Source organism: Geodermatophilus sp. URMC 64 (genome assembly GCF_053502555.1).
The window spans coordinates 1,352,662-1,407,768 of the sequence record NZ_CP199955.1; the positions used below are offsets into that span (position 1 = coordinate 1,352,662).

58 protein-coding genes and 1 pseudogene (2 of these 59 cut by a window edge) are annotated in these 55,107 nt (G+C 74.5%); 45 read left to right on the forward strand and 14 right to left on the reverse strand.

Annotated features, from left to right (window positions below):
- The 5 genes from rnc to smc form a co-directional block, all read left to right on the forward strand.
- Window positions 1-742: the 3' portion of a ribonuclease III gene (gene rnc / locus ACWIYF_RS06700; protein ID WP_448627337.1), read on the forward strand. 29 nt of this gene lie to the left of the window's left edge; 742 of the gene's 771 nt are visible here — the last part of the coding sequence; its start codon lies beyond the left edge, outside the window; the stop codon is at window positions 740-742.
- 3 nt (window positions 743-745) lie between these two features.
- Window positions 746-1,648, forward strand: coding sequence for a bifunctional DNA-formamidopyrimidine glycosylase/DNA-(apurinic or apyrimidinic site) lyase (gene mutM, locus ACWIYF_RS06705; protein ID WP_448627338.1), 903 nt, complete (start codon window positions 746-748; stop codon window positions 1,646-1,648).
- Window positions 1,645-1,917 carry an acylphosphatase gene (locus ACWIYF_RS06710; RefSeq protein ID WP_448627339.1) on the forward strand — a complete coding sequence of 91 codons (273 nt, stop codon included), beginning with the start codon at window positions 1,645-1,647 and terminating at the stop codon, window positions 1,915-1,917. The genes mutM and ACWIYF_RS06710 overlap by 4 nt, the downstream gene beginning before the upstream one ends.
- 34 nt (window positions 1,918-1,951) lie before the next feature.
- Window positions 1,952-2,260, forward strand: coding sequence for a hypothetical protein (locus ACWIYF_RS06715; protein WP_448627340.1), 309 nt, complete (start codon window positions 1,952-1,954; stop codon window positions 2,258-2,260).
- 86 nt (window positions 2,261-2,346) lie between these two features.
- The gene (gene smc, locus ACWIYF_RS06720) at window positions 2,347-5,919 is read left to right on the forward strand and encodes a chromosome segregation protein SMC (RefSeq protein WP_448627341.1); all 3,573 of its coding nucleotides are present in this window, start codon (window positions 2,347-2,349) and stop codon (window positions 5,917-5,919) included.
- Between the two features lie 18 nt (window positions 5,920-5,937).
- Here smc and ACWIYF_RS06725 read toward each other — a convergent pair whose 3' ends face one another.
- Together ACWIYF_RS06725 and ACWIYF_RS06730 are read right to left on the reverse strand one after the other, a co-directional pair.
- Window positions 5,938-6,735: an endonuclease/exonuclease/phosphatase family protein gene (locus tag ACWIYF_RS06725; protein ID WP_448627342.1), complete on the reverse strand. Its 798-nt coding sequence runs from the start codon at window positions 6,733-6,735 to the stop codon at window positions 5,938-5,940.
- A 13-nt stretch (window positions 6,736-6,748) separates the two neighbouring features.
- Complete coding sequence (locus tag ACWIYF_RS06730; protein WP_448627343.1) at window positions 6,749-8,419, reverse strand: alkaline phosphatase D family protein; 1,671 nt, start codon at window positions 8,417-8,419, stop codon at window positions 6,749-6,751.
- Between the two features lie 71 nt (window positions 8,420-8,490).
- Between ACWIYF_RS06730 and ftsY the strand changes: the two genes are divergently transcribed.
- A complete protein-coding gene (gene ftsY / locus ACWIYF_RS06735; RefSeq protein ID WP_448627344.1) occupies window positions 8,491-9,711 on the forward strand; it encodes a signal recognition particle-docking protein FtsY in 1,221 nt (406 codons plus the stop codon).
- Here ftsY and ACWIYF_RS06740 read toward each other — a convergent pair.
- Together ACWIYF_RS06740 and ACWIYF_RS06745 are read right to left on the reverse strand one after the other, a co-directional pair.
- Complete coding sequence (locus tag ACWIYF_RS06740) at window positions 9,708-10,388, reverse strand: DUF1775 domain-containing protein (RefSeq protein WP_448627345.1); 681 nt, start codon at window positions 10,386-10,388, stop codon at window positions 9,708-9,710. The genes ftsY and ACWIYF_RS06740 overlap by 4 nt on opposite strands.
- 41 nt (window positions 10,389-10,429) lie before the next feature.
- Window positions 10,430-11,548 (reverse strand): HoxN/HupN/NixA family nickel/cobalt transporter, encoded by a 1,119-nt coding sequence (locus ACWIYF_RS06745; RefSeq protein WP_448627346.1) that lies wholly within the window; start codon window positions 11,546-11,548, stop codon window positions 10,430-10,432.
- Window positions 11,549-11,854: 306 nt separating this feature from the next.
- Between ACWIYF_RS06745 and ACWIYF_RS06750 the strand changes: the two genes are divergently transcribed.
- From ACWIYF_RS06750 to ACWIYF_RS06775, 6 genes are all read left to right on the forward strand, one after another.
- On the forward strand, window positions 11,855-13,237 hold the full coding sequence (locus tag ACWIYF_RS06750; protein ID WP_448627347.1) for an ammonium transporter: 1,383 nt from the start codon (window positions 11,855-11,857) through the stop codon (window positions 13,235-13,237).
- Window positions 13,234-13,572, forward strand: a complete 339-nt coding sequence (locus ACWIYF_RS06755; protein WP_448627348.1) for a P-II family nitrogen regulator — start codon at window positions 13,234-13,236, stop codon at window positions 13,570-13,572. The genes ACWIYF_RS06750 and ACWIYF_RS06755 overlap by 4 nt, the downstream gene beginning before the upstream one ends.
- A 103-nt stretch (window positions 13,573-13,675) precedes the next feature.
- Entirely contained in the window at window positions 13,676-16,024 is a 2,349-nt protein-coding gene (locus ACWIYF_RS06760; RefSeq protein ID WP_448627349.1) for a [protein-PII] uridylyltransferase, read from the forward strand.
- 125 nt (window positions 16,025-16,149) lie between these two features.
- Complete coding sequence (locus ACWIYF_RS06765; protein ID WP_448627350.1) at window positions 16,150-16,338, forward strand: hypothetical protein; 189 nt, start codon at window positions 16,150-16,152, stop codon at window positions 16,336-16,338.
- Window positions 16,339-16,464: 126 nt separating this feature from the next.
- Window positions 16,465-18,048 (forward strand): signal recognition particle protein, encoded by a 1,584-nt coding sequence (ffh, locus tag ACWIYF_RS06770; RefSeq protein ID WP_448627351.1) that lies wholly within the window; start codon window positions 16,465-16,467, stop codon window positions 18,046-18,048.
- Window positions 18,045-19,127, forward strand: a complete 1,083-nt coding sequence (locus ACWIYF_RS06775) for an amidohydrolase family protein (protein ID WP_448627352.1) — start codon at window positions 18,045-18,047, stop codon at window positions 19,125-19,127. The genes ffh and ACWIYF_RS06775 overlap by 4 nt, the downstream gene beginning before the upstream one ends.
- A gap of 10 nt (window positions 19,128-19,137) precedes the next feature.
- Here the strand turns inward: ACWIYF_RS06775 and ACWIYF_RS06780 are convergent, their stop codons facing one another.
- From ACWIYF_RS06780 to ACWIYF_RS06790, 3 genes are all read right to left on the reverse strand, one after another.
- Window positions 19,138-19,701, reverse strand: coding sequence for a hypothetical protein (locus tag ACWIYF_RS06780; protein ID WP_448627353.1), 564 nt, complete (start codon window positions 19,699-19,701; stop codon window positions 19,138-19,140).
- Window positions 19,702-19,788: 87 nt separating this feature from the next.
- Window positions 19,789-21,039, reverse strand: a complete 1,251-nt coding sequence (locus ACWIYF_RS06785) for a HAMP domain-containing protein (RefSeq protein WP_448627354.1) — start codon at window positions 21,037-21,039, stop codon at window positions 19,789-19,791.
- Entirely contained in the window at window positions 21,036-21,746 is a 711-nt protein-coding gene (locus ACWIYF_RS06790; protein WP_448627355.1) for a response regulator transcription factor, read from the reverse strand. The genes ACWIYF_RS06785 and ACWIYF_RS06790 overlap by 4 nt, the downstream gene beginning before the upstream one ends.
- A gap of 102 nt (window positions 21,747-21,848) precedes the next feature.
- On the opposite strand from ACWIYF_RS06790, the gene ACWIYF_RS06795 reads away from it, so the two are divergent.
- From ACWIYF_RS06795 to ACWIYF_RS06850, 12 genes are all read left to right on the forward strand, one after another.
- Window positions 21,849-22,403 carry a hypothetical protein gene (locus tag ACWIYF_RS06795; RefSeq protein ID WP_448627356.1) on the forward strand — a complete coding sequence of 185 codons (555 nt, stop codon included), beginning with the start codon at window positions 21,849-21,851 and terminating at the stop codon, window positions 22,401-22,403.
- 46 nt (window positions 22,404-22,449) lie between these two features.
- Window positions 22,450-24,198: a proline--tRNA ligase gene (locus tag ACWIYF_RS06800; RefSeq protein WP_448627357.1), complete on the forward strand. Its 1,749-nt coding sequence runs from the start codon at window positions 22,450-22,452 to the stop codon at window positions 24,196-24,198.
- A gap of 210 nt (window positions 24,199-24,408) precedes the next feature.
- Entirely contained in the window at window positions 24,409-24,900 is a 492-nt protein-coding gene (gene rpsP / locus ACWIYF_RS06805; protein ID WP_448627358.1) for a 30S ribosomal protein S16, read from the forward strand.
- Window positions 24,901-24,903: 3 nt separating this feature from the next.
- Window positions 24,904-25,140: an RNA-binding protein gene (locus ACWIYF_RS06810; RefSeq protein ID WP_448627359.1), complete on the forward strand. Its 237-nt coding sequence runs from the start codon at window positions 24,904-24,906 to the stop codon at window positions 25,138-25,140.
- A gap of 23 nt (window positions 25,141-25,163) precedes the next feature.
- Entirely contained in the window at window positions 25,164-25,661 is a 498-nt protein-coding gene (rimM, locus tag ACWIYF_RS06815; RefSeq protein ID WP_448627360.1) for a ribosome maturation factor RimM, read from the forward strand.
- Window positions 25,662-26,399: a tRNA (guanosine(37)-N1)-methyltransferase TrmD gene (gene trmD, locus ACWIYF_RS06820; RefSeq protein ID WP_448627361.1), complete on the forward strand. Its 738-nt coding sequence runs from the start codon at window positions 25,662-25,664 to the stop codon at window positions 26,397-26,399.
- Window positions 26,392-26,892, forward strand: a complete 501-nt coding sequence (locus tag ACWIYF_RS06825; protein WP_448627362.1) for an NUDIX hydrolase — start codon at window positions 26,392-26,394, stop codon at window positions 26,890-26,892. The genes trmD and ACWIYF_RS06825 overlap by 8 nt, the downstream gene beginning before the upstream one ends.
- Window positions 26,893-27,041: 149 nt before the next feature.
- Window positions 27,042-27,398 (forward strand): 50S ribosomal protein L19, encoded by a 357-nt coding sequence (gene rplS / locus ACWIYF_RS06830; RefSeq protein ID WP_448627363.1) that lies wholly within the window; start codon window positions 27,042-27,044, stop codon window positions 27,396-27,398.
- A gap of 76 nt (window positions 27,399-27,474) precedes the next feature.
- Entirely contained in the window at window positions 27,475-28,380 is a 906-nt protein-coding gene (lepB, locus tag ACWIYF_RS06835) for a signal peptidase I (RefSeq protein ID WP_448627364.1), read from the forward strand.
- A 165-nt stretch (window positions 28,381-28,545) separates the two neighbouring features.
- Window positions 28,546-29,274, forward strand: coding sequence for a LuxR C-terminal-related transcriptional regulator (locus ACWIYF_RS06840; protein WP_448627365.1), 729 nt, complete (start codon window positions 28,546-28,548; stop codon window positions 29,272-29,274).
- A gap of 142 nt (window positions 29,275-29,416) precedes the next feature.
- The gene (locus ACWIYF_RS06845) at window positions 29,417-30,178 is read left to right on the forward strand and encodes a ribonuclease HII (RefSeq protein WP_448627366.1); all 762 of its coding nucleotides are present in this window, start codon (window positions 29,417-29,419) and stop codon (window positions 30,176-30,178) included.
- Window positions 30,175-30,483, forward strand: coding sequence for a DUF2469 domain-containing protein (locus ACWIYF_RS06850; protein WP_448627367.1), 309 nt, complete (start codon window positions 30,175-30,177; stop codon window positions 30,481-30,483). The genes ACWIYF_RS06845 and ACWIYF_RS06850 overlap by 4 nt, the downstream gene beginning before the upstream one ends.
- On the opposite strand, the gene ACWIYF_RS06855 is transcribed toward ACWIYF_RS06850, so the two are convergent.
- On the reverse strand, window positions 30,480-30,686 hold the full coding sequence (locus tag ACWIYF_RS06855; RefSeq protein WP_448628808.1) for a hypothetical protein: 207 nt from the start codon (window positions 30,684-30,686) through the stop codon (window positions 30,480-30,482). The genes ACWIYF_RS06850 and ACWIYF_RS06855 overlap by 4 nt on opposite strands.
- Window positions 30,687-30,721: 35 nt before the next feature.
- Window positions 30,722-31,144: pseudogene (locus ACWIYF_RS06860) on the reverse strand (SDR family oxidoreductase); the annotation flags it as partial.
- A 104-nt stretch (window positions 31,145-31,248) separates the two neighbouring features.
- Between ACWIYF_RS06860 and ACWIYF_RS06865 the strand changes: the two are divergent.
- The 8 genes from ACWIYF_RS06865 (at window position 31,249) to ACWIYF_RS06900 (ending at window position 40,036) form a co-directional block, all read left to right on the forward strand.
- Window positions 31,249-31,608 (forward strand): YraN family protein, encoded by a 360-nt coding sequence (locus tag ACWIYF_RS06865; protein ID WP_448627368.1) that lies wholly within the window; start codon window positions 31,249-31,251, stop codon window positions 31,606-31,608.
- Window positions 31,605-33,125: a YifB family Mg chelatase-like AAA ATPase gene (locus ACWIYF_RS06870; protein WP_448627369.1), complete on the forward strand. Its 1,521-nt coding sequence runs from the start codon at window positions 31,605-31,607 to the stop codon at window positions 33,123-33,125. The genes ACWIYF_RS06865 and ACWIYF_RS06870 overlap by 4 nt, the downstream gene beginning before the upstream one ends.
- Window positions 33,122-34,348: a DNA-processing protein DprA gene (gene dprA / locus ACWIYF_RS06875; protein WP_448627370.1), complete on the forward strand. Its 1,227-nt coding sequence runs from the start codon at window positions 33,122-33,124 to the stop codon at window positions 34,346-34,348. Before ACWIYF_RS06870 ends, dprA begins: the two co-directional genes overlap by 4 nt.
- Before the next feature lie 156 nt (window positions 34,349-34,504).
- Complete coding sequence (locus tag ACWIYF_RS06880) at window positions 34,505-35,563, forward strand: zinc-dependent alcohol dehydrogenase (RefSeq protein WP_448627371.1); 1,059 nt, start codon at window positions 34,505-34,507, stop codon at window positions 35,561-35,563.
- Between the two features lie 81 nt (window positions 35,564-35,644).
- Entirely contained in the window at window positions 35,645-36,580 is a 936-nt protein-coding gene (locus tag ACWIYF_RS06885) for a tyrosine recombinase XerC (RefSeq protein WP_448627372.1), read from the forward strand.
- Window positions 36,581-36,657: 77 nt separating this feature from the next.
- Window positions 36,658-37,458: an RNA polymerase sigma factor WhiG gene (whiG, locus tag ACWIYF_RS06890; protein WP_448627373.1), complete on the forward strand. Its 801-nt coding sequence runs from the start codon at window positions 36,658-36,660 to the stop codon at window positions 37,456-37,458.
- 2 nt (window positions 37,459-37,460) lie between these two features.
- Complete coding sequence (locus tag ACWIYF_RS06895; RefSeq protein ID WP_448627374.1) at window positions 37,461-37,892, forward strand: hypothetical protein; 432 nt, start codon at window positions 37,461-37,463, stop codon at window positions 37,890-37,892.
- A 458-nt stretch (window positions 37,893-38,350) separates the two neighbouring features.
- The gene (locus tag ACWIYF_RS06900; protein WP_448627375.1) at window positions 38,351-40,036 is read left to right on the forward strand and encodes an FAD-dependent monooxygenase; all 1,686 of its coding nucleotides are present in this window, start codon (window positions 38,351-38,353) and stop codon (window positions 40,034-40,036) included.
- Here the strand turns inward: ACWIYF_RS06900 and ACWIYF_RS06905 are convergent.
- Genes ACWIYF_RS06905 through ACWIYF_RS06915 form a run of 3 tightly spaced genes read right to left on the reverse strand, consistent with a single transcriptional unit; the run spans window position 39,946 to window position 41,544 of the window.
- On the reverse strand, window positions 39,946-40,569 hold the full coding sequence (locus ACWIYF_RS06905; RefSeq protein WP_448627376.1) for a TMEM175 family protein: 624 nt from the start codon (window positions 40,567-40,569) through the stop codon (window positions 39,946-39,948). The genes ACWIYF_RS06900 and ACWIYF_RS06905 overlap by 91 nt on opposite strands.
- 54 nt (window positions 40,570-40,623) lie before the next feature.
- Window positions 40,624-41,004, reverse strand: coding sequence for an ester cyclase (locus ACWIYF_RS06910; RefSeq protein ID WP_448627377.1), 381 nt, complete (start codon window positions 41,002-41,004; stop codon window positions 40,624-40,626).
- A 21-nt stretch (window positions 41,005-41,025) separates the two neighbouring features.
- The gene (locus tag ACWIYF_RS06915) at window positions 41,026-41,544 is read right to left on the reverse strand and encodes a M23 family metallopeptidase (RefSeq protein ID WP_448627378.1); all 519 of its coding nucleotides are present in this window, start codon (window positions 41,542-41,544) and stop codon (window positions 41,026-41,028) included.
- Between the two features lie 292 nt (window positions 41,545-41,836).
- Here ACWIYF_RS06915 and rpsB point away from each other — a divergent pair, with 292 nt between their 5' ends.
- From rpsB to ACWIYF_RS06955, 8 genes are all read left to right on the forward strand, one after another.
- The gene (rpsB, locus tag ACWIYF_RS06920; protein ID WP_448627379.1) at window positions 41,837-42,760 is read left to right on the forward strand and encodes a 30S ribosomal protein S2; all 924 of its coding nucleotides are present in this window, start codon (window positions 41,837-41,839) and stop codon (window positions 42,758-42,760) included.
- A gap of 91 nt (window positions 42,761-42,851) precedes the next feature.
- Complete coding sequence (gene tsf, locus ACWIYF_RS06925; RefSeq protein WP_448627380.1) at window positions 42,852-43,667, forward strand: translation elongation factor Ts; 816 nt, start codon at window positions 42,852-42,854, stop codon at window positions 43,665-43,667.
- 130 nt (window positions 43,668-43,797) lie between these two features.
- Window positions 43,798-44,577, forward strand: coding sequence for a UMP kinase (gene pyrH, locus ACWIYF_RS06930; protein ID WP_448627381.1), 780 nt, complete (start codon window positions 43,798-43,800; stop codon window positions 44,575-44,577).
- A 66-nt stretch (window positions 44,578-44,643) separates the two neighbouring features.
- Entirely contained in the window at window positions 44,644-45,201 is a 558-nt protein-coding gene (gene frr / locus ACWIYF_RS06935) for a ribosome recycling factor (protein ID WP_448627382.1), read from the forward strand.
- 20 nt (window positions 45,202-45,221) lie between these two features.
- Complete coding sequence (locus ACWIYF_RS06940; RefSeq protein ID WP_448627383.1) at window positions 45,222-46,235, forward strand: phosphatidate cytidylyltransferase; 1,014 nt, start codon at window positions 45,222-45,224, stop codon at window positions 46,233-46,235.
- Window position 46,236: 1 nt separating this feature from the next.
- Complete coding sequence (locus tag ACWIYF_RS06945) at window positions 46,237-47,241, forward strand: DUF2332 domain-containing protein (RefSeq protein WP_448627384.1); 1,005 nt, start codon at window positions 46,237-46,239, stop codon at window positions 47,239-47,241.
- Window positions 47,238-47,888: a TrmH family RNA methyltransferase gene (locus ACWIYF_RS06950; RefSeq protein ID WP_448627385.1), complete on the forward strand. Its 651-nt coding sequence runs from the start codon at window positions 47,238-47,240 to the stop codon at window positions 47,886-47,888. The genes ACWIYF_RS06945 and ACWIYF_RS06950 overlap by 4 nt, the downstream gene beginning before the upstream one ends.
- A 236-nt stretch (window positions 47,889-48,124) precedes the next feature.
- Window positions 48,125-48,775: a hypothetical protein gene (locus tag ACWIYF_RS06955; protein WP_448627386.1), complete on the forward strand. Its 651-nt coding sequence runs from the start codon at window positions 48,125-48,127 to the stop codon at window positions 48,773-48,775.
- Between the two features lie 238 nt (window positions 48,776-49,013).
- Here ACWIYF_RS06955 and ACWIYF_RS06960 read toward each other — a convergent pair whose 3' ends face one another.
- Window positions 49,014-49,778 carry a polyphosphate kinase 2 family protein gene (locus ACWIYF_RS06960; protein WP_448627387.1) on the reverse strand — a complete coding sequence of 255 codons (765 nt, stop codon included), beginning with the start codon at window positions 49,776-49,778 and terminating at the stop codon, window positions 49,014-49,016.
- Window positions 49,779-49,905: 127 nt separating this feature from the next.
- Here ACWIYF_RS06960 and ACWIYF_RS06965 point away from each other — a divergent pair, with 127 nt between their 5' ends.
- Genes ACWIYF_RS06965 through ACWIYF_RS06975 form a run of 3 tightly spaced genes read left to right on the forward strand, consistent with a single transcriptional unit; the run spans window position 49,906 to window position 52,917 of the window.
- A complete protein-coding gene (locus ACWIYF_RS06965; protein WP_448627388.1) occupies window positions 49,906-50,973 on the forward strand; it encodes a hypothetical protein in 1,068 nt (355 codons plus the stop codon).
- Window positions 50,974-51,028: 55 nt separating this feature from the next.
- Entirely contained in the window at window positions 51,029-52,204 is a 1,176-nt protein-coding gene (rlmN, locus tag ACWIYF_RS06970; RefSeq protein WP_448627389.1) for a 23S rRNA (adenine(2503)-C(2))-methyltransferase RlmN, read from the forward strand.
- Entirely contained in the window at window positions 52,201-52,917 is a 717-nt protein-coding gene (locus ACWIYF_RS06975; RefSeq protein ID WP_448627390.1) for a VIT1/CCC1 transporter family protein, read from the forward strand. The genes rlmN and ACWIYF_RS06975 overlap by 4 nt, the downstream gene beginning before the upstream one ends.
- A 58-nt stretch (window positions 52,918-52,975) precedes the next feature.
- On the opposite strand, the gene ACWIYF_RS06980 is transcribed toward ACWIYF_RS06975, so the two are convergent.
- The gene (locus tag ACWIYF_RS06980) at window positions 52,976-53,296 is read right to left on the reverse strand and encodes a DUF2631 domain-containing protein (RefSeq protein ID WP_448627391.1); all 321 of its coding nucleotides are present in this window, start codon (window positions 53,294-53,296) and stop codon (window positions 52,976-52,978) included.
- Between the two features lie 68 nt (window positions 53,297-53,364).
- Here ACWIYF_RS06980 and dxr point away from each other — a divergent pair, with 68 nt between their 5' ends.
- Window positions 53,365-54,558, forward strand: a complete 1,194-nt coding sequence (gene dxr / locus ACWIYF_RS06985) for a 1-deoxy-D-xylulose-5-phosphate reductoisomerase (RefSeq protein WP_448627392.1) — start codon at window positions 53,365-53,367, stop codon at window positions 54,556-54,558.
- Window positions 54,559-54,586: 28 nt separating this feature from the next.
- Window positions 54,587-55,107, forward strand: partial view of a M50 family metallopeptidase gene (locus tag ACWIYF_RS06990; RefSeq protein WP_448628729.1) — the start only. 829 nt of this gene lie beyond the right edge of the window; the window shows 521 of its 1,350 coding nt (coding positions 1-521); it begins with the start codon at window positions 54,587-54,589; its stop codon lies off the right edge, out of view.

Genomic DNA, 55,107 nt, shown 5'->3' on the forward strand with positions numbered 1-55,107 from the left:
GCCCGCGGGTGCGGACGGCGGCACCTCCCCGGCGGGGCAGGCGCACGCCGACCGTGCGGCCGCCTGGCTGCACGACGCCCTCGGGGTCGTGCTGCCCGGCGGCCTCCTGGCGTTGGCGCTGACCCACCGCTCCTACGCCTACGAGAACGGCGGGCTGCCCACCAACGAGCGGCTGGAGTTCCTCGGGGACTCCGTGCTCGGGCTCGTCGTCACCGACGAGCTGTACCGCAGCCAGCCGGACCTGCCCGAGGGGCAGCTGGCCAAGCTGCGCGCCTCGGTGGTCAACATGACGTCGCTGGCCGGGGTCTCCCGGAGCCTCGGGGACGGCGGCATCGGGCCGCACCTGCTGCTCGGCCGCGGTGAGGAGACCACCGGCGGGCGCGAGAAGGACTCGATCCTCGCCGACGCCCTCGAGGCGCTGATCGGCGCGATCCACCTGGGCCGCGGCCTGGACGTCGCCGCCGCGATCGTGCACCGGCTGTTCGACCCGCTGCTGGTCGAGGCCGCCACCCGCGGCGCCGGTCTGGACTGGAAGACCAGCCTGCAGGAGCTCGGCGCGGCCCGCGGCCTCGGCCCGCCCAGCTACGTGGTCGAGGACGACGGTCCCGACCACGCCAAGACGTTCACCGCCGCCGTCCTCCTCGCCGGGACGGTGCACGGCACCGGCAAGGGCCGCACGAAGAAGGCCGCCGAGCAGGAGGCCGCCGAGGCCGCCTGGCGGACCCTGTCCGCGGAGGGCTGAGCCGTGCCCGAACTGCCCGAGGTCGAGGTGGTGCGCCGCGGGCTGGAGCAGTGGGTCGCCGGGCGCACCGTCGCCTCGGTCGAGGTGCACCACCCGCGCGCGGTGCGGCGGCACCTCGAGGGCACGGAGCACTTCGTCGCCGCGCTCACCGGCCGCACGCTGACCGCGGCGCACCGCCGCGGCAAGTACCTGTGGCTGCCGCTGGCCGAGCCGAACGGCACACCGGGGGATCGCGCGCTCGTCGCCCACCTGGGCATGAGCGGTCAGCTGCTGGTCGAGAAGCCGTCGCAGCCCGACGAGACGCACCTGCGCGCGCGGTTCACCTTCGCCGATGGCGGCCGGGAGCTGCGCTTCGTCGACCAGCGGACCTTCGGCGGGCTGGCGGTGGAGGAGTCGACCGGCGACGGCATCCCGCCGCGGCTGGCGCACATCGCGATCGACCCGCTCGACCCCTCCTTCGACGAGGCGGCCTTCAGCGCCGCGCTGCGCCGCCGGCGCACCGAGGTCAAGCGCGCCCTGCTCGACCAGACGCTGATCGGCGGCGTCGGCAACATCTACGCCGACGAGGCGCTCTGGCGGGCCCAGCTGCACGGCGCCCGCCCCACGGACAAGCTGACCCGCCCTCAGGTGGCCGCGCTGCTCGAGGGCGTCCGTGACGTGCTGGGGGAGGCGCTCGCGCAGGGCGGCACCTCGTTCGACTCCCTCTACGTCGACGTCAACGGCCAGAGCGGGTACTTCTCCCGGTTCCTGGCCGTGTACGGGCAGGCCGACCGCCCGTGCCCCCGCTGCGGGACGCCGATCCGCCGCGAGTCGTTCATGAACCGCTCCAGCTACAGCTGCCCGCGCTGCCAGCCGCGGCCGCGTTCGTCCCCCGCCCGCACCGCCCCCAGCCCCCGCCGGTCATGAGCGACGTCCGGACCGTCGCGGTCGTCTCGGGCCACGTGCAGGGCGTCGGCTACCGCTACTTCGTCCGCGGGCTGGCCGACGCGGCCGGTCTGACCGGCTCGGCGCGCAACCTGCCCGACGGCCGGGTCGAGGTCGTGCTCGAGGGGCCGTCCGCGGCGGTGAGCGCCGTCGTGGCCCAGCTGGACGGTCCGCGCGCGCCCGGCAGCGTGACCCGCGTCGACGTGCGCAACGAGAGCCTGCAGGGGAGTCGCGGCTTCACCGTCGGGTGACGAAGATGACACACTTTCGACACGGTGAGTAGGCATGCTTGGCGTTGACCTGCGTGTCCGGTCCTGTCACCCTGGTAACACCACTCCCGCGCCGACCGTCTTCCCGGGGCGCCGGGTCACCTTCACGCTCGTCGGAAAGGCCGCCACAATCATGGCAAAGGCCCTGTTCGGTCACCTCGTCGCACCTGTAGAGCTCCGAGTAGCCGAGGAGAACGCTGTTCTCCGATCCAAGGTGCGCCGACTGGAGCAGGAAGTCGCTCAGCTCCGTGCCGAGCGCGACGCACACATCGCCTCCGAGCTGCTGTCACTGGCCGGCGAGAGCGCCGAACCCGCGCTGGCCTGAACGCGTCCGTCACAGCGACACCACCGCACCCTCCGGCACCTGAAATGCCGGGGGAGCAGCACTTTCGCGGCTAAGATCCACTTTCTGTGCACCTGTCGAGCCTGACGCTCAAGGGCTTCAAGTCCTTCGCGTCCGCGACGACCCTGCGCCTGGAGCCGGGGATCACCGCCGTCGTGGGCCCCAACGGCTCGGGCAAGTCCAACGTCGTCGACGCCATCTCCTGGGTTCTCGGGGAGCAGGGCGCCAAGAGCTTGCGCGGCGGCAAGATGGAGGACGTCATCTTCGCCGGCACCGCCGGCCGCCCGCCCCTGGGCCGGGCCGAGGTGACGCTGACCATCGACAACGCCGACGGTGCCCTGCCGATCGCCTACACCGAGGTGTCGATCACCCGCCGCATGTACCGCTCCGGCGAGAGCGAGTACGAGATCAACGGCGACAAGGTCCGGCTGCTCGACGTCCAGGAGCTGCTGAGCGACTCCGGCATCGGCCGCGAGATGCACGTCATCGTCGGCCAGGGCCAGCTCGACGCCGTCCTCTCCGGGCGGCCGGAGGACCGCCGCGCGTTCATCGAGGAGGCCGCCGGCGTCCTCAAGCACCGCAAACGCAAGGAGAAGGCGCTCCGCAAGCTCGACGGGATGCAGGCCAACCTCGACCGCCTCGCCGACCTCACCGCGGAGCTGCGCCGGCAGCTCAAGCCGCTCGGCAAGCAGGCCGAGGTGGCCCGCCGCGCGGCGAGCGTGCAGGCGAACCTGCGCGACGCCCGCCTGCGACTGCTCGCCGACGACCTCGCGCAGCTGCGCGAGTCGCTGGAGAAGGACGTCGCCGACGAGGCCGCCGCCCGCGCCCGGCGCAGCGCGGTCGAGGCGCAGCTGGCCGAGGCGTCCCGCCGCGAGTCGGCGCTGGAGTCGGCGCTGGCCGCCGACGCGCCGCGGCTGCAGAGCGCGCAGGACACCTGGTACCGGCTCTCGGCGCTGGGTGAGCGCTTCCGCGGTGTCGCGCAGCTGGCCGCCGAGCGGCACCGGCACCTCTCCGCCGCCGCGCCGGCCGCCGGCACCGGCCGCGACCCCGACCAGCTCGACGCCGAGGCCGCCCGCGTCGCCGCCACCGAGACCGAGCTCGCCGCCGGGCTGGAGGCCGAGCGCGGCCGGCTGGCCGCCGTGGTGAAGGAGCGCGCCGAGCTCGAGGCAGCCCTGGCCGACGCCGAGCGGGCGGTCGTCGCCGCCGCCCGGGCGATCGCCGACCGGCGCGAGAAGCTCGCCCGGCTCTCCGGCGAGGTGGCCGCGGCCCGCTCCCGGGTCACCGCGGGCGAGGCCGAGATCGAGCGGCTCGCGCTCGCCGCCGGCGAGGCCGCCGACCGCGCCGAGGTCGCCGCCGACCGGCTGGCCGACCGGCGCGGGCAGGTCGCCGAGCAGGAGGACACCGACGTCGCCCTCGTCGCGGCGCACGAGGACGCCGTCGCCGCGCACACCGCCGCCGCGAGAGCGGTCGCGGAGCTGGCCGAGGCCGAGCGCGCCGCCGAGCGGGACCGCGCCTCCTGGCAGGCCCGCCGGGACGCCCTCGCGCTGGGCCTCGCCCCGGCCGACGGCGCCGCCGCCGTGCTGGGCGCCGGCCTGGCCGGCGTGCTCGGCCCGGTGGCCGAGCAGCTGACGGTGAGCCCCGGCTGGGAGGTGGCGCTGGCCGCCGCGCTGGGCGGGATGGCCGACGCCGTCGTCGTCTCCGGCGTCGCCGAGGCCGCGGCCGCGCTGACCCACCTGAAGGAGACCGAGGGTGGCCGCGCCGGCCTGTTGGTGACCGCGGGCCTGCCGCCGGTGCCGCGCGACGGCTGGCCGCAGCTGCCCGAGGGCGTCCGCTGGGCGCTGGACCTGGTGACGGCGCCCGGGGACCTGCACCCGGCGCTGGCGCGCGCCCTGGAGCGGGTGGCCGTCGTCCCGTCGCTGGACGCCGCGGTCACCCTCGTCCGCACGCACCCCCGCGTCCGCGCCGTCACGGCCGGCGGCGACCTGGTCGGCGCCGACTGGGCGGTGGGCGGCCAGGCCAACGCGCCGTCGGGGCTGGAGGTGCGCGCCCGCGTCGACGAGGCCGAGGCCGAGCTGCGCCGCGCCGAGCAGCGGGCCGCCGAGCTGGCCGAGCGGCTGGCCGCCGCCCGCGAGGTGGCCGCCGCCCGCTCCGCCGACGTCGACACCGCCCTCGCCGCCCGCCAGGCCGCGGACAGGAGCCGCTCGGCCGAGGCCGCCGCGCTGGCCGAGCTCGGCGCCGCCGCGCGGTCGGCGGCCGCCGAGGCGGAGCGCTCCGCGGCCGCCCGCGTGCGCGCCGAGCAGGCGCTGGAGCAGGCGGCCGCGAGGCTGACCGAGCTGGAGGCCCGGCTCGCCGCGGCCGAGGCGGAACCGGTCGAGGAAGAGCCCTCCACCGAGGAGCGCGACCGGCTGCGGCTCGAGGTCGCCGCCGCCCGGCAGGCCGAGACCGAGGCGCGGCTGGCCGTCCGCACCGCGGAGGAGCGGGCCCGGGCGCTGTCCGGCCGCGCCGAGTCGCTGCGCCGGCAGGCCCGGCAGGAGCGGGCCGCCCGCGAGCGGGCCGCCGCCGCCCGCGCGGCCCGGGAGCGGGGCGCGCGGGTCGCCGCCGTCGTCCGGACCGACGCCGAAGCCGCCCTCGCCGCGCTGGGGACGTCGCTGTCCCGGGCGGCCACCGAGCGCGACGAGCTGGCCGTCGCCCGCACCGGCCGGGAGGCCGAGCTGCTGGAGGTGCGGGCGCGGGTGCGCGCCGCCACCGCGGAGCTCGACCGGCTCACCGACGAGGTGCACCGCGACGAGGTGGCCCGCGCCGAGCAGCGCTACCGGATCGAGGCGCTGGAGACCCGCGCCGCGGAGGAGTTCGGTGTCGACCTGCCGACGCTGCTCGCCGAGTACGGGCCGGCCGCGCCGGTGCCGCCGTCGCGGGAGGAGCTGGCGGCCGCCGAGGCGGCGGGGGAGCCCGAGCCGGAACCCACGCCCTACGGCCGCGCCGTCCAGGAGCGGCGGGCGGCCAAGGCCGAGCGGGACCTCGCCACCCTCGGCAAGGTGAACCCGCTCGCGCTGGAGGAGTTCGCGGCCCTGGAGGAGCGGCACGGCTTCCTCGCCACCCAGCTCGAGGACCTCAAGAGCACGCGCCGCGACCTGATGACCGTCGTCCGCGAGGTCGACGAGCGCATCCACGACGTCTTCGCGAACGCCTTCGCCGACGTGGCGCGCGAGTTCGAGCAGGTCTTCGCCACCCTCTTCCCGGGCGGCCAGGGCCGGCTGGTGCTCACCGATCCCGAGGACATGCTGACCACCGGCGTCGAGGTGGAGGCCCGGCCACCGGGCAAGAAGGTCAAGCGGCTCTCGCTGCTCTCCGGCGGCGAGCGCTCGCTCACCGCGGTGGCGCTGCTGGTGGCGATCTTCCGGGCCCGGCCGTCGCCGTTCTACGTGCTGGACGAGGTCGAGGCCGCGCTGGACGACGTCAACCTCGGCCGGCTGCTCACCCTCGTCGAGCAGCTGCGGGCGACGTCGCAGCTGATCATCATCACCCACCAGAAGCGGACGATGGAGATCGCCGACGCCCTCTACGGCGTGAGCATGCGCGGCGACGGCATCACCGGCGTCATCAGCCAGCGCCTGCGCGAACCCGAGCTCGAGAGCGCCTGACCCCGGCGCGGGGCTGCCCTAGACCCCGGAGGGGATCTCCAGGTCGACCAGGAGCGGCAGGTGGTCCGACGCGCCCTGGCCGTCGAGGACGCGGGCCGAGGCCACGGCGATGCCCTCGGTCACCCACACCTGGTCGATCCGCCGGTGCGGTGAGCCCGCCGGGTGGGTGAAGCCCGCGTCGTGCCGCCAGAACCGCCAGCCCCCGCGGCCCTCGCGGTCGCGGGCGATGCTCCAGGCGTCGGTGAACAGCGGGCGCAGCTCCGCCAGCTCCGGGGCGTCGGGGGTGGTGTTGAAGTCGCCCACGACCACCCCGGCCTCCATGGCGCCGGTGTGCAGGGCGGCGACGGTGGCCAGCTGCGCGGCCCGCTCCCCGCCGCTGCGGGTCAGGTGGGTGTTCGTGACCCACAGCGTCCCGCCGTCGAGCTCGATGAGGGTCCGCAGCGCGGTGCGCGGCTCGCCGCCGCCCGGCAGCCGGTGGACGTCGCTGATCAGGATCGGCAGCCGGGAGAACAGCGCGTTGCCGTACTCCTTGTCGGGGCGGTCGCCGCCGCGCTCCTCGTCGATCGCCGGGCCCCAGGCCAGCTGCATGTCCAGCGCGCGGGAGAGCAGCAGCGGCTGGTCGACGTCCTCGCTGCGCGGGCCGTAGTGCCGGTCCACCTCCTGCAGGCAGATGATGTCGGCGTCCGCCGCCTGGAGCACCTTCGCCAGCCGCGGCAGGTCGAACCGGTCGTCGGCGCCGACGCCGTGGCGGATGTTGAAGGTGACCAGCCGCACCGGGATCGGGGGCTGGTCCGGGCCGGGGGCCGGCTTCGTCATACCCCCCAGCGTGTCAGGCCGCCGTGAGCGGCAGGTCGAGAACCTGTCGCAGTCCCTCCTCGCGGCCGCCGTCGTGGTCGGTCAGCCACAGCACGAAGCGCGCCTGCCGGCCCTCGAGCACGAGCTCCCCGAGCTGGTTGCCGAAGAAGGGGCCGGCCTGCTTCTGCCACGTGAGTTCGCTCGGTCGCACCCGGGCGAGGCGGGCGAGGCCCGCGGTGAAGTTGCGGGCCCAGCGGCTCCAGCCGATCCGGAAGCCCACCTGGATCGGGTGCGGCGCCTGGTTGTGCAGCGGCGACACGGTCAGCTGGTGGACCCGCGTGGTCAACCCCTCCGGCCGGACCAGCTCGGCGGCGTAGGCGTGGTGGACGTCGCCGGAGAGGACCAGGGCGCTGGCCGGCGGCCGGCCGTGCTCGCCCCGGGCCAGCGCGACCAGCGCGGCGCCGAGCCGTTCGAAGGAGGCGCCGAACGCCGCCCAGTGCTCGAGGTCGGCGGCCTGCCGCAGCTTCTCCGCCAGCCGCCCCAGCGGTTTGCCCTCGTGCCGGACGTTGAGGGTCTCGTTCCACCGCTCGAGCTGGTGGATCGCCGGGGGCAGCAGCCACGGCAGCGAGGTGCCGATGACCAGGTGCTCGACGCCCTCGTCGGCGGCGCGGCGCATCGCGGCCTCGACCCAGTCGAACTCGGCGTCGTCGAGCATCCGCCGGTCCTGCTCGTCGAGAACCCGGCCGGCCCGGCTGTCCACCATGATCATCCGGGCGTCGCCCCAGTGCCGGACGAAGCTCCAGCGGATGCCCGCCGGCTCGGCGTCGGCCCGCTCGGCCATCTCGCACAGCAGCGGCTCGGCGTCGTCGTCGTCCTCCGGCAGGGCGAGGACGGCCTGCCACGTCTTGTTCTCCGCCAGCTCCTGCGGGCTGAGGTTGCCCAGGTGCTGGTAGACCCAGTAGCTGACCAGGCCGCCGCTGATGCGCGGCCCCCACCAGTCCTGGGCGGTGACCTCCCGCCGCCAGGCGGCGGAGGTGTTCCAGTCGTCGATCATCTCGTGGTCGTCGAAGATCATGGACGACGGGAGGGTCGAGAGCAGCCAGCGGACCTGCGGGTCCGTCCAGGACTCCGCGTAGAGCCGGGTGTACTCCTCGAAGTTCGAGACCTGGGCGTCCTGCGGCACCTCCTTGCCGCGGCGCAGGCCCAGCCAGCGACGGGTGTGCGGGGTGAGCTCGTCGGCGTAGACCTGGTCCCCCAGCAGGACCAGCGCGTCGGGCCACTCGTCCTCCGGCGTCTCCGCCATGCGGATCGCGTAGGCGTCGAGGGCGTCCGGCGGGATGCCGCGGCGGACGTCGACCGTGGTGGGGGAGGCGTAGCGGCAGGAGCCGAACACGATCCGGAAGGTCCCCGGCCGCCCCGGGGTGCGGATCCGGCTGGGCGGGAAGGGTGACTGCTGCGACGGCCACACCCGCGCGCCGTCGAGGTGCACCTCGTACGGGGTGGTGCTGCCGGGCTCGAGGTCCTCGACGACGACCAGCGCGTAGTGGTGACCGCCCACGCAGAAGGTCCGCGCCCGCCGGCCCAGCACCGAGACCTCGCAGGGCCGGTCGGTCTCCACCCAGACCGTCGCCGAGACCGGGTCCACGTGCCGCAGCAGCGGACCGAGCAGGAGCGCGGGGGCGTCGTCGTCGGCGGGTGAGGTCATGCCCGCCACCCTTCCGCACGGACCCGTGTTCCGCCCAGGCTCGCCTGAGCGCGGGCTGCGAGGATCAGGGCATGGAGTACGTGCTCATCGCGATCGCGATCCTGGTGGTCGCCCTGCTCGCCGGGGTCGGCCTGCTCGTCAGCCGGGGACGGCGCACCACCCGGCTGGACGACGACGCCGCGGCGGGCACGACGCTGACCCGGCCGCGCCCGCCCCGGCCCTCCGCCCCGCCGCAGCCGACCGCGCCGACCGCCCCCTCCCCGGGCGAGCAGGAGCAGCCGGACACCGTGCAGCCGGAGGCGCCGCCGGAGGTCGAGCTGCCGCCGGCCGAGCCCGAGCAGGGGCTGGTCTTCGAGACGCCGCTGCCCTCGGCCGGCCGGCTGGTGCGGCTGCGCTCCCGGCTGGCCCGCTCGCAGTCCTCGCTGGGCCGCGGCCTGCTCACCGTCCTGGCCCGCGAGAAGCTGACCGAGGACGACTGGGAGGAGCTCGAGGAGACCCTGCTCGCCGCCGACGTCGGCGTGGCCGCCACGACGCAGATCGTCGAGCGGCTGCGCACCCAGTCGATGGTGCTGGCCACCGCCTCCGGCGCCGAACTGCGCGAGCTGCTGGTGCGCGAGCTGACCGCCGTCCTCGGGCCGGACCTCGACCGCTCGCTCGGTGCCGACCGGCACGACGGGAAGCCCGGGGTCGTCCTCGTCGTCGGGGTCAACGGCGCGGGCAAGACGACCACGGTCGGCAAGATCGCCCGCGTGCTCGTCGGCGACGGCAAGAGCGTCGTCCTGGGCGCCGCGGACACCTTCCGGGCCGCCGCCGCCGACCAGCTGGAGACCTGGGGCGAGCGGGTCGGCGTGCTCACCGTGCGGGGGCGCGAGGGCGCCGACCCCGCGTCGGTCGCCTTCGAGGCGGTCCGCACCGGCATGGAGGGCGAGGTCGACACCGTCGTCGTCGACACCGCCGGGCGGCTGCACACCAAGGCGGGGCTGATGGACGAGCTCGGCAAGATCAAGCGGGTCGTCGAGAAGCAGTCGCCGGTCACCGAGACCCTCCTGGTGCTCGACGCCACGACCGGCCAGAACGGCGTCGTCCAGGCGCGGGTGTTCACCGAGGCCGTCGACGTCACCGGCGTCGTCCTCACCAAGCTCGACGGCACCGCCAAGGGCGGGATCGTGGTCTCGGTGCAGCGCGAGCTCGGCATCCCGGTCAAGCTGATCGGGCTGGGGGAGGGACCGGACGACCTCGCCCCGTTCGAGCCGCAGGCCTTCGCCGAGGCGCTGGTCGGCGGCGCCGACTAGCCGCGCCGCGCGGCCCGGGACCGCCAGAACCAGAGCCCGGCGCCGACGACGGCCAGCGCGAGCACCACGACCGTGAGGACGACCGCGGTGTTCGAGCCGCCGTCGTCCGCGGCGGCGGCCGCGGTGTCGCTCGGCGCGGCGGTGGTCGCCGGCGCCGCCGACGCGGACGTGGTGGACGCCGGCGCCGACGTCGCGGCGGCCGCCGCCACCGTCACCACGGGGGCGGGAAAGCCGGGATTCGGGTTGGCCGCCGTCGTCGGTTCGATCCACGCGTCCTCGCTGCCGTCGCCGTAGCTCACGATGGTGGGGAGGACCAGCTCGGTCAGGTCCGGCGGCAGCGTCGCGATCGTGACGGCGTACTCGGCGTCGGTACCCGTGGGCAGGGCCGGCCCGGTGATCTCGAAGCCGTCGTCCGTCCCCGTCAGGGCCCACCCGGGCGGTCCGGAGGCCAGCGACACCCACTCCGGCAGCACGCCCTCCGGGAGCTGCGTCGCGACGCGGGCGATGCCGGCGGCATCCGACTCGGCCTCGGCCGAGAAGGTGATGGTCACCGGGCCGTCTCCGGCCTGCGCGCCGTCGCCGGCCGTGGCCTCGACGTGCGCGAGCGCCGGCCCGGCGCCGAGGAGCAGGAGGGCGAGACCGAGGAGGACGGTCGGAACCGCGCGGCGGGGTCGCATGCCGCATTGGTCGTCGCGCGGCGCCCGGGAGTTCCCGCCGGTCAGCCGTCCGCGGGTCCGGGCGTCCAGCGCTGCTCGATGCGGCCGAACCGCCAGATCGCCACGGCCCCGGCCCAGGCGACGACGAACAGGCCCACGATCGCGAAGCCGACGTACTCCAGGTCGAGCGACGCGGCCCAGACCAGCGGACCGGAACCGATGTCGAGCCGGTCGACGAGCAGCCCCGCGAGCACCAGGGCGCCGATGACGAGGGCGACGGTCACCGAGAGCAGCGTGACGGTCAGGTTGTAGAAGACCTTCCGGACCGGCTTGAGGAACGCCCAGCCGTAGGCCCGCGACATGAGGACGCCGTCGGCGGTGTCGAACAGGCTCATGCCGGCGGCGAAGAGGACCGGCAGCACGAGGATCGCGTACCAGGGCAGGGCGAACGCGGCCGAGCCCGCGGCGAGCACCAGCAGCGCGACCTGGGTGGCGGTGTCGAAGCCCAGCCCCATCAGCAGGCCCACCGGGTAGAGGTGCCAGGGCTTGCTCACGCGCCGGGTCATGCGCCCCAGCAGCCGGGCGAGGAAGCCGCGGTTGTGCAGGTGGCGCTCGAGCTCCGCCTCGTCGAACCGGCCCGAGCGCATCTGCCGGAAGACCTTGGCGATGCCCACCGCCGCCACGAGGTTCATCAGCCCGATGAGCAGGAGGAACACGCCGGCGACCAGGGTCCCGATCAGCCCGAGGGCCTGGCCCACCCCGGAGTCGCCGTCCTGCACCACGCCGGCCACGGAACGGACGCCGAGCACCAGCAGCAGGGCGGCTCCGAAGACCACGGAGGAGTGCCCCAGCGAGAACCAGAACCCGGTGCTCACCGAGGACCGGCCCTCGCCGACGAGCTTGCGGGTGGTGTTGTCGATCGAGGCGATGTGGTCGGCGTCGAAGGCGTGCCGCACGCCGAGCATGTAGGCCGTCAGCCCCACGCCGACGCCCAGGACGCCGGTGCTGCCCAGGTGGTAGCCCTGCGGGGCGACGGCCAGCACGAGCACGCCCCAGCCGACGACGTGCAGCAGCAGGACGAACGCCGTCATCCCGGCGATCGACCGGCGGTCGCGCGTCGAGAACCGCCCCGGCGGGACGGCGGAGGGCGAGGGGGCCTGGACGGCCGGGCTGGGCAGCACGGTCCGACCTTACTGCGAACCTTTTGCAACAACACCCGAACGCAGGTCCGGCTGTGGCCGGGGCCACCGTCGGCAGCCCACGCAACACGGCTGGAACACCGCGGCCGGACACGCGGCACGGAGTTCACCGCGCCGAAACAGTGGCGCGCGATCGGACGAAACAGGCCGACGGCACGGTGAACCCCACGTCGCCTCCATGGCCGGGGGCGCCGGACTCCCGCCCGTCCCCGGTGCGCCCAGGCGCCCCGGGTCCGTCCTCTCGTGGCGGTCCCCGCGACCGCCACACCGATCCGTCAGGAGGTTGCCGTGGACACCGGCGACACCGCCTGGGTCCTGGCCAGCGCCGCTCTGGTGCTGCTGATGACCCCCGGTCTGGCGCTCTTCTACGGCGGCATGGTCCGCGCGAAGAGCGTCCTCAACATGATGATGATGAGCTTCGGGGCGCTCGCGCTGATCGGCGTCCTCTGGGTGCTCTACGGCTACTCCATGGCCTTCGGCAACGACATCGGCGCCGGCCTGCTGGGCAACCCGTTCGAGTTCTTCGGGCTCAACGGCCTCATCGGCGCCGGCACGTTCGACGCCGCGTTCACCGACACCACCGACACGGTGTTCACCATCCCGTCGCTGGCCTTCGTCGCCTTCCAGGCGATGTTCGCGATCATCACCGTGGCGCTGATCTCCGGCGCGATCGCCGACCGGGCCCGCTTCGGCCCGTGGATGCTCTTCGCCGGCATCTGGGCCACGATCGTCTACTTCCCGGTCGCCCACTGGGTCTTCGCGTTCAACGGCGCGGAGTCCGCGGTCGGTGGCTGGATCGCCAACAACCTGCTGGCCATCGACTTCGCCGGCGGCACCGCGGTGCACATCAACGCCGGTGCCGCGGGCCTGGCGCTCGCCCTCGTGCTCGGCAAGCGCCGGGGCTTCGGCCGCGACCCGATGCGGCCGCACAACCTGCCCCTGGTCATGGCCGGCGCCGGCCTGCTGTGGTTCGGCTGGTTCGGCTTCAACGCGGGCTCGGCGCTGTCGGCCAACGGCCAGGCGGCCGAGGCGTTCGTCAACACCCTCGTCGCCACCTCCGCCGCGGCCCTCGGCTGGCTGGCCACGGAGAGGATCCGGGACGGCCACGCCACCTCGCTGGGTGGTGCCTCGGGTGTCGTCGCCGGCCTGGTGGCGATCACGCCGTCCTGCACCTCGGTCACCCCGATCGGCGCGATCCTCGTCGGCGCGATCGCCGGCATCCTCTGCGCCCTCGCCGTCGGCCTGAAGTACAAGCTGGGCTACGACGACTCGCTCGACGTCGTCGGCGTCCACCTCGTCGGCGGTCTGTGGGGCACGGTCGCGGTCGGCCTGTTCCTGTCGTCGGCCTCCTCGGCCGGCGCCGTGTACGGCACCGAGGGCCTGTTCTACGGCGGCGGCGTCGAGCAGCTCTGGCGGCAGGTCGTCGGCGCCCTCGTGGTGCTCGTGTTCTCCTTCGTCGTCACCTACGTCATCGGTCTGGCGATCCAGAAGACCGTGGGCTTCCGCATCAAGGAGGAGCAGGAGGTCGCCGGCATCGACACCGTCGAGCACGCCGAGACGGCGTACGACTTCGCCTCCCTCGGCAGCGGTGGGGGAACATCTCTCGTCGGCCAGGCGCACGCCACCCCCGGTGAAGGCATGGCCCGTAGCACGGAAGGGGTCCGCGCATGAAGCTGGTCACCGCCATCGTCAAGCCGTTCAAGCTCGACGACGTCAAGAACGCCCTCGAGCTGATCGGGATCACCGGTCTCACGGTCAGCGAGGTCCAGGGCTTCGGCCGCCAGCGCGGCCACACCGAGGTCTACCGCGGTGCGGAGTACCAGGTCGACTTCGTGCCCAAGGTCCGGATCGAGGTCGTCGTCAGCGAGCTCGACGCCGCCCGCGTCGTCGACGCGATCGTGGAGTCCGCCTCCACGGGGCAGATCGGCGACGGGAAGGTGTGGGTCACCACGATCGACGAGATCGTGCGGGTCCGCACCGGCGAGCGCGGGGACGACGCGCTCTGACCCGGCCGCGCTGAGCACCTGAGCACGCCCGTCGGCCGGGGTAGCCGGGGAGACCCGCTGCCCCGGCCGACGCATCCCGCGCCGGACGCACAGAGGGGACGCCGTGCTGGACATCGAGGCGCTGCCGGGGCTGACCCGCGCCGAGCGGGTGCAGGTGCTGGACTCCTGGCTGGCCGGTCTGCTGGCGGAGGCGGTGCGGGGCACCCCTCCGCCGAAGCAGCGGCGCGGAGCGCCGCCGCCCCGCACCGGCACCGACGGGCTCGCGCTTGTCGCGGTGGGCAGCCTCGGCCGGCGGGAGCCGGCGCCGCACGGCGATCTCGACCTGGTGCTCGTGCACGACGGCCGCCCGGAGATCGCCGCGCTCGCCGACGCCCTCTGGTACCCGATCTGGGACACCGGCCTGCGGCTGGACCACTCGGTGCGGACCGTCCCCGAGGCCGTCTCGGTCGCCTCGGCCGACGTCAAGGCCGGGCTCGGCCTGCTCGACGTCCGCCTCGTCGCCGGGGACGCCGCCCTGGCCGCGACCCTGCGCTCGGCCACCCTCGCCAGCTGGCGCGCCTCGGCGGGCAAGCTCCTCCCGCAGCTGCGCGACCTGCGGCGCGGCCGCGCCCGCCAGCTCGGCGAGCTGGCCTTCCTGCTCGAGCCGGACCTCAAGGAGGCCTACGGCGGCCTGCGCGAGGGCCAGGTGCTGCGCGCCCTCGCGGCCGCCCAGCTGGCCGACGGCCCGGGGCCCGAGGCCGAGCAGGCCTACGCGCTCCTCCTCGACGTGCGCGACGAGCTGCGCCGGCGCAGCAGCCGCCCGACCGACGTGCTGGTCCGCCAGGAGCAGCGGCCGGTCGCCGACGCGCTCGGGCTGGCCGACGAGGACGCGCTGCTGCGCGAGGTGAGCCTGGCTGGGCGCCGGCTGGCGTTCGTCGCCGACGAGACGTGGCGGCGGGTCGAGGCGGCGCTGGTCCGGCGGCCCCGCGGCCGCTACCGGCGGGTCCGCCGCGAGCCCCTCGCCGAGGGCGTGGTCCGCCAGGGCGACGAGGTGGTGCTGGCCCGCGACGCCCGCCCCGCCGCCGACCCCGGGCTGCTGCTGCGCGCCGCGGCGGCGGCCGCCCGCGCCGACGTCCCGCTCTCGCCCTACACGCTCAAGGTGCTGGCGGTGCACACGCCGGCGCTGCTCGAGCCGTGGCCCGCGGAGGTCCGGTGGTCCTTCCTCCGGCTGCTGGCCAGCGGCCGGCCCGCGGTCGCCGTCCTCGAGCAGCTGGACCAGGAGGGGCTCCTGGCGCGGCTGCTGCCCGAGTGGGACCGCGTGCGCTGCCTGCCGCAGCGGCACCCCTGGCACCGCTTCACCGTCGACCGGCACCTGGTGGAGGCCGCCGCGGCGGCCGCCGAGCTCACCCACGACGTCGACCGCCCGGACCTGCTGCTGGTGGGGGCGCTGCTGCACGACATCGGCAAGGGCCATCCGGGCGACCACAGCGTCGTGGGGGAGCCGATCGCCGCGGGCATCGCCGCCCGCATGGGGTTCACCTCCGCCGACGTCGCGACCATCGGCGCGCTGGTCCGCCACCACCTGCTGCTGCCCGATACCGCCACCCGGCGGGACATCGACGACCCCGCGACCGTCACCCGCGTCGCGGACACCATCGGCCGGGACCCGGCGGTCCTGCAGCTGCTGCACGCCCTCGCCCAGGCCGACGGCGCCGCCACCAGCGCCTCCGCGTGGTCGCCGTGGAAGGCGCACCTGGTCGCCGCCCTCGTCGCCCGGGTGCAGGCCAGCCTGGGGTCCGCGCCGGCGCCCGAGCCCGAGCCGGTGCTGCACCCCGCCAAGGCGCAGGTCAGCGCGCTGGCCCCCGGCGCGGCCGGCGAGCTGACGGTCGGCGTCGAGGACGTCGCCGACGGCCAGCAGGTGACGTTCGGGGCGCCGGACCGGCGCGGGCTGTTCAGCGTCCTGTCCGGCGTCCTGGCCCTCAACCAGCTCGACGTCCGGGCGGCGAAGATGTCCATCGAGGAGGGCTACGCCACCGCGGTGTTCGCCGTCCGGCCCCGGTTCGGCCGGGCACCGGTGCCGGAGATCCTGGCCGACGGCGTGCGGGCGGCGCTGGAGGGGACGCTGTCGCTGCCGGCCCGCCTGCGCCAGCGGGAGGCGGACTACCGGCAGAACGGTGGCCGCACCGCCGCCCCCCGCATCTCCTGGCACGACTCGGAGGTCAGCGGGGTCGCCACGGGCATCGTCGAGGTGCGGGCCGCCGACCGCGCCGGGCTGCTGTACCGGCTCACCGCCGCCCTGGCCGACGAGGGGCTCGACGTCACCTCGGCGCGGATCGAGACGCTCGGAGCGGATGCCGCCGACAGCTTCTACGTGGTGAACCCGTCGGGGGTGCCGATCGAGGCCGAGCAGCGCCGGCGGGTGGAGGCGGCCCTGGTCGTCGCCGCCGGGGGTGCACCGGCCGACGCCGTGTAGCGCACTCCCGGTGCGGAGCGTGCGCGACACGCCACGCGAGGTCCCCGGATCTGTCGGCACCGCGTGCGACGGTCTCCCGGACGTCGCGGGACGGAACGGTCCCGCCTCGAAGGGGGGAGCTCTTCGTGGAGAGCCGGATCTGGCCCTGCCGCAGCTGCGGGGACGACCGCGTGTTCCTGCAGCCGCCGTGCGTCGACGGGCACAGCGCGGACGGCGGGGAGTGCCCGGAGTGGGCGTGTGCCGACTGCGGGGACGCCGTGCTCGTCGACGTGCCGGTCCTGGTCGTCGACGCGCCCCTGGCCCGCGCGGCCTGAGCCGGCCCCGTCCCGGGGCCCGCCCTGAGCCTGCGAAGGGTGGGGAGGACGGGGTCCTTTATCTCGATACCCTGGGGGGCAGGAGGCGCGGCCCGGCCGCGCCCGTGACTTCGACGAGGACGTGCTGTGTTCGAGACCCTCTCCGACCGCCTGGACAAGGTCTTCACCGGCCTTCGGGGCAAGGGCCGGCTGACCGAGGCCGACATCGACGCGACGGCGCGGGAGATCCGCATCGCGCTGCTCGAGGCCGACGTCGCGCTGCCCGCCGTCCGGGCGTTCATCTCCGCGGTCAAGGAGCGGGCCCGCGGCGCCGACGTCTCGCAGGCGCTGAACCCCGCGCAGCAGTTCATCAAGATCGTCAACGAGGAGCTCATCGGGATCCTCGGCGGCGAGACCCGCCGGCTGCGGTTCGCCAAGACCTCGCCGACGGTGATCATGCTCGCCGGTCTGCAGGGCTCCGGTAAGACCACGCTCGCCGGGAAGCTCGGCCGCTGGCTGAAGTCGCAGGGTCACACCCCGCTGCTCGTCGCCGCCGACCTGCAGCGCCCGAACGCGGTCAACCAGCTCTCGATCGTCGCGGGCCAGGCCGGCGTCGACGTCTTCGCGCCCGAGCCGGGCAACGGCGTCGGCGACCCCGTCCGGGTCGCCGCCGACTCGATCGAACACGCCCGCCGCACCATGCACGACGTCGTCGTCGTCGACACGGCCGGCCGGCTGGGCATCGACGCCGAGCTGATGCAGCAGGCCGCCGACATCCGCGACGCCGTCCACCCGGACGAGACGCTGTTCGTCGTCGACGCGATGATCGGTCAGGACGCCGTCACCACCGCCGAGGCCTTCCGCGACGGCGTCGGCTTCAGCGGCGTCGTCCTCACCAAGCTCGACGGCGACGCCCGCGGTGGTGCCGCGCTCTCGGTCCGCTACGTGACCGGGCAGCCGATCATGTTCGCCTCCACCGGTGAGAAGCTCACCGACTTCGACGTCTTCCACCCCGAGCGGATGGCCTCGCGCATCCTCGGCATGGGCGACGTCCTCACCCTCATCGAGCAGGCCGAGCAGGCCTTCGACGCCGAGCAGGCCGAGAAGATGGCCGGCAAGCTCGTCAGCCGCGAGGGCTTCACGCTCGAGGACTTCCTCGAGCAGATGATGGCGATCCGCAAGATGGGCCCGATCGCCAACCTGCTCGGCATGCTGCCCGGCGCGGGGCAGATGAAGGAGCAGCTCAAGCAGATCGACGACCGCGACCTGGACCGGACGGCGGCGATCATCCGGTCGATGACGCCGGAGGAGCGGGTCAACTCCAAGATCATCAATGCGTCGCGGCGGGTGCGCATCGCCAACGGCTCGGGCGTGAGCGTCACCGACGTCAACCAGTTGCTGGAGCGCTTCGCCCAGGCCCAGAAGATGATGGGTCAGATGGCCGGCAGCATGGGCCTGCCGGGCATGGGCCCGATGTCGAAGAAGGCACGCGGCCGGCAGATGCAGGCGCAGTCGAAGAAGGGCAAGAAGGGCAAGGGCAAGGCCAAGGGTGGACCCGCCCGGCGGCCGATCGGCGCGCCCGGCGGCTTCCCGGCCGCCGGCGGGAACCCCTTCGGCGCAGGGCTGCCCGGCGGCATGCAGGGCGGCATGCCCGGACTGCCGCCCGGCCAGGGCCTGCCCGATCTCTCGAAGCTGAACTTCGACCAGTTCAAGGACGACGGCGGCCGGTGAGCCCGGCCGTTCACCTCTCCGGCGTGGTGCTCCCCGAGGGGGAGCACCGCGAGGTGTGGGTGCGCGACGGGCGGATCACCTTCGATCCGGTGCCCGGCGCGGAGACGGTCAGCCGCGGCGGGTGGCTGCTGCCCGGCCTGGTCGACGCGCACTGCCACGTCGGCATCGCGCCCGGCGGGACGCCGCTGGAGGACCCCGCCGCGCTGCGCGAGCAGGCGTTGACGGACCGGGCCGCCGGCGTCCTGGCCCTGCGCGACTGCGGGTCCCCGGTCGACACCCGCGCCCTCGACGACGACCCCGAGCTTCCGCGGATCATCCGCGCCGGCCGGCACATCGCCGCCCCGCGCCGCTACATCCCCGGCCTGGCGGCCGAGGTGGAGCCCGGCGACCTGGCGGCAGAGGTCCGCACCCAGGCGCGGCGGGGCGACGGGTGGGTGAAGCTGGTCGGCGACTGGATCGACCGCGGCGTGGGCGACCTGGCCCCCGAGTGGCCGCGCGAGGCGGTCGAGGCCGCGATCGCCGCCGCGCACGCCGAGGGCGCCCGGGTCACCGCGCACACGTTCGGCACCGATGCGCTGCCCGACCTCATCGACGCCGGCATCGACTGCATCGAGCACGGGACCGGGCTGACCGAGGAGCTCATCGGCCGCATGGCCGCCCGCGGCACCGCCGTCGTCCCGACATTGGTCAACGTCGCCAACTTCCCGGGCTTCGCCGCGTCGGGGGAGAAGAAGTTCCCGTCGTACGCCTCGACCATGCGACGGCTGCACGCGTCGGCCGGGGCGGTCGTCCGGGCCGCGTTCGACGCCGGCGTGCCGGTGTTCGCGGGCACCGACGCCGGCGGCGGGATCGCGCACGGGGTCATCGCCGACGAGGTGCGCGCGCTCGCCGACGCGGGACTGCCGGCCGAGGCGGCGCTCGCGGCGGCGTCGTGGGGGGCCCGCGACTGGCTGGGGCTGCCGTGCGTCGAGGAGGGCGCGCCGGCCGACCTGGTGGTCTACGACGCCGATCCGCGCAAGGACCTCGACGCCCTGGCCCGCCCGCAGCGCATGGTGCTGCGCGGCCGCCTCGTCGCCTGACGGGGTCCTCCTAGACGGTCACGCCGGCGGCGGTGCAGGCGTTGCCGAAGGCGGTGACCGGCTCCTCCAGCCCGCCGATCGCGGTGTACAGGTCGCCGCCGGACTCCACGTCGGTGATCACCTGGCCGGTCGCGGCGGAGACGTCGTCGGCGGCGTCGAGCAGGGCGGCGTCGGCGTCCCGGTGGTCCCGCGGTGCGTCGCGCAGCTGCTCGAGCAGCGGGACGACGTCGGACGGGTTCACCTCGCCGTTCTCGTCGACGGCGAGCAGCGAGAGCCCGACGTAGCCGAACCAGCCGACGACCGCCTGGCAGAGCCCGTCGTTGCCGGGCACGCCGCCGCCGGGGATCGGCAGGTCGTCGGAGCCGGTGGCCTCGGTGCCCGGGTCCTCGGTGCCCGGGTCCGCCGCGCCCGTGTCGCCGGCCTCCTCGATCGGGGGAGCGGCGGCCTCGCTGGTCTCCTCCTGCGCCGTGGGAGCGGGGGAGGCGGTGGCGTGGACGGTCGAGGAGCAGGCGGCGAGGGACAGGCCGGCGGAGGCGGCGAGGACCAGGGTGACCAGCCGTCGGGGCGTGCGCATCGGTTCTCCGTTCCGAGGGAGCCGCGGTGTGCGGCTCGGTCGGGACGAGACGGTCACCGAGGCCTCTTGGACGGTGCTTGCGCTCGGCTAGGCCGGCGGCCCCAGGTCCAGCGCAACCGTCGTCCCGGTCGGGGACGACGCCAGCCGCAGGCCGCCCCCGGAGTTCTCCGCGGTCCGGCGGGCGATGTCCAGGCCGAGCCCGGTCGACCCGCCGCCGCTGCGGCCGCGCTCGACCGCGGCCTCGGTCAGCCCCGGACCGGTGTCGGCCACGGACACCTCGGCCCCGCCCCCGACGCGCGGACGCACCGCCACCCGGAAGCCGGTGCCCTCCGCGGTGTGCGCGAAGACGTTGCCGAGCAGCGCGTCCACGGCGGCGCCGAGGTCGGCCGCGGCCACGCGGACCGGGAGCGGCCCGTCGGGCAGGTCCAGGCCGACGTCGCGCCGCTCCTCCTCGGCGAGCAGCGACCAGAACGCCACGCGGTCGGCGACGACGGCCGTGGCGTCGCAGGCCGCCCCCAGCCCCTCGCGCACCGGCCGGCGTGCCTCGCTGATCACCTCGTCCACCGTGCGGCCGAGCGCGTCGACGTCGTCGAGCAGCCGCTCCCGGTCCGGGGAGGGCAGCGACTCGGCGTCCAGGCGCAGCGCGGTGAGCGGGGTGCGCAGCCGGTGCGCCAGATCCGCCGCGGACTCGCGCTCGGCAGCGAGCAGCTCGCCGATCCGGCCGGCCAGCCGGTTCACCGCCGTCCCCACCTCGTGGACCTCCGGCGGACCGCCCGGCTCCACCCGCGCGGACAGGTCGCCGCTGCCCAGCCGGTGCGCGGTGTCGGCGAGCTCGGTGACCGGGCGGGTGAGCGAGCGGGCCAGGCGGTCGGCGACCAGCAGGGCGAGGACGAAGAGCAGCACGCCGAGGCCGGCCAGCACCAGCCAGGTGCGGGTCACCCCGGCCCGCAGCGCGTCCGCGGGCACGAAGACCTCGACGACGGCGGTCCCGTCGTCGCGCTGCACCGGCTGCACCAGCCGGGTGCCGTCGGCCGTGTCGATCTCGGTCGCGGTGGCCGGGGTGTCGGCGGTGCTCACCCCTTCGGCGCCGAGCCAGCGGCCGTCGGTCCAGCGCACGCCGGCGCGGTCCCCGTCGTCCCCGAGGCCGGAGAGGGCGACCTGCACGTCCTCCGGCTCGCGCAGGGCGACCGAGGGAATGAGGAACTGCAGCTGCGACCGGGCCGAGTCCAGCGCCCGCGCCTCGGCCACCCGCGAGACCAGGGATGCCGCCGGCAGGAGGAAGGCCAGCAGCACGACCGAGGTCGTCGCCGCGACGAGCAGGGTGATCCGCCGTCTCACGGCTCGGGCTCGGGGACGGGCTCGGCGTCGGGTTCGGCGAGGCGCACCCCGACGCCGCGCACCGTCTGGATCAGCCGCGGCTCGGCCGCGGACTCGCCCAGCTTGCGGCGCAGCCACGACAGGTGGACGTCGACGGTCTTGTCCGAGCCGCCGTAGGGCAGCTGCCACACCTCGCGCAGCAGTTCCCGCTTGGGCACCACCGTGCCGACCCGGGCGGCGAGATAGGCGAGCACGTCGAACTCCTTGGGCGCGAGCTCGACGGGGCGGCCGGCCAGGGTCACCCGCCGGCTGCGCGGGTCGACGGTCAGGTCGCCGACGGTCACCGGCGCCGGCCCGGTCTCGCCCCCGCCGGAGCGGCGCAGCACCGCGCGGATGCGGGCCTCGAGCTGGCCGGCCTGGAAGGGCTTGAGCACGTAGTCGTCGGCGCCGGCGTCGAGCGCGGAGACGATGCTGCCGTCGTCGTCGCGGGCGGTCGCCACGATGACCGGCACGGAGGAGACGGCCCGCAGCATGCGCAGCAGCTCCGCGCCGTCGAGGTCGGGCAGCCCCAGGTCGAGGACCACGAGATCCGGCCGGCCCTCCACCGCCTGCTGCAGCCCGCTCATCGCGGTGCCCGCGGAGCTGACGGCGTGGCCGCGCTCCCGCAGCGCCCGGATCAGGGCGGTGCGGATGCGTTCGTCGTCCTCCACGACCAGCACCTGTGCCACGAGCGGACGCTAACCCCGCACCGGGCGCTCGCAGGGCGCCCGCGCCGCACCTTGACCCGTCCTTGGGACTCCCTTAACCCTTCTGCGTGCAGGCTGACCGCCATGAAGCGCACTCTCCTGCTGGCCGCCGTGTGGGTCGTGGCCGCCGCCGCGGCCGTCGGCGTCGGTTTCCTCGCCGTGTCGCTGGTCGATGCCTCGGCCTCCCCGGCCACCCAGCCGGCCGCGGAGACGACGGCCGCCACGAGCACCGGCACGCCGGTCCCGCCGCCCCCCGTCGTCGCCCCGGGGGAGCAGTCCACCGCCGGCGGCACCGTGTTCGCCTCGTGCGTGGACGGCGGTGTGCAGCTGGCCGCGGCACCCGCGGCCGGCTGGGAGGTGGAGACGTACACCGACCACGTGGAGTTCGAGAGCGCGTCGCAGAAGGTCGAGGTCTACGCGGACTGCACGAGCGGCTCCCCGCAGTTCTTCGTCGAGGGACCGCGGTCCGACGGCAGCGGTGGGAGCGACGACTCGGTGTCGTCCTCGGCGTCCTCCTCGGTCCCCCCGCCCCCGCCGGTCACCGAGGACAACGGTGGTGACCGGGGCGGCCACGGCTCCGACGACCCGCCCGGCGACGACAACGGCGGCGACCGCGGGGGCCACGGCTCGGACGACTGACGGGACTGCGCGGAACCGCCTCGAGCGGTGCTGGGAGACTCGTCCCGTGCTGCTGCGGATGTCCACGCTGTTCCTGCGCACCCTGCGCGACGACCCGGCCGATGCCGAGGTGCCGAGCCACCGGCTGCTCGTGCGCGCCGGCTACATCCGCCGCGCCGCGCCCGGCGGCTTCACCTGGCTGCCGCTGGGCTATCGCGTGTTCCGCAACGTGGAGCGGGTGGTCCGCGAGGAGATGGACGCGATGGGCGCCCAGGAGGTGCACTTCCCGTCCCTGCTGCCGCGCGAGCCCTACGAGGCGACCGGCCGGTGGACCGAGTACGGCGACAACCTGTTCCGGCTGCAGGACCGGCGTGGGGCCGACCACCTGCTCGGCCCCACGCACGAGGAGATGTTCACGCTCCTGGTGAAGGACCTGTACTCGTCGTACAAGGACCTGCCGCTGTCGCTGTACCAGATCCAGACCAAGTTCCGGGACGAGGCGCGGCCCCGGGCCGGACTGCTGCGCGGCCGCGAGTTCACGATGAAGGACAGCTACTCCTTCGACGTCGACGACGCCGGCCTCGAGGCCTCCTACGCGCGGCACCGCGAGGCCTACATCAAGATCTTCGACCGGCTCGGCCTGGAGTACGTCATCGTCTCGGCGATGTCCGGCGCCATGGGCGGCTCGAAGAGCGAGGAGTTCCTGCACCCGACCGAGATCGGCGAGGACACCTTCGTCCGCTCGCCCGGCGGGTACGCGGCCAACGTCGAGGCGGTGAGCACCGTCGTCCCCGAGCCGATCCCGCTCGACGGGCTGCCGGCCGCGCACGTCGAGGACACCCCCGACACCCCGACCATCGAGACGCTCGTGGCCGTCGCCCGGCAGCTGTTCCCGGACGAGGGCTACACCGCGGCGTCGACGCTGAAGAACGTCGTGGTCACCCTCGTGCACCCGGACGGCGCGCGGGAGCCGCTGGTCATCGGCATCCCGGGTGACCGGGAGGTCGACGCCAAGCGGCTCGAGGCGCAGGTCGCACCGGCCGAGGTGGAGCCGTTCACCGACTTCGAGAAGCACCCGGGGCTGGTCAAGGGCTACATCGGCCCGGAGGTGCTGGGCAAGGACAGCGAGACCGGCATCCGCTTCCTGGTCGACCCGCGCGTCGTTCCGGGCACCCGGTGGATCACCGGCGCCAACGCCGAGGGCAAGCACGTCTTCGACCTGGTCGCCGGACGGGACTTCACCTGGGACGGCGTCGTCGAGGCCGCCGAGGTGCTCCCCGGTGACCCGGCGCCGGACGGCTCCGGCCCCCTGGAGCTGGCCCGCGGCGTGGAGATCGGCCACATCTTCCAGCTCGGCCGCAAGTATGCCGACGCCCTCGGCCTGCAGGTGCTCGACGAGAACGGCAAGCTCGTCACGGTCACGATGGGCTCCTACGGGATCGGCGTCTCGCGCGCGGTCGCCGCGATCGCCGAGTCCACGCGCGACGAGCTGGGCCTGTGCTGGCCGCGGGGGATCGCGCCGGCCGACGTGCACGTGGTGGCCACCGGCAAGGACGCCGCCGTGTTCGAGGCGGCCGACGCCCTGGCGCGGGAGCTGGTCGCCGCCGGGCTGACCGTCCTCTACGACGACCGGCCCAAGGTCAGCCCCGGCGTGAAGTTCAAGGACGCCGAGCTGCTCGGGATGCCGACGATCGTGACCGTCGGCCGCGGCCTGGCCGAGGGCGTCGTCGAGCTGCGCGACCGGGCGAGCGACCAGCGCGAGGAGGTGCCGGTCGGCGAGGCCACGGCGCGGATCCTGGCTGCTGTTCGGCCCTAGCCGTCGTCGGCCCCCGCCCGGGTCCCGCCCCGAGCTCGCGAGGGGTGGGGAGGCGGGGGTCCTTCATCTGGCACAATGGTCGGTCGAACACGGCGGTGGACGGCCCTCTCACCGTCGCCGGCCGTGTCCTATGGCTCCGCCCCGGCGTACCCCCACGCGTCCGTCCGGCGGGCAACCGACCGAAAGCGTTCGAGGAGTACACCACCCACCGTGGCCACCAAGATCAAGCTCATGCGCCTGGGCAAGATGCGCGCCCCGTACTACCGCATCGTCGTCGCCGACGCCCGCACCAAGCGCGACGGCCGGTCGATCGAGACGATCGGCAAGTACCACCCGAAGGAGGACCCGTCCTTCATCGAGGTCAACAGCGAGCGCGCGCAGTACTGGCTGGGCGTCGGCGCGCAGCCGACCGAGGCCGTCGCGGCCATCCTCCGGGTGACCGGTGACTGGCAGAAGTTCAAGGGCGAGCCGGCCCCGGCGCCGATGAAGGTCGCCGAGCCCAAGCCCGACAAGAAGGCCCTCTACGAGGCGGCCGTGCGCGCCTCCGGTGGCGAGGAGCCCGCCGCCGGCGCCACGACGCCGAAGAAGAAGGCCGCCCCGAAGAAGGCGACCGAGTCGCCGGCCGAGACCGTCGCCGAGGCCGCCGGTGCCGCCGGTGAGGGCCCGGCCTCCGGCGCGCCGGCCGAGACGCCCGCCGAGTAAGACGTGCTCGAAGAAGCGCTCGAGCACCTGGTCAAGGGCATCGTCGACCACCCCGACGACGTCACCGTCGACCTGCTGAACAGCCGTCGCGGCAAGACCCTCGAGGTGCGGGTGCACCCCGACGACCTCGGCAAGGTCATCGGCCGCGGCGGGCGCACCGCCAAGGCGCTGCGCCAGGTCATGACCGGGGTCGGCGGGCGCGGCCTGCGGGTCGACGTCGTCGACACCGACGGACGCTGAACACCGACCCGACGGACACCGTGGTGGTCGGCCGCATCGGCCGGCCCCACGGTGTCCGCGGTGAGGTGACGGTCGAGGTCCGGACCGACGACCCCGACCTGCGCTTCACCCACGGGGCGGAGCTCCTCACCGACCCCGCCGTGCGCGGCCCGCTGACCGTCGCGGGCGCCCGCTGGCACCGCGAGGTGCTGCTCCTCACCCTCGACGGCGTCGAGAGCCGTGAGGCGGCCGAGGAGCTGCGCGACACCCTCCTGCTCGTGGAGGTCGCCGCTCTGCCCGAGCTCGCGGACCCCGACGCCTACTACGACCACCAGCTGGTCGGCCTGAGCGCCCGCCTGCCCGACGGGTCGGTGCTCGGGGAGGTCACCGCCGTCCGCCACGAGGGCACCGAGCTGCTCGTCGTCCGCCGGAGCGAGGGCGGCGAGGTGCTGATCCCGTTCGTGCGCGCCATCGTGCCCACCGTCGACCTCGCCGCCGGGCACGTCGTCGTGGACCCGCCCGAGGGTCTCCTGGAGCTCTAGATGGGCTACCGGATCGACGTCGTCACGATCTTCCCCGAGTACCTGGCGCCGCTGCGCCAGTCCCTGCTCGGCAAGGCCGCCGAGCGCGGCCTGGTCACCATCGCCGTGCACGACCTGCGCGCCTGGACCGACGACGTCCACCGCACCGTCGACGACGCCCCGTACGGCGGCGGCCCGGGCATGGTCATGCGGCCGGAGCCCTGGGGGCGGGCGCTCGACGAGGTCCGCCCGCCCGGTACCCGTCTGGTCGTGCCCACGCCGGCCGGGCGCCCGTTCACCCAGGCCATGGCCGCGGAGTGGGCCGGCGAGCCCGGCCTGGTCTTCGCCTGCGGCCGCTACGAGGGCATCGACCAGCGCGTCGCCGACTGGGCCGCGGAGGCGGGCCCGGTGTCCGAGGTCTCCCTCGGCGACTACGTCCTCGCCGGCGGGGAGTCCGCGGTCCTGGTGATGGTGGAGGCGGTCACCCGGCTGCTGCCCGGCGTCGTCGGCAACCGCGAGTCGGTCGCGTTCGACTCGCACGCCGACGGTCTGCTCGAGGGCCCCTCCTACACCCGGCCGGCGTCCTGGCGCGGCCACGACGTCCCACCGGTGCTGCTCTCCGGCGACCACGCGGCGATCGCCCGCTGGCGGCGGGCGGAGTCGCTGCGGCGCACCGCGGCCCGCCGTCCCGACCTGCTCGCCGCGCTGCCGCCGGACGCGCTCTCCGACGCCGACCGGGCGCTCCTCGAGCGTGAGTGACCGCGCCTGGGTGCGGCCCACGGCGCGGGTCGTCGTGCTGGACCCCGCGGGCCGCGTGCTGCTGCTCGGGGCGCGGCTGACCGATCCGGCCGTGCCGCCCGGCGAGGTGCTGTTCTGGTACACCCCCGGCGGTGGCGTCGAGGACGGCGAGAGCGTCCGCGCCGCCGCCGCCCGCGAGCTGGCCGAGGAGATCGGGCTGGTCGTCGAACCGGCCGCGCTGGAGGGCCCGGTGTGGTTGCGCCGGCACGTCGGCCCGTTCGCCGGCGTGGACATCGACTCCCGCGAGACCTTCTTCGTGCTGCGCGACGTCGTCCACGAGGTCGACCCGAGCGGCCGCACCGAGCTCGAGGTGCTGGGGGAGGAGCCGCACCGCTGGTGGAGTGTGGCGGAGATCGCGGACAGCGCCGAGGAGTTCGCTCCACGCGAGCTGGCGCGGGTGCTCCCGGAGCTGCTGGCCGGCCCCTGGACGGGGCCGCCGCGCATCGTCGACTGAAGTTGTGGCACAGTAGAGAGCTGCTGCAGACGTCAGCGCCCGCTGACGCGTGCTCTCCGATGGAGCCGCAGCCCCCCGGGACGGACAGCCGGTGAGCATCGCTGTCCGGGCCGAGAACGAGCCACCGCTAGGACGACAGGACTGCTGAGATGAACACCCTGGACGCACTCGACGCCGACTCGCTGCGCGCCGACATCCCCGAGTTCCGTCCCGGCGACACCGTGAAGGTGCACGTCCGCGTCGTCGAGGGCAACCGTTCCCGCATCCAGGTCTTCCAGGGTGTCGTCATCCGCCGTCAGGGTGGCGGCATCCGCGAGACATTCACCGTCCGCAAGGTCAGCTTCGGCGTCGGCGTCGAGCGCACCTTCCCGGTGCACACCCCGGTCGTCGAGAGGATCGAGGTCGTGACCCGCGGTGACGTCCGCCGGGCGAAGCTGTACTACCTCCGCGAGCTGCGCGGCAAGGCCGCCAAGATCAAGGAGAAGCGCGAGCCCGTCGCGCGCTGACGCGGCGGTACCGCATCCGGGTCGGACGACCCGGCCTGACCCCGGCGGGTCCCACCCGGCCGTACGCTGGTCCTCGATGAGCAGCGACCGGCCCGTGGGGCCCGCCGACGTCGTCCCGGAGGACGACGGACAGCCCGGAACCCAGGCGTCCACGGAGCCGGAGACGACGGAGGGCGAGCGCCCGTCCCGCCGACGGCACCGGCGCGAGAAGCCGAAGAAGAAGGGCTCGCTGCTGCGCGAGCTCCCGGTGCTGCTGCTGATCGCCTTCGTGTTGGCGCTGCTGGTCAAGACCTTCCTCGTGCAGGCGTTCTTCATCCCCTCGGGGTCGATGGAGAAGACGCTGCACGGCTGCACGGGCTGCACCGGCGACCGGGTGCTGGTCAACAAGGTGCCGTACTGGTTCGGCGAGCCGGAGGCCGGCGACATCGTCGTCTTCAAGGGGCCCGAGACCTGGGCGCCGGAGGTCGAGGTCGCCGAGCCGAGCAACTGGTTCTCCGGCGCGCTGCTGTGGCTGGGCCGCTCGATCGGCGTCGCTCCGCCCAGCGAGGACGACTACGTCAAGCGGGTCATCGCCACCGGCGGGCAGACCGTGCAGTGCTGCGACACCGAGGGCCGGGTGACCGTCGACGGGAAGCCCCTCGACGAGCCCTACATCTTCGAGAACAACCCCATCGAATCGCGTTCTTTCGGGCCGGTGACCGTTCCCGACAACCGGCTGTGGGTCATGGGCGACCACCGTTCGGCGTCGGCCGATTCGCGCATGCACGTCGGCGACAAGTACGCCGGGACCATTGCCGTGGACGACGTGATCGGCAAGGCCGCGGTCATCGTGTGGCCGCTCGACCGATTCGGGCTGCTCGATTCCCCGGACATCCAGGCGGCCGGCACAGCCGGCCCGCTGCCCGCCCCGGAGGCCGCGGTCCCCGCGGCGATGGTGCCGTTCGCGCTGTGGCGGCGCCGGCGTCGCCGACGCACGCGCTGACGGCCGAAATCATTCCGGGGAATTGCGGCGCTGTTGTCCGTGTGACTCGCGGCGCATCGAACACCGATCAGGGGAATTGAAAAAATCCCCACAAAGTGTTCAAGCAACCGTTTCACCCTTCCGATGGAGGTGTTGGAACTTCCCGGAGTTGAAACGGAGTCAGTTGTGTCTGCACCCATGGCGAGCACCGCCCGCGGCGTGACCCGCGTGCTCCTTCTCGCCGACAGCCCCGTGCTGCGTCGCGGCCTCGTCAGCATGGTCAACGAGACCGCCGGCATGCAGTCCGTGGGCACGCCCGGCGAGCTGCGCCGGGCCCTCACCCTGGTCGAGACCGCCCGCCCCGACGCCGTCGTCGTGGAGCTGGGCTCCGGCCGGGCGGCCACCCTCAACGCCTGCCGCGACCTGCGCCGCCGGTTCCCCCGCGTCACCATCGTCGCGCTGGCCACCTCCGAGGACCCGGCCGTGGTCAACGAGGCCGTCGCCGCCGGCGTCCGGGGCTACCTGCTGCTCAACACCTCGCCGACCCTGCTGGGCTGGGCGATCCTGGCCGCCCGCGCCGGCCGGACCGTCGTCGACCCGCAGATCCGCCGGGTCGAGCCGTCGGCCGTGCCCACCGGCAAGCCGTTCGTCCCCGAGGTGCCCCTGACCCGCCGCGAGCAGGACGTGCTCGACGAGCTCATCCAGGGCCAGTCCAACCGGCAGATCGGCCGCAACCTGTTCATCAGCGAGGACACCGTCAAGTCCCACGTCAAGGCCATCCTGCGCAAGCTGGGTGCTCGCGACCGGGCCCACGCGGTCTCCCTCGTGCTCTCCTCCCGCAACGGCGGCGGCGTGTGCACCTGCGGCGCGCACGCCCTGACCGCCACGCCGGAGCCGGCCGACGCCGACGCCTGACCCCCTCCTTGGGATCCGGACCGTCCGCCTCCTCGGCGGTCCGGCAGCACGGGCCGGTCCTCTTCCCGGGGACCGGCCCGTGCCGTGTTCGCGGCAGGGTGTCCCGCATCCTGTCGCCGGGGCGTCGTAGGGTCGGACGGCGATGGCTCTGCGTTCCGCTCCCGCCCGCTCCGCTTCCCCCGAGCCGGCCGCCGACGAGCGTGCCGACGCGCTGTGGGACATGGAGCGCCGCCTCCGCCGCCGCGGGTTCTCCGCGATCGCCGGTGCCGACGAGGCCGGCCGCGGCGCGTGCGCCGGCCCGCTGGTCGCCGCCGCCTGCGTCCTGCCGGCCGGCCGCCGCGGCCGGGTGCCGGGGCTGGCCGACTCCAAGCTGCTCACCGCGGCGGCACGCGAGCGGGTGTACGCCGAGATCGTCGACCGCGCGGTGTCGTGGTCGGTCGTCGTGATCCCGGTCGAGGACCTCGACGCGCGCGGGATGCACGTGACCAACCTGGAGGCGCTGCGCCGCGCCGTCTGCGCCCTCGACCCGGGTCCCGACTACGTGCTGACCGACGGCTTCCCGGTGCCCGGGCTGGCCCGGCCGACCCTCGCCGTGTGGAAGGGCGACCGGGTGGCGGCCTGCGTGGCCGCCGCGTCCGTGCTGGCCAAGGTCACCCGGGACCGGATGATGCTCGAGCTGCACGAGAAGTTCCCCGAGTACGACTTCGCCGGTCACAAGGGCTACATCACCGACGTCCACAGCGCCGCCCTGGAGCGGCACGGGCCGTGCCCCGAGCACCGGATGCGGTTCGTCAACGTCGCCCGCGCCCGGGACGCGCACGCCGGGCGCACGCTCCAGCTGACCGGCCCGGCCGGGATGGTCGATGATGAACCCATGAGTCCCGCGCCCGGAGATCTGCGATGAGCACCGAGGATCTCGAGAAGTACGAGACCGAGATGGAGCTGCAGCTCTATCGCGAGTACCGGGACATCGTCCGCCAGTTCACCTACGTGGTGGAGACCGAGCGGCGGTTCTACCTGGCCAACTCCGTCGACCTGCAGGTCCGCGAGGCCGGCGGTGAGGTGTTCTTCGAGCTGAAGCTCTCCGACGCCTGGGTGTGGGACATGTACCGGCCGGCCCGCTTCGTGCGCAACGTGCGCGTGCTGACGTTCAAGGACGTCAACGTCGAGGAGCTCGACAAGCCCGACCTCGAGTTGCCCTCGTCCTAGCGCGCCGGCTGCAGCGCCGCCTTCTCGCGCAGCACCTCCTCGACCGTGCGCAGCGGTCCGAGGCCCAGCCGGTCGACCACGTCGGACGTCGTCCAGGCGCTGCCGGAAGTGGCGAGGAGCCGGTTGAGCCCCATGATCCCGGCCAGGGACGGCGCGATCCGCCCGAACAGCCGCTGGGGGACGGCGAAGGCCGCCGCTGGCACGCCGAGGACCCGGACGGGCCGGGCGGCATCCGCAGGGAGACCCAGGAGAGCGTGGATGCGGCGAGCAGGCGCTCGATCGGCCGCTTGGACGCCGCGATGGGCACACGGTCGTCGAGCGCCGTTTCCGGCACGCTGGCGAGCGCGAACCGGGAGACGCCGGCGCGCTGGGCCCTCGTGACGGGCTCGCGGTAACCGGCGTCCAGCGCGGCCGCGGTGTCGCCGGCCCTCGTGGGTGCGGCGACGTTCGCCGTCGCCACCACCGCCGTGACGCCGTCGAGCGCGGCGTCCAGGGTCTCCGGCCGGGTCAGGTCCTCCGTCGCCAGCTCCGAGCCGGTCGCCGCGAGGTCCCGCGCGGCCGCCGGGTCGCGCACCATGGCGCGCACCGGCCGTCCCCCGTCGCGCAGCGCATGCACGACGAGGCTGCCCAGCTGTCCGGTCGCACCCACGACGAGGATCATCGCCACCTCCCGGGCCTGCCTCCGCACACTCGTCCACAGCCGCAGCCGTCGTCCACAGCCGCGGGGAAGGGCTGTCGGCGGCGGCGCGCCGCGACGGTCGGGACGTGTCCACGACCTCTGACCTCGGCGTCCACGGCGAGCGGATCGCCGCCGCCTACCTGACCGACGCCGGCCTGCGCGTCCTCGACCGCAACTGGCGCTGCCGGGAGGGGGAGCTCGACATCGTGGCGCGCGAGGGCGACGCCCTGGTGTTCTGCGAGGTGAAGACCCGGCGCGGCACGGGCTTCGGCCACCCGGTCGAGGCGGTGACAGCGCTCAAGCAACGCCGGCTGCGCACCCTCGCGCAGCGCTGGCTGGCCGCGCACGACGAGCACGCACCCGATCTGCGCTTCGACGTCGTCGGTGTGCTGGTCCGCCCCGACCGGCCGGCGCTGGTCACCCACCTGCGCGGAGCGTTCTCGTGACGCTCGCCCGGACCTGGTCGGTCGGCCTGGTCGGTGTGCAGGGCGCCATGGTCGAGATCGAGGTGGACCTGTCCTCGGCCGTGCCGCAGGTGGTTCTCGTCGGGCTCCCCGACGCCGTGGTGCGGCAGTCCGTCGACCGGGTCCGGGCGGCGATCACCAACGTCGGGGCGACGTGGCCGCAGCGGCGGATCACCATCGGCCTCTCCCCGGCGTCGATGCCCAAGCAGGGGAGCGGGTTCGATCTGGCCCTGGCCGCGGCCGTGCTCGCCGCGGCGGGGGCGGTGCCGGCCGCCGCGGTCGAGCATCTCGTGCTGCTCGGCGAACTGGGGCTCGACGGCTCGGTGCGCGGGATCCGCGGCGTCCTGCCCGCCGTGCTCGCCGCCGCGCGGGCCGGTCACGCACAGGTCGTCGTCCCTCCGGCGAACGCGGATGAGGGCGCCCTGGTCGCCGGCATCGAGGTGCTGGCCCCGCCCACGCTCGCCGCCCTCGTGGACCACCTGACCGGGGGCGAGCGGCTGGAGCCGCACGTCCGCGGGCCGGTTCCGTCGCCGAAGCCAGGTCCTGACCTCAGCGACGTCGTCGGCCAGACGGCGGGCCGACGAGCGGTCGAAGTCGCGGCGGCCGGCGGCCACCACCTCTACCTGACCGGACCGCCCGGGGCCGGCAAGACGATGCTCGCCGAGCGGCTGCCCGGGCTGCTGCCGTCCCTGGACGACGAGGCCGCGCTCGAGGTGACCGCGATCCACTCCATCGCGGGCACGCTGCCGCCCGGCGCGCCGCTGATCACCCGGCCGACCTTCGAGTCACCGCACCACTCCGCCAGCCTCGCCTCCCTCGTCGGCGGCGGCTCCGGGCACATCCGGCCGGGAGCGGTCTGCCGGGCGCACCGGGGAGTGCTCTTCCTGGACGAGGCGCCGGAGTTCCCTCGGGCCGTCCTCGACACGCTGCGCCAGCCGCTGGAGAAGGGGCAGGTGACCATCCAGCGGGTGTCGGGCGCCGCGACGTTCCCGTGCCGGGCGCAGCTCGTGCTGGCCGCCAATCCGTGTCCCTGCGCCAGCGCGGCCGGTGACGCCGCATGCACCTGCAGCGCCCTGGAGCGGCGGCGCTACCAGTCCCGGCTGTCCGGTCCGCTGCTGGACCGCATCGACCTGCGGGTCGACCTGCCGCCGGTCACCAGGGCGGCCTGGCTGGACGGGCTGGGCACCCCGGAGCCGACAGCGACCGTCGCGGCCCGGGTCGCCGCGGCGCGCGCCGTCGCCGCGGAGCGGCTGCAGGGGAGTGGCCTCACGCTCAACGCACACGTCCCCGGCCGCCTCCTGCGCGAGCGCTGGCCGATCCCGCGAGCGTCGCTGGCGCTGGTCGAGCGGGCGCTGGAGCGGGGCGCGATCTCCGTGCGCGGGTTCGACCGCGTGCTCCGCGTGGCGTGGAGTGTCGCCGACTTGGCCGGGCACACCGTCCCGACCGCCGACGACGTCGCCGAGGCGTTGGGGATGCGGCTGCAGCGGGCGGCGGCATGAGCCTCGACGAGGACCTGGCGTCCGGCGACGTGCTGCCGGTCGTGCGCCGCGCGCGGGCGTGGCTGAGCCGGGCGGTGGAGCCGGGCACGATCGACTTCTGGCGGTTCGTCGACCGGCTCGGGCCGATCGAGGCGGTCCGGCAGATCCGCGCGGGCGTGGCGCCCGCCCGGGTCCTCGGTCTGGTCGGCGCGCGGGCCGGGCAGGACCAGAGCCTGGAGGACCTGCGCCGCGCCGAGCGCTGCGGGGCGCGGCTGGTCGTGCCCGAGGACGACGAGTGGCCGGCCTTCCCGCTGCACTCGCTCACCCTGGCCACCGCCGAGGAGCCCGACGACCCGCGGCAGCAGTCCCCGCGCACGGTCGCCCCGGTGCCGCCGCTGGCGCTGTGGGTGCGCGGGCCGGCCCGCCTCGACGAGCTGGCCGACCGGTCGGTGGCGATCGTGGGGTCGCGCGCGTCGACCGCGTACGGCGAGCACGTGGCCGGCGAGTTCGGCTACCAGCTGGCCGAGCGCGGGTGGACGGTTGTCTCCGGTGGCGCGTTCGGCATCGACGCCGCCGCGCACCGCGGTGCCCTGGCCGCGGACGGACCGACGATCGCCGTCCTGGCCTGCGGGGTCGACCGGCCCTACCCGGCCGGCAACGGCGCCCTGCTCAACCGGATCGCCGACAGCGGGCTGCTGGTCAGCGAGTGGCCGCCGGGGGCCGCGCCGCACCAGCACCGCTTCCTGGTGCGCAACCGGCTCATCGCCGCCCTCACCCGCGGCACTGTGGTGGTCGAGGCCGCCGCCCGCTCGGGCGCGGTGGCCACGGCCAACCGGGCGAAGAAGCTCGGCAAGCTGGTCATGGCCGTGCCCGGGCCGGTGACGAGCGCGATGTCGGTCGGCTGCCACGAGCTGCTGCGGGGAACCGCCGAGGAGTCCGGCGCGCAGCTGGTCGCCTCGGCGGGGCACGTCCTGGACACGGTCGGCGGGCTGGGCGTCGACCTGGCCGAGCCGGCGGAGCGGCCCACGAGCGCGCGGGACGGGCTCTCCGACGTCGCGGTACGGGTGCTGGACGCCTGCCCGGTGCGGACCGGTGTCCCGCCCGAGCGGCTGGCCGCGATCGCGGGGTGCGACGTCCTCGACGTCCTGCGCGTGCTGCCGGCCCTGGAGCTCGCCGAGCTCGTGCAGTGGACCGGCGCCGGCTGGCGGCTCACCCCACCGCCGGAGAAACCGGCGGCCGGATGACGCAGCGAGGCGGGGCCGCGCTCTCAGGGGCCGCCCGGTCGCCCAATGTAGGGGCGCGCTGCGCGCGATCCACCCGAGTCGTGCGGGCGGGGTTCCGGACGTCCGTGCCGGATCCTCGGTCATACGGTCGCCGCACGCGGGAGTCGCGGAGGAGTCGTGCCCGATCAAGAACTGATGAGAGCGTCCCGGTTCGAGGGCGCAGGCAGGCCTCTGGCGCTGCAGGAGATCCCCGTTCCTCGGCCGGCAGCCGACGAGGTGCTGGTGCGGGTCGCCACGACCGGACTGTGCGGCTCGGACGTTCACATCGCTGTCGAGGGCATCACTCCCACGCCCTATGTCCCGATCACGCTCGGCCACGAGATCGCGGGCACGGTGGCAGTTGTCGGTGCCGCCGTGACCGACTGGGCCGTGGACGAGCGGGTGTGCGTCTTTCCGCTGACGTTCGACGGAACCTGCGCATCCTGCGTGGCCGGCCACAGCGAGATCTGCCTCAACCGCCGGGCCATCGGCATCCACCGTGACGGGGGACTGGCGGAGTACGTCGCCGTCCCCGCGAGGAACCTCTGCGCCATTCCGGAAGACGTGCCCTTCGGGCAGGCGGCGATCTGCACGGATGCGGTCATCACTCCGTTCCACGCCCTGGCCGATGTCGCCCGGCTCAGCCCCGGCGAATCGGTCGCGGTCATCGGGGTCGGCGGCCTGGGGCTCCATGCCGTGCAGATCGCCAAGATCGCCGGCGCCTCGCCGGTGATCGCCGTCGACACCCGCCGCTCCCAGCTCGAGCGGGCTTCGCGCAACGGCGCCGACGTGGTGGTGGATGCTTCGAGGGATTCCGTGGTCGACGATGTACTGGCCGCCACCGCCGGCATCGGCGTCGACGTGGCAGCCGAGTTCATCGGCACCCAAGCCACCATCGCCCAGGCCGTCGAGTGCCTGCGGATCGGCGGCCGGACGGTCGTCGCCGGCCTGGGAGCTGATCCGATCACCGTGCTGCCACCCACCGTCTTCGTCCGCAAGCAGCTCCAGCTATTGGGCTCCTACGGGGCCAGCATCGCGACGCTGCGCCGCGTGCTTCAGCTCGTCGCCACGGGCCGGCTCGACCTGAGCAGCTCGATCACGCACACCTTCGCGCTGGAGGAGGCCGACACCGCGCTGCGGACGCTGCACGAGAAGATCGGCGACCCGCAGCGGGTGGTCGTCACCTCTGGCGGGTGAGGTGGTGCGGGCGAGTCGATTGCGGGCAACCGGTCGGCGCGGCGGCTTGACGGTGCACGCGGCTCGTCGGACGGTTCCCCCGTGGCCGGGTCGACTGCGGAGGCACGGGCGGGACTGCCTCCGGCGCTCGCCGATGCCCTGGACGGGTTCGAGGAGCACCTGCGCTCCTCGCGCGACCTGTCCGCGCACACCGTCCGCGGCTACGTCAGCGACGTCGTCCGGCTGCTGGACCACTTGACCCGCCGCGGCGGCTCCACGGTCGCCGACCTCGACCTCGCCGCGCTGCGCAGCTGGCTGGCCAAGGGCCGCACCACCGGGCACAGCCGGGCCACCACCGCCCGCTCGGCCGCCGCCGCGCGCTCGTTCACCGCGTGGCTGCGGCGCTCCGGCCGCACGACCGAGGACGTCGGCCTGCGGCTGGTGAGCCCGAAGGCGCACCGGACCTTGCCCGACGTCCTCGCCCCCGACCAGGCGCGGGCGGTCCTGGAGACCACCTCCGGCGCGGAGGAGCCGGTCGCCCTGCGCGACGCCGTCGTCCTGGAGCTGCTCTACGCCAGTGGCATCCGGGTGAGCGAGCTGGTCGGCCTGGACGTCGACGACGTCGACCGCGGCCGCCGGCTGCTGCGGGTGCTCGGCAAGGGGCGCAAGGAGCGCAGCGTCCCCTACGGCGTCCCGGCGGAGGCGGCGATCGACGCCTGGCTCACCCGCGGCCGCCCCGCGCTGGTCACGGCCGACTCCGGGCCGGCCCTGCTGCTCGGCGTCCGCGGCCGCCGGCTCGACCCGCGGGAGGCGCGGCGCGTCGTGCACAGCGCCGTCCGGGCGGCTCCCGGCGCCCCGGACATCGGCCCCCACGGGTTGCGGCACTCCGCCGCGACGCATGTGCTGGAGGGCGGCGCCGACCTTCGCTCGGTCCAGGAGCTGCTGGGCCACGCTAGCCTCGCGACCACCCAGATGTACACGCACGTGACGGTCGAGCGGCTCCGCGCGGTCCACGCCCAAGCGCATCCGAGAGCCTGAGGACGGTCGAGTGCGAGATCCACGGGGAACACCCCCGACCGACGCAGTAGCAGCGAGCACCACGAGGAGCGCCGACCGTGCCTGAGGCGACCATCGAGCTGGACGAGCACAGCGAGGACGCCGACGCCGCGCTGGCCGATCTGTGGGAGCGCTACGTCGCCGACCGCGCTCCCGAGCTGCGCGACCGGCTGATCCTGCACTACGCGCCGCTGGTGAAGTACGTCGCCGGCCGGGTCGGCAGCGGCCTGCCCGCGCACGTCGAGCAGGCCGACCTGGTCTCGTACGGCACCTTCGGGCTCATCGACGCGATCACCCGCTACGAGCCCACCCGCGAGGTCAAGTTCGAGAGCTACGCGATGTCGCGCATCCGCGGCGCGATCATCGACGAGCTGCGCAGCACCGACTGGATCCCGCGCTCGGTGCGGATGAAGGCGCGGCAGTTCGAGCGCGCCGTCGCGGCCCTCGAGAGCCGGCTGCAGCGCACGCCGACCGACGAAGAGGTCGCCGAGGAGATGGACATGGACGTCGAGGAGGTCCGCAAGTTCCTCGGCCAGCTGTCCCTGGTCAACGTCGTCGCCCTCGACGAGCTCATGACCGACGACGACGGCGGCGGCTCGCCGCGGCTGGTGGACACCCTGCGGGACTCGAACGCCCTGGACCCGCAGGCCATGGCCGAGCACGGGGAGGCCCGGCAGCTGCTCGCCCGCGCCGTCGAGCAGCTGCCCGAGCGGGAGAAGGTCGTCGTGAGCCTCTATTACTTCGAGGGTCTGACCCTGGCCGACATCGGCCGGGTTCTCGGCGTCACCGAGAGCCGGATCTGCCAGCTGCACACCAAGGCCGTGCTGCACCTGCGGACCAAGCTCGCCGACATCGCCTGACGATGGGCCTCAAGGACGTCTTCGGCGGCGGCGCGCAGGCCGTGCCGGTGGCGCTGGAGGACGGCGAGACCGAGCTCGACCGCGCGGTCGCCGCGGTGCACCCGGGCACCCTGTCCTCGATCCCCGGCGACCTCGTGCTGACCACCTCCCGGCTCGTGTTCGCGCCGCTGCAGGGCAGCAAGCAGCCGCAGCTCGTCGCCTGGCGCATCACGAAGGGCCGCAGCCGGACGAAGGCGCCCGACGGCCTGGCCGCTGTCCGCGCCGGTGACCCCCCGGGCCTGATGCGGCCGCCGACGCTGGTGCTCACGACCGGCGACGGCACCACATGGGAGCTCGGCGTCCTCGCCGGCCGCCGGAAGGCCAACCGCTCCCCGGACAACGCCGCGGTCCGGGACCGCCTGGTCGAGGCGATCCAGGGCCGGCTGGCCGGCTGACGCGGCTCATCCATCGGCCACGAGCTCCCGGAGCGTCCGCCGGGACTGCGCGGCGGGCGCCGGGGTTCGTGTCGCGGTAGTACGGGCAGGGCGATCACCGCGACCGACAGCGCCCAGCCGCGGCCGCGTACCCACGTCGCGTCGTCGACGCCGAGCGTCCTCTGGTAGCGGTCGCGGGGCAGGTTGCCGGGGGCGAGGTCGCCGTGCACCCACACGGGAAGCCGGCGTCCGGCGCACCCGCGGCCACCGGCACCGGGATCGGCAGCGGCAGCCGCGGCGCGAACCGGCGCATCCGGCGCTGCTCTCCTCGACGTCGACCACCGCCCAGCCGATCCGCGGCAGCCGCGCGACCAGGTCGTCGCCGAGCCGGTAGACCCTCATCCCACCTCCGCGGTCTGCGAGCAGAACCCGTGCGCAGGTCCGTTGTCCACCGGATGAGGGCGGCGGGAGAGTGGCGCATGGCCGAACCGCCTCGCACGGACGACGTCGAGCGCTGCGACGTGCTCGTGGTCGGCGCCGGTCCGACCGGCCTCACGCTGGCCGCCCAGCTCTCCGCGTTCGACGTCTCCTTCGCGCTCGTCGACGCCGCGGCCGACCGGGTCCACGAGTCGCGTGCGCTGGCGGTGCAGCCGCGCACCCTCGAGGTGCTCCGGCCGTTCGGGATCGGCGACGAGCTCGTCGCCCGCGGCAACCGCGGCGTCCGCCTGCGCATCACCGCCGGCGGCCGCGCGACGCACGCGCCACTGTTCGACATCGGTGCCGAGGACACCGCCTATCCCTTCCTGCTCTTCGTCTCCCAGGCCGAGACCGAAGCGGTGCTCGCCGAGCACCTGGCCGGGCGCGGCGTCGCGATCCGGCGGCGCGTCGCCCTCGAGGACGTCCGCGAGGACGGCGACCGGCTGACCTGCACGCTCCGCGGACACGACGGCACCCAGCGCCTGCTCGCCGTCCGCTACCTCGTCGGCTGCGACGGCGCGCGCAGCACGGTCCGCGGGCGGGCGGGCATCCCGTTCACCGGCGGCCGCTACCCGCAGACGTTCGTCCTCGCCGACCTCGCGGCCGACGGCCTCGAGGCCGGCGCCGTCAACACCTACGTCGCGGCCGAGGGGCCGTTCCTGTTCTTCCCGCTCGGGTCGCCGGCCCCGTGGCGGCTGATCACCCTCCTGCCGCCGGGGCAGGGACGGGACGGCATCGAGCTCCCCGAGATCCAGCGGCTCGCCGACCTCGCGACCGGCGGCCGGGTGCGGCTGCACGACCCGGTCTGGGTCAGCGTCTTCCACGTCTCCCACCGCGGTGCCGCCCGCTACCGCGCGGGCCGGTTCTTCCTCGCCGGCGACGCCGCCCATGTGCACAGCCCCGCCGGCGGCCAGGGCATGAACACCGGCATCCAGGACGCGGTGAACCTTGGCTGGAAGCTCGGGCTGGTCTGCCGCGGCGCCGCACCGGACGCGCTGCTGGACTCCTACGACGCCGAGCGCCGGCCGGTCGGCGAGTACGTACTCCGCTTCACCGACCGGGCGTTCACCGCGGCCACGTCGGGCAACGCCGCGGCCCGTGTCGTCCGGGCTCGGGTCGTGCCCCGCCTGCTGCCCGCAGTCCTCCGGCTGCGGCCGGTCCGCCGGCTGGCCTTCCGCACGGTGTCGCAGCTCGGCATCCGCTACCGCCGCAGCCCGGCCGTCGTCGCGGCGCCGGCGGGGCTGCGCGGTCCGCGGCCCGGTGACCGGCTGCCCGACGTCCGGGTCGCCCGTGCCGGGCAGGAGCTCTGGCTGTCCGAGGCGCTGGCCCTGCCCGCCTTCTCCCTGCTCCTCCACGGCCCGCACGACGAGCCGGCCGACGAGGCCGCCGCCGAGTTGCGCGCCGGCATGGCGCCGTGGCTGGTCGTGCACCGGCTCGTGCCCGGCGGCGACCGGTCACCGGGCGACGCGGACCTCGTCGACGTCACCGGCGCGGCCACCCGGCGCCTCGGCCTGCGGGGGAGCGGCTGGCTGCTCGTGCGACCGGACGGGCACATCGCCGCCCGCGCCCAGGGAGCCGACCTCACCGGCGTCCGTGCCTATTTCGACCGCTGGTCGAGCGACGGGTCCCGCCGGCTCAGCCTGGACTCCACCGGTCCGCTCAGGAAGAGCAGGAGCATGCCCCAGTAGTTCACCCAGGGGACCAGCGTGCCGAGCAACAGCGCGACGACGAGGAGCCCGGTGGTCACGAGCGCGGGCCACGGTGGACCCGCCGGCTCGTCGGCTCCCCGGCGCAGCCCCGGTCGCCGCCACACGAGCACGCTGATCGCGGACAGGCAGACCGAGTTCAGCGTGATCGTGCCGATATAGATCAGCACCGCCAGCCGCTCGCTGCCGTACGGGCTGCTGACCACCTGGGTGGCGAACGGCAGCACGACGATCGTGAGGATCCACAGCAGGTTCAGCAGGACGAACGGCCGGTCGTACGAGCCCACGCCCTCAACGATCCGGTGGTGCGCGAGCCAGAGCCGGGCGATCACCGCGAAGCTGAGGAAGAACGCGCCGAACTCCGCAGCCTCCTCGCTCAGCAGGTCGCCCAGCCCGGAGGCGCCGCCTGCCGTGTCGAGGGCCTCCGCCAGCGGGAGGACCAGCAGCGTGATGGCGATGGCGACGACCGCGTCCAGGAAGGTCACCAGCCGGTCGAGCCCGCGTTCGGTGCGCACCCGGGCAGGCTAGGGACAGCGCCCCCCGCGCGGTGCTCACCGCCCGCGGCCGGCTCAGCCCAGGCCGAGCTGGCGCAGCCGGTCGGCGGTGTCCTCCAGGCCCCACATGTCCGCGATCCGGCCGTCGCGCAGGCGGAAGAAGTAGACCTCGTCGACGTCCTCGAACCGCCGTCCGGACGGCGGATGCCCGAGCCAGTCGCCGAGGTGCGTCGCCGAGCAGGTGAACCGGCCCGCCACCTCGTCGCCGTCCGCGAGCAGGGTGACCACCCGCATCCGGACGTCGGGGAAGGAGCGCCGGAACGGCGCGATCCAGGCGGCGGCCTCGGCCGCGAGCTCGGGCGCGACCAGCTCGCCGACGGCGTCCAGCCGCCCCCCGTTGATCACCTCGTCGATGAGCCGGCGGACGACGGTCTTGTTCTCCCCGGGATCGGCCACGGCCGGCAGCATGCCGCACGCTCAGCCCCACGGGAGCAGCCGCACGCGGGCCGGGCGCAGCAGCGTGAGGGGATCCACGTACGTCTCGCCGCGGCGCACGCCCCAGTGCAGGCAGGCCGCGGCGGGGCAGCCGGCGTGCCCGGCCAGCAGCGTGCCGAGCGGGGATCCCCGGGCCACCGCCTGGCCGGCGGCGACCGACGGGTCCACCGGCTCGTACGTCGTCCGCAGCCCGCCGGCGTGGTCGACGCTCACGACCGGCCGCCCGGCGACCATCCCGGCGAAGGCCACCACCCCGTCGCCCGCCGCGAGCACCGGCGCCCCCGGGGCGGCCGCGAGGTCCACGCCGCGGTGACCGGGTCCGAACGGGCCGGCGGGCGCCTCGAACGGCCGGGACACCTCCGGCGTCCCGGCCAGCGGCCATGACCAGGACGCGGCCGGCGCGGGGACCGCCGCCTCCGGCGCGGCCCCCGCGGGCACGGGCGCCAGCAGGGCGAGGCAGGCGACGACGGTCAGCAGCAGGCGGAAGAGCACGGCGTCCACGGTGTCCCCTGGGAGCGCGCGGGGCGGCCGTGGCCGGTCATCTGTGGACGGTCCCCTCGCCGGCGAGGGCCCGATCCCGGCAGCGGGTATGCTCGTCGGTGCGATCCGTCTCGGACGGGTCGACTTCGCGCGTTCTCCTCCCGCCGCACGGTGGGGCAAGCGCCATCTCGGTCCCGTCGGGCAACCGCCGGGCTGTGGTGCTGCCGGACGCCAGGGCGGGCGCCACCCGGTGCCCGCGTCAACCGAACAGCGCCGCCCCCCGGGCCGCGCGCAGACAGAAAGGCTGCACGGCATGGCAGTCGTCAGCATGAAGCAGCTGCTCGACAGCGGCGTCCACTTCGGGCACCAGACCCGCCGCTGGAACCCGAAGATGAAGCGGTTCATCTTCACCGAGCGCAACGGCATCTACATCATCGATCTGCAGCAGACGCTCGGGTACATCGACCAGGCCTACGAGTTCGTCAAGCAGACCGTGGCCCACGGCGGCTCGATCATGTTCGTCGGGACCAAGCGCCAGGCGCAGGAGGTCATCGCCGAGCAGGCGCAGCGGGTCGGCATGCCCTACGTCAACCAGCGCTGGCTGGGCGGCATGCTCACCAACTTCCAGACCGTCCACAAGCGGCTCCAGCGGCTCAAGGAGCTCGAGGACATGGAGCAGACCGGCGTGATGGCCGGCCTGTCGAAGAAGGAGCAGCTGGGCCTGACCCGCGAGAAGGCCAAGCTGGAGCGCTCGCTCGGCGGCATCCGCGACATGCAGAAGGTGCCCAGCGCCATCTGGGTCGTGGACACCAAGAAGGAGCACATCGCCGTCGGCGAGGCCCGCAAGCTGGGCATCCCGGTCGTGGCGATCCTGGACACCAACTGCGACCCGGACGAGGTCGACTACAAGATCCCGGGCAACGACGACGCCATCCGCAGCGCCGCCCTGCTCACCCGCGTGATCGCCGACGCCGTCGCCGACGGCCTCATGGCCCGCTCGGCCGCGCAGGCCAACGCCGGCCGTGAGGACTCCGGCGAGCAGGCCATCGGCGGCGACGAGCCGCTGGCCGACTGGGAGCGCGAGCTGCTGACCGGCCAGCAGGGCGCCGAGGCGACCCCGCTGCCCGAGACCCCGGCCGAGCCGCCGGCCGTCACCGCCGAGCAGGTCGCCCCGGTCGAGGGCGTGCCCGCCACCGGTGACACCGCGACCGGCACCCAGGGCGCTCAGAACGGCTGAGCCGTCGACGCCGCTCCCGTCCGCCGGGGGCGGCGTCGCGGCACGTCCGCATCCCCTCGCACTCGCACCACCACACCCCAGAGGAAGTGACATGCCCGCCTTCACCGCAGCCGACGTCAAGCGCCTCCGCGACGCCACCGGCGCCGGCATGATGGACGCCAAGAAGGCCCTGACCGAGGCCGACGGCGAGTACGACAAGGCCGTCGAGCTGCTGCGCATCAAGGGCGCCAAGGACGTCGGCAAGCGCCTCGAGCGCTCCACGACCAACGGCGTCGTCGTCAGCAAGGGCGGCGCGCTGCTCGAGCTCGACTGCGAGACCGACTTCGTCGCCAAGAACGCCGACTTCGTCAAGCTGGCCGAGCGCCTGCTGGACATCGCCGTCGCCCAGAAGCCGGCCGACGTCGCGGGCCTGCTGGCCACCGAGGTCGACGGCCAGACCGTCGAGAAGCTGATCGAGGCCGAGTCGGCCCGCATCGGCGAGAAGCTGGTCCTCTCGCGGTTCGCCGTGTTCGAGGGCCCGACCGCGGTTTACCTGCACAAGCGCGCCACCGACCTGCCCCCGGCCATCGGTGTCGCCGTGCAGTACAGCGGCGGCAGCGAGGAGGCCGCGCGCAGCCTGGCGATGCACATCGCCGCCGCGCGCCCGCGCTACCTCACCCGTGACGAGGTCCCGGCCGAGGCGGTCGAGACCGAGCGCCGCGTCGCCGAGCAGACGGCCAAGGAGGAGGGCAAGCCCGAGCAGGCGATCGTCAAGATCGTCGAGGGTCGGGTCAACGCCTACTACAAGGACTTCGTCCTGCTCGAGCAGCCGTCGATCACCGAGCCCAAGCGCACCGTGAAGCAGATCCTGGACGAGGCCGGCCTGACGGTCGACCGCTTCGCCCGCTTCGAGGTCGGCCAGGCCTGAAACCGACCCGCGCCCGTGCAACCGGCCCCGTTCCTCCGTCGAGGGACGGGGCCGGTGTCACGTGCGGACGCCGCTCCGGAAACGGTGCGGCAGGATCATCGAGAACAGACAACGAGCGAGGGATGAACCGTTGACCGACATCGCGAGCCGGGAAGCCCCGCTGTCCGCCCCCAGCGCCTTCGCCCCCGCCGACGGGCGGGGCTACAAGCGGGTGCTGCTCAAGCTCTCCGGCGAGGCGTTCGGCGGCGGCAAGGTGGGCGTCGACTCCGCGATCGTGCAGAGCATCGCCCACCAGCTCGCCGACGTGGTCCACGGCGGCACCCAGGTGGCCGTCGTCGTCGGCGGGGGCAACTTCTTCCGCGGCGCGGAGCTGGAGCAGGCCGGCATGGACCGCCGGCACGCGGACTACATGGGCATGCTCGGCACGGTCATGAACTGCCTGGCGCTGCAGGCCTTCTGCGAGCAGGTCGGCCTGCAGACCCGGGTCCAGACCGCGATCACGATGGGCCAGGTCGCCGAGCCCTACATCCCGCGCAAGGCGGTGCGGCACCTGGAGAAGGACCGGCTGGTGATCTTCGGCGCGGGCGCCGGCATGCCGTACTTCTCGACCGACACGGTGGCCGCGCAGCGGGCGCTGGAGATCGGCTGCCAGGTGCTGCTCATGGCCAAGAACGGCGTCGACGGCGTCTACGACGACGACCCGCGCACCAACCCCGACGCCCGCATGTACCACGACCTGGAGTACGGGACCGTGCTGGCCAAGCAGCTGAAGGTGGCCGACGCGACGGCCATCAGCCTCTGCATGGACAACAGCATGCCGATCGTCGTGTTCAACCTGCTGCAGGACGGCAACATCGCCCGCGCCGTCGCAGGTGAGAAGATCGGCACGCTGATCAGCCAGCCGACCTGAGCGGCGGGCCGGCCGGCACCCGAGAGACGAGACCGGCGGAACGAGCCGCCGCAGGAGGAGAGACCCGTGATCGACGACACCCTGCTCGACGCCGAGGAGCGGATGGACAAGGCCCTGTCGGTCGCGCGCGAGGACCTCGGTTCGGTGCGCACGGGCCGCGCCGCGCCGTCGATGTTCAACAAGATCCTGGTCGACTACTACGGCGCCCCGACCCCGGTGCCGCAGATGTCCTCGATCACCGTTCCCGAGGCGCGCATGGCGGTCATCAAGCCCTATGACAACAGCCAGCTCTCAGCGATCGAGAAGGCCATCCGCGACAGCGACCTCGGCGTGAACCCGACCAACGACGGCCAGATCATCCGCGTGGTCTTCCCGCAGCTCACCGAGGAGCGCCGTCGAGACCTGGTCAAGATGGCCCGGGCCAAGGGCGAGGACGCCAAGGTCGCGATCCGCAACGTGCGCCGCCGCTCCAAGGAGGAGCTCGACCGCATCGCCAAGGACGGCGAGGCCGGTGAGGACGAGGTGCGCCGCGCGGAGAAGGAGCTCGACGACCTCACCGCCCAGCACGTCCACCAGATCGACGAGGCGGTCAAGCACAAGGAGAGCGAGCTGCTCGAGGTCTGAGCCCTCCCGGACCTCCTCCCATGAGCACTCCCTCCGCCGGCGGCCCGCGCCCGCGCGACCCGGGGACCGTCGAGCTGCCCGCGGCGCAGCCGGCCCGCGCGCCGCAGCGCGACACGGGGCCGATCCCGATCGTCGGGGCGCGGCCGGCCCCGCCGCCCCCGCCGCCGCGCCCACCCGTCGCCGTCCCGGACGGGGAAGCGAACGAGCCCGCGCCGCCGCCCCGGAAGAGCCGGGCCGGGCGGGACCTCGGTGCGGCGATCGGCGTCGGCCTGGGCCTCGGCGCGGTCATCGTGGTCTCCCTGCTGGTCTACCGGCCGGCGTTCCTGCTCGTCCTGCTCGCGGCGGTGCTGGTCGGTGTCGTGGAGCTCACCCGCGCCCTGCAGGCCGGGGACTTCCGGCCGCCGCTGGTGCCGGTCGTCGTCGGCGCGGTGGCGATGACGGCGCTGGCCTGGACCCGCGGGCCCAGCGGCCTGGTCGTCGGCTTCCTCCTCACCGTGCTCGCCGTCGTCCTGTGGCGGCTGGGCGACGGGCCGGGGGACTACCTGCGCGACACCGCCGCCGGCGTGCTGGTCGCGCTCTACGTGCCGTTCCTCGCCGGCTTCGCCGTCCTGCTGCTCGTCCCGGACGACGGCGTCGCACGGGTGCTGATCTTCATCGCCACCGTCGTCTGCAGCGACGTCGGCGGGTACGCGGCCGGCGTCCTGCTCGGCAAGCACCCCATGGCGCCGTCGATCAGCCCCAAGAAGTCCTGGGAGGGCATGGCCGGCTCGATCCTCGCCTGCGTCGTCCTGGCCACCCTGGTCCTCACCTTCGCCTTCCACGCCCCGTGGTGGACCGGGCTGGTCTTCGGCACGGCGCTCGCGGCGTCGGCGACCATCGGTGACCTGGGGGAGTCGCTGATCAAGCGGGACCTCGGGATCAAGGACATGGGCCACTTGCTGCCCGGGCACGGCGGGATCATGGACCGGCTGGACTCGCTGCTGCCGTCGGCGGCGCTGGCCTACCTGCTCCTGTCGGTGTTCGCGCCCGTCTGAGATGACCGCACCCACCTCCGCGACCGACGACCGGGCGCACCTCGCCGCCGGCTACCGCAGGTTCGCCGAGGTGGAGGCGGCGCCGGTCTCCCCGCTGTACGCGCGGCTGGCCGCCGCCGTCGCCGAGGACGACGAGATCCTCGGATTCCTCACCGGCCTGCCGACCGGCAAGCGCCAGCCGAACCTGATCTTCGCGGCCGTGCGGTACCTGCACGGCACGCCCGCCGGCCCCGAGGACCTGCGCCGGGCCGTGCTCGAGGACGGCGACCGGTTGCGCGCCACCGTGCTCGCCCGCGCGACGCAGACCAACGAGGCCGCCCGCTGCGCCGCCCTGCTGCCGCTGCTCGCGCGGCTCGACGGCCCGCTGGCGCTGATCGAGGTCGGCGCCTCGGCCGGACTGTGCCTCTACCCCGACCGGTACAGCTACGACTACGACGGCGTCCCGGTCGGCCCGCGCAGCACGGTGCACCTGTCCTGCACGACCACCGGCGCCGTCCCGGTTCCCACGCGCCTGCCCCAGGTCGTCGCGCGCATCGGCATCGACCTCAACCCGCTCGACCCGGCCGACGAGGACACCCGCGCGTGGCTGCGCGCCCTGGTCTGGCCGGGGCCGGCGGCGGCCGACCGGCTGGCCCGCCTGGACGCCGCGACCGCGATCGCCGCCCGCGAGCCCGCTCGGATGCTCACCGGGCACCTGCTCGACCGGCTGCCCGAGGCGGTGGCCTCGGCGCCGGCGGGCTGCACCGCCGTCGTGTTCCACACCGCCGTCCTGGCCTACGTGCCGCGGGCCGAGCGGGCGGCGTTCGTCGCGCTGGCCCGGAGCCTGCCGGTGCGCTGGATCGCCCAGGAGGCGCCCGGCGCCCTGGCCGAGGTCGACGCCCAGCTGAACGATCCCGACGAGGCGCGCGGCCGCTTCGTCCTGTCGATGGACGGCCGGGCGCTGGCCTGGACCGCCCCGCACGGTGGCCGGATCGACTGGTTCGCCGACGGCGGGAGCGACCGGTGAGCGGCGAACCCGGCCCGATCGAGTGGGGGTCGTCGGTCGGCGTCGGCCCCTGGCCCGGGCCCTGGCCGGAGGACCCGTGCTACGACGCGGAGCTGCTGGCGCACGGCGACCGGCGCAACGTCGCCGACCGCTACCGCTACTGGACGGTCGAGGCGATCGTCGCCGACCTCGACGCCCGCCGGCACCCCTTCCACGTCGCGATCGAGAACTTCGGCCACGACCTCAACATCGGGACCGTCGTCCGGACGGCGAACGCCTTCCTGGCCGCCGAGGTGCACATCGTCGGGCGCCGGCGCTGGAACCGCCGGGGGGCGATGGTGACCGACCGCTACCAGCACCTGCGCCACCACGCGGACGTCGCGGGCCTCGCCGCGTACGCCGTCCACGAGGGGCTGACCCTGGTGGCGGTCGACAACGGGCCCGGAGCCGTGCCGCTCGAGACGGCGGATCTGCCGGAGCGGTGCGTGCTGCTCTTCGGCCAGGAGGGGCCCGGGCTGACGCCGGAGGCGCGGGCGGCGGCCGCGACGACCGTCTCGATCGCCCAGTTCGGATCGACCCGGTCGATCAACGCCGGCGTCGCCGCCGGGATCGCCATGCACGCCTGGATCCGGCAGCACGCCGACCTCGGTGCCGATCGGCGCCCGTAGCCGACCATTGATCAGATCTCGCTGATAGCTGTCGAACAGTCGCTCTCCGCGAATTGAACACCCACTCCGTAGCGATGGGAATTCTGTTCATCGACGGTGAGTGACCATTCCGGAAATGATCTCCTCCCCGAAATGCGCCATTACCGATCTGCGTGGCATGCTCTGCGGGCTCGTCCAGTTCATGCACGAGCACCGACCGACATTGGAGAGCGCAACCGAATATCGGGAGAAGTGCCATGCGACGAAGCCTCGCGGTAGGCGCCCTGTCCGCAGTTCTCGTCGGTGCGAGCGCCGGCCCGGCCCTCGCGCATTCGGGTGACGACGACGGTGGCGGGTTCGTCCCGGTCGAGACGGTCATCCCCGAGTACTACGACCCGGTGGAGTTCGAGGCCTGCGGAACGACCGTCAGGTTGGAGTCCGGTGACGTGCGCGAGGTCGAGGTGCGCCGGATCACCCGGCCGGACGGCACGCAGGTGACCACGTTCCGCGGCGCCGCGACGGTGGACCTCATCCGGGCGGACGGCGCGCGGATCGACGAGCTCGACATCTCCGGCCCCGGCAAGGAGATCGTGTCGCCGGACGGCTCGCACGTCGTCACCCTGCTGTTCGGCGCGTCGCTCATCTTCCCCAGTCCCGACCCGGTCGACCAGGCCGCCTTCGACGAGGCGGACCTGCCGGACATCGGCTACTTCGAGCACGGCGCCGTGACCTTCGACGCGACGGTCAACCCCGACACCGGCGAGCTCCTCGCGCTGGACATCGACGTGGACGCCCGCGTCGTCGACCTCTGCCGACGGTTCGACCGCGACGACCACGGTCACGGTGACGGCCACGGGGACGGCCACGACCCCGGGCACGGGGACGGCGACGGCCGCCACGGGGACTGAGGAACCCCGGCAGTTCCCGGCGGGGCGCCCTGACTCCCTGACCCCGAGTGCGGGCCCCCGCCGGGGCGAATTCATGCCACGAATGCACTGTTTCACGCCGGTAGTTCGGAATCCTCGCCGTTTCGAAGCGCCCACGAGTCGTTGCGCCGATCAACGGAAATGGCCTGTTCCCATTTCGGGGCGTGTTCCTGTCAACGCGGAATGAGCTGTCCCGCCGTTTCCGCCACCGTGCCGGACGTCAGGACAACGGCGGATCGGGGTCGATTCCGCGGGCCTTCAGCGCCGATTCCACCGCGTCGCACACGGTGCGGACGACGGCCACCCGCGCCCACCGCTTGTCCTCCGCGGCGACCACGTGCCATGGCGCAACCGGGGTGTCGGTGCGCTCCAGCATCTCCTCGACGGCGGCCTCGTACTCCTCCCGCTTCGCCCGGTTCCGCCAGTCCTCGTCGGTCAGCTTCCAGGCCCGGTACGGGTCGTCGCGGCGGGACTCGAAGCGGCGCAGCTGCTCCTCCGGTGACAGGTGCAGCCAGAACTTGACGATCACCGTGCCCTCGGCCGCCAGGCTGTCCTCGACGTCGACGATCTCGCTGTACGCCCGGCGCCAGTCGTCCTCGGGCGCGAAGCCCTCCACCCGCTCGACCAGCACGCGGCCGTACCAGGTGCGGTCGAACACGGCCATGCCGCCCCAACCGGGCAGCGCCGGCCAGAACCGCCACAGGAAGTGGTGCCGCTTCTCGTCGTAGGTGGGCGCGGAGAACTGGCGCACCCGGACGTGCCGGGGGTCGAGGCGCTCGGTCAGCCGCTTGATCGCCCCGCCCTTGCCGGAGGCGTCCCACCCCTCGAAGAGCACGAGCAGCGGCGGGCCGAGCTCGCCCGGGCCGATCTGCCCGCCCAGGAGCAGCCGCAGGTGCACCAGGCGTTTCTGCGCGACCTTGAGCTGCTTGGCCTCCTGGTCCTTCGACAGCCGCAGCGACAGGTCCACGTCGGTGAGCCGGCTCATGCGCCGAGCTTGGCGGCTGGCTCCCGGTCGCGCCTCCGGGAGTCGGCGCCGGTCGTCCGGCACCATGTTCCGGCTGCGTTCTGTTAGCGGGGGATGACGTTGAGTGGCTGACAGGGAGTGAGCAGCGGTGACACGTGAGGACGACGGGGCTCCGGACCTGGCGGGGACGCCGGCGGCCGGTGCTGCGGTGCCGGAGACCGCGGCCGCGGAGGACGACGCGCGGCCGGACTCGGACCTGTGGGACGAGGCCTGGGTGCCGCGCTGGGTGAGTGACGACCGCGCGGACGACGGGCCGGCGGACGACGAGCCGGCGGCTGAGGAGCCGGCGGACCAGGCCCCGGCGGACCAGGCCCCGGCCGCGGAACCGACCGACGAGGCGCCCGCCACGGACCCGACCGACGAGGCGCCCGCCGAGCTGCCCGCCGCCGAGCCGGATCCCGAGCCGGCCGCCGGATCGATGCCCGAGCCTTCCGTCGCCGTGGAGCACCTGCCCGAGCCCGAGCCGCCCGTCGTCCCGGCGCCGGTGCTGCCGCGGGTCGTGGTGAGCGCCCGCGTGCGGCCCCGTCGCCGGGCGGGGCTCGCGCTCGTGGCCGGCCTGCTCGCCGCCGGCGGCATCGCCGGCGCCGCGCTGCTGGCGAGCTCCTCGGGCTCGGTGCCCGCCGCGGACGTGCGGTCGTCGCCGGCCGAGGTCACCACGCCGGTTCGCCCGACCACTCCCGCCGCACCGTCGACCGTCGGCACCGACGCGTGGACGGCGCCGACGGAGACCGCCGTCCCGACGACCCCCGCCGAGACCCCGGCGCCGGCCGCGCCGGTGCGCGAGCGGGTCCGCACGACCGCGGCCCCGGCGGCGCCGACGACCCAGGCCCCCCTGCCGCCGCCGGCCCCGCCGGTGCTGCCGCTGCCGCTGCCGCCCGTCGTCGTCCCGCCGGTGTCGCCGCCGGCGGCGGTCGTCGTCCCTCCGGCGGACGAGATCCCGGTCACGCCGGAGCCCTCCGGTGACCCAGAGGAGCCGACCGACCCGAGCGACGAGCCCCCCTCCAGCCCGACGCCGACCGACCCGACCGACGAGCCGGTCCCGATCGAGGACGACGGCACGCAGCCCCCGCCGGAGGGCACCGAGACGGCGACGACGACGGCGTCGGAGCCGACCCAGCCGGACATCGGGGGTGTGGCGGGCGCGCGGAGGCAGTGATCTCGCCCGCACGCGGACCCGGGCCGGAGCGGGCGGTGGGACCATGGGGCACGCCATGACTGCCCTGCCCCTCGTCTTCGACGCCCCGCGCCGCGGCAAGCCGCCGCGGCACCTCGCCGACCTCACCCGCGAGGAGGCGCGCGCGGCCGTCACCGAACTCGGGCAGCCGGCCTTCCGCGCCGACCAGCTCGCGCGGCACTTCTACCGGGGCGTCACCGACCCGGCGCAGATGACCGACCTGCCCGCTGCCGCCCGCGACGACCTCGCGCAGGCGCTGCTGCCGGGCCTGCTGACGCCGGTCCGCCACCTGTCGGCCGACGGCGGCCGCACCCGCAAGACGCTGTGGCGGCTGCACGACGGGGCGCTGGTCGAGAGCGTGCTGATGCGCTACCCGGACCGTGCGACGGTCTGCATCTCCAGCCAGGCCGGGTGCGGCATGGCCTGCCCCTTCTGCGCCACCGGCCAGCAGGGCCTGACCCGCAACCTGTCGGCCGCCGAGATCATCGGCCAGGCGGTCGCGGCCGCCGCGGCCATGGCGAACGGCGAGATCCCGGGCGGCCCGGGCCGGCTGTCGAACGTCGTCTTCATGGGCATGGGCGAGCCGCTGGCCAACTACCCGCGGGTGCGCAAGACGCTGGACGCGCTGCTCACCCCGGCGCCGCACGGCCTCGGGCTCTCGCAGCGCTCGGTCACCGTGTCCACGGTCGGCCTCGTGCCGGGCATCCGCCGGCTCACGGAGGAGGGCCTGCACGTCACCCTCGCGGTCAGCCTGCACGCCCCGGACGACGAGCTGCGCGACACCCTCGTGCCGATCAACACCCGGTACAAGGTGGCCGAGGTGATCGAGGCAGCCGACGCCTACGCCGAGCGCACCGGCCGCCGCTACTCGGTCGAGTACGCGCTGATCCGCGACGTCAACGACCAGCCCGAGCGCGCCGACCTGCTCGGCCGGCTGCTGAAGAACCGCCTGGCGCACGTCAACCTCATCCCGCTCAACCCCACGCCGGGCAGTCCGTGGGACGCCAGCCCGCTGCCCGCCCAGCGCGAGTTCGTGGCCCGGCTGCGGGCCGCCGGGGTGGCGACGACGGTGCGCGACACCCGCGGCCAGGACATCGACGGCGCCTGCGGCCAGCTCGCCGCGGCCGACCGGGTGGACGGCGTCCCCGCCGTCGCCCTGCCGGCGCCGTCCCTGGAGCCGCCGGTCGAACTGGGCGCGGAAGCCGATCAGTGAGCGAGGGGACGCTTCCCGCCGAGGCGCACGGGCACACCCACTCCGACGTCTCGGGCGGGTGGTTGCGGGCCGCCGTGTTCGGCGCGATGGACGGCCTGGTCAGCAACACGGCGCTGGTCGCCGGCGTCGGCGGCGGCCGGGTCTCGGCGCACGCGATCGTGCTCACCGGGGTCGCCGGCCTGATCGCGGGCGCCATCTCGATGGCGCTCGGCGAGTACACCTCGGTCAAGACGCAGAACGAGCAGCTCGACCTCGAGGTGGAGCGGGAGCGCGCGGAGATGGAGCGCAACCCCACGGGCGAGGTCGCCGAACTGGCTCAGATGATCATCGACCGCGGCGTCGAGCCCCGGCTCGCGGAGGAGGTCGCCGAGCAGCTGCACCGGGACCGCGAGGCCGCACTGCGGCTGCACATCGTCGCGGAGGTCGGGCTCAACCCCGGGGAGAAGCCCTCGCCCCGGACGGCGGCGCTCTCCTCGCTGTTGACCTTCTCGGCCGGCGCGGTCTTCCCGCTGCTGCCCTACCTGTTCGGCCTGTCGCTGCTGTGGGTCGCGCTGCTCTCCGGCGGGATCGGCCTGTTCATCGCCGGCAGCCTGTCCGCGCGCTTCACCCCGCGGCCGTGGTGGTACGCGGGGCTGCGCCAGCTGCTGTTCGGCGCCGTGGCGGCGGGCGCCACCTACCTCATCGGGACGGCGATCGGGACGACCGTCGGCTGACGGCCTCGCTGCAGGGGCCCACGGCGAGCGTGCGAGTCGTGGGGGGCAGCGAGGTCCTTTATCTGGCGCGCCACGCGTTCTTGCGGCGGATGCGGTCGAACAGGAAGACGACCACCATCAGCGCGGCGAGCGAGATCAGCCAGATGTTCTCGACGTTGCCCTCGTGGTTGCCGATCAGGTAGGCGAGCAGCACCAGCGGGGCGATCCACCAGGTGCGCCGTCCCCACTTGCCCATCTCGCCGTGCCAGCCCCAGTCCTCGGGGCGCTCGTGCTCGACGGGGTGCTCCCCGTGCCGGACGAGGGCCTCCTCGCGGCCGGGCTGGTTCACGCGCTCGGTCGCCGGGTTGTGCTGACGCGATTCCTGGACCACGGCCGTCATCTTGCCAGCCAGGGCGGGCGCGAAACCGCCCGGGCGGGCGCGCCGTGCCGTCAGGGAGGATCGGTGCCGTGGTTGCTCGTGAGGTGACGGTCCTGGGCTCGACCGGCTCGATCGGCCGGCAGGCGATCCAGGTGGCCCAGCAGAACCCGGACCGGCTGCGGATCACCGCGCTGGCCGCCGGCGGCGGGGACGTCGCGCTCCTCGCCGAGCAGGCGCTGAGCCTTGGCGTCCGCACGGTCGCGGTCGCCCGCGCCACCGCCGCGCAGGACCTCCAGCTGGCGTTCTACGCCGCCGCCCAGCAGCGCGGCTGGGCGAAGGGCCGGTACGCGCTGCCCGAGATCCTCGCCGGGCCGCGCGCGGCCGAGGAGCTGGCGGCGCGGCCGGCGGACGTCGTCCTCAACGGGATCACCGGCTCGATCGGGCTCGGCCCCACCCTGGCGGCGCTCGGCGCCGGGAACACCGTCGCGCTGGCGAACAAGGAGTCGCTGGTCGCCGGGGGAGACCTGGTCACGGCGGCGGCCAAACCCGGCCAGCTGGTGCCGGTCGACTCCGAGCACTCGGCGCTGGCCCAGTGCCTGCGCGGCGGCGCCCGCGGCGAGGTGGCGCGGCTGGTGCTCACCGCCAGCGGCGGGCCGTTCCGCGGCCGAAGCGCCGCCGAGCTGGAGGGGGTCACCGTCGAGGACGCGCTGGCCCACCCCACCTGGGACATGGGGCCGGTGGTCACGATCAACTCGGCCACGCTGGTGAACAAGGGCCTGGAGCTGATCGAGGCGCACCTGCTCTTCGGCGTCCCGTACGCCGACATCGACGTCGTCGTGCACCCGCAGTCGATCGTGCACTCGATGGTCACCTTCTCCGACGGCGCGACCATCGCGCAGGCCAGCCCGCCCGACATGCGGCTGCCGATCGCGCTGGCGCTGGCCTGGCCCGACCGGCTGCCCGACGTCCAGCCGGCGCTGGACTGGTCGACGGCGAGCAGCTGGGAGTTCTTCCCCCTCGACACCGACGCCTTCCCCGCCGTGGCGCTGGCCCGGCGGGCGGGCGAGGCCGGCGGCGTGGTGCCCGCGATGTTCAACGCGGCCAACGAGGAAGCGGTCGCCGCATTCTTGGCCGGGAAGCTCGCGTTCTCAGCCATCGTGCAGGTCGTCACGCGTACCCTCGACGCCGCGCCGGAGCTCGGCGCACCCACGTGCGTGGAGGACGTGCTGGCCGCGGAGAAGTGGGCCCGGGAGCACGCCCGCGCCGCCATCGCCGGAGGCTGATCTGTCCGCTCTGCTGACCGTCCTGGGGATCGTCGCCTTCGCGCTCGGCCTGCTGTTCTCCATCGGCTTCCACGAGTACGGCCACTTCTTCTGGGCGCGGAAGTTCGGCATGCGGGTGCCGCAGTTCATGGTCGGCTTCGGGCCGACGGTGTTCTCGCGGCGCAAGGGCGAGACCGAGTACGGCGTCAAGGCGGTGCCGCTCGGCGGCTACATCCGCATCGTCGGCATGATCCCGCCGGCCGAGGAGGGCGAGAGCAAGCGCGCCACCCGGATGCGCAAGTTCATCGCCGAGGTCCGCGGCCAGGCGCTCAACGACATCCGCCCCGGGGACGAGGGCCGGGTCTTCTACGCCAAGCCCTGGTGGCAGCGGGTCATCGTCATGTTCGCCGGCCCGTTCCACAACCTCGTGCTCGCGGTCGTGTTCTTCACCGTCGTCCTCACCGCGGTGGGCACGAACGTCTTCACGACGACGCTCTCCAGCGTCCCGGCCTGCGTGCTGCCCGCCGGCGCGGAGACGGCGACCGACGACAACGCCTGCGACGAGCCGAT

What these genes read in the sequence shown, in the direction of transcription:
- trmD (WP_448627361.1), top strand. Translation starts at nt 25,662, where the DNA reads ATGGGCTACCGGATCGACGTCGTCACGATCTTCCCCGAGTACCTGGCG.
- dprA (WP_448627370.1), top strand. Translation starts at nt 33,122, where the DNA reads ATGAGCCTCGACGAGGACCTGGCGTCCGGCGACGTGCTGCCGGTCGTG.
- ACWIYF_RS06725 (WP_448627342.1), bottom strand. Translation starts at nt 6,735, where the DNA reads ATGACGAAGCCGGCCCCCGGCCCGGACCAGCCCCCGATCCCGGTGCGG.
- ACWIYF_RS06780 (WP_448627353.1), bottom strand. Translation starts at nt 19,701, where the DNA reads ATGCGCACGCCCCGACGGCTGGTCACCCTGGTCCTCGCCGCCTCCGCC.
- ACWIYF_RS06900 (WP_448627375.1), top strand. Translation starts at nt 38,351, where the DNA reads ATGGCCGAACCGCCTCGCACGGACGACGTCGAGCGCTGCGACGTGCTC.
- rpsB (WP_448627379.1), top strand. Translation starts at nt 41,837, where the DNA reads ATGGCAGTCGTCAGCATGAAGCAGCTGCTCGACAGCGGCGTCCACTTC.
- ACWIYF_RS06755 (WP_448627348.1), top strand. Translation starts at nt 13,234, where the DNA reads ATGAAGCTGGTCACCGCCATCGTCAAGCCGTTCAAGCTCGACGACGTC.
- ACWIYF_RS06730 (WP_448627343.1), bottom strand. Translation starts at nt 8,419, where the DNA reads ATGACCTCACCCGCCGACGACGACGCCCCCGCGCTCCTGCTCGGTCCG.
- ACWIYF_RS06945 (WP_448627384.1), top strand. Translation starts at nt 46,237, where the DNA reads ATGACCGCACCCACCTCCGCGACCGACGACCGGGCGCACCTCGCCGCC.
- ACWIYF_RS06795 (WP_448627356.1), top strand. Translation starts at nt 21,849, where the DNA reads ATGAAGCGCACTCTCCTGCTGGCCGCCGTGTGGGTCGTGGCCGCCGCC.
- rlmN (WP_448627389.1), top strand. Translation starts at nt 51,029, where the DNA reads ATGACTGCCCTGCCCCTCGTCTTCGACGCCCCGCGCCGCGGCAAGCCG.
- ACWIYF_RS06895 (WP_448627374.1), top strand. Translation starts at nt 37,461, where the DNA reads ATGGGCCTCAAGGACGTCTTCGGCGGCGGCGCGCAGGCCGTGCCGGTG.
- ACWIYF_RS06710 (WP_448627339.1), top strand. Translation starts at nt 1,645, where the DNA reads ATGAGCGACGTCCGGACCGTCGCGGTCGTCTCGGGCCACGTGCAGGGC.
- ACWIYF_RS06715 (WP_448627340.1), top strand. Translation starts at nt 1,952, where the DNA reads ATGCTTGGCGTTGACCTGCGTGTCCGGTCCTGTCACCCTGGTAACACC.
- tsf (WP_448627380.1), top strand. Translation starts at nt 42,852, where the DNA reads ATGCCCGCCTTCACCGCAGCCGACGTCAAGCGCCTCCGCGACGCCACC.
- ACWIYF_RS06845 (WP_448627366.1), top strand. Translation starts at nt 29,417, where the DNA reads ATGGCTCTGCGTTCCGCTCCCGCCCGCTCCGCTTCCCCCGAGCCGGCC.
- ACWIYF_RS06980 (WP_448627391.1), bottom strand. Translation starts at nt 53,296, where the DNA reads ATGACGGCCGTGGTCCAGGAATCGCGTCAGCACAACCCGGCGACCGAG.
- ACWIYF_RS06960 (WP_448627387.1), bottom strand. Translation starts at nt 49,778, where the DNA reads ATGAGCCGGCTCACCGACGTGGACCTGTCGCTGCGGCTGTCGAAGGAC.
- ACWIYF_RS06940 (WP_448627383.1), top strand. Translation starts at nt 45,222, where the DNA reads ATGAGCACTCCCTCCGCCGGCGGCCCGCGCCCGCGCGACCCGGGGACC.
- ACWIYF_RS06850 (WP_448627367.1), top strand. Translation starts at nt 30,175, where the DNA reads ATGAGCACCGAGGATCTCGAGAAGTACGAGACCGAGATGGAGCTGCAG.
- ACWIYF_RS06955 (WP_448627386.1), top strand. Translation starts at nt 48,125, where the DNA reads ATGCGACGAAGCCTCGCGGTAGGCGCCCTGTCCGCAGTTCTCGTCGGT.
- ftsY (WP_448627344.1), top strand. Translation starts at nt 8,491, where the DNA reads ATGGAGTACGTGCTCATCGCGATCGCGATCCTGGTGGTCGCCCTGCTC.
- rplS (WP_448627363.1), top strand. Translation starts at nt 27,042, where the DNA reads ATGAACACCCTGGACGCACTCGACGCCGACTCGCTGCGCGCCGACATC.
- lepB (WP_448627364.1), top strand. Translation starts at nt 27,475, where the DNA reads ATGAGCAGCGACCGGCCCGTGGGGCCCGCCGACGTCGTCCCGGAGGAC.
- ACWIYF_RS06740 (WP_448627345.1), bottom strand. Translation starts at nt 10,388, where the DNA reads ATGCGACCCCGCCGCGCGGTTCCGACCGTCCTCCTCGGTCTCGCCCTC.